The sequence below is a fragment of the Chryseobacterium sp. PTM-20240506 genome (genome assembly GCF_048296755.1).
GTDB lineage: Bacteria > Bacteroidota > Bacteroidia > Flavobacteriales > Weeksellaceae > Chryseobacterium > Chryseobacterium proteolyticum.
Map to the genome: position 1 here is coordinate 2,707,728 of NZ_CP182581.1, position 57,671 is coordinate 2,765,398.

Annotated in this window: 48 protein-coding genes (2 of these 48 cut by a window edge); 26 read left to right on the forward strand and 22 right to left on the reverse strand. The window is 36.3% G+C overall.

The features are described 5' to 3' along the window. From rpsB to rplM, 3 genes are all read right to left on the reverse strand, one after another. Positions 1–64 carry the 5' portion of a 30S ribosomal protein S2 gene (gene rpsB, locus ACNFU2_RS11985; RefSeq protein WP_172280898.1) on the reverse strand. Its footprint begins 698 nt before the window's first position, so only the first 64 of its 762 coding nucleotides appear in the window; it begins with the start codon at positions 62–64; the stop codon falls past the left edge of the window. A gap of 185 nt (positions 65–249) precedes the next feature. Then, positions 250–636 (reverse strand): 30S ribosomal protein S9, encoded by a 387-nt coding sequence (rpsI, locus tag ACNFU2_RS11990; RefSeq protein ID WP_172280899.1) that lies wholly within the window; start codon positions 634–636, stop codon positions 250–252. Between the two features lie 5 nt (positions 637–641). Beyond that, a complete protein-coding gene (gene rplM, locus ACNFU2_RS11995) occupies positions 642–1,097 on the reverse strand; it encodes a 50S ribosomal protein L13 (RefSeq protein WP_089027987.1) in 456 nt (151 codons plus the stop codon). Positions 1,098–1,486: 389 nt separating this feature from the next. On the opposite strand from rplM, the gene ACNFU2_RS12000 reads away from it, so the two are divergent. Continuing rightward, positions 1,487–2,584, forward strand: coding sequence for a DUF3667 domain-containing protein (locus ACNFU2_RS12000; protein ID WP_273649774.1), 1,098 nt, complete (start codon positions 1,487–1,489; stop codon positions 2,582–2,584). Here ACNFU2_RS12000 and ACNFU2_RS12005 read toward each other — a convergent pair. Next, positions 2,581–2,913 (reverse strand): hypothetical protein, encoded by a 333-nt coding sequence (locus ACNFU2_RS12005; protein WP_172280903.1) that lies wholly within the window; start codon positions 2,911–2,913, stop codon positions 2,581–2,583. The genes ACNFU2_RS12000 and ACNFU2_RS12005 overlap by 4 nt on opposite strands. 182 nt (positions 2,914–3,095) lie before the next feature. On the opposite strand from ACNFU2_RS12005, the gene ACNFU2_RS12010 reads away from it, so the two are divergent. Then, positions 3,096–6,443, forward strand: coding sequence for a methylmalonyl-CoA mutase family protein (locus ACNFU2_RS12010; protein ID WP_273649775.1), 3,348 nt, complete (start codon positions 3,096–3,098; stop codon positions 6,441–6,443). 73 nt (positions 6,444–6,516) lie between these two features. Here the strand turns inward: ACNFU2_RS12010 and ACNFU2_RS12015 are convergent, their stop codons facing one another. Then, positions 6,517–9,249, reverse strand: a complete 2,733-nt coding sequence (locus ACNFU2_RS12015) for a M16 family metallopeptidase (protein WP_273649777.1) — start codon at positions 9,247–9,249, stop codon at positions 6,517–6,519. Between the two features lie 140 nt (positions 9,250–9,389). Between ACNFU2_RS12015 and ACNFU2_RS12020 the strand changes: the two genes are divergently transcribed. Both ACNFU2_RS12020 and ACNFU2_RS12025 read left to right on the forward strand, forming a co-directional pair. Then, positions 9,390–10,427 (forward strand): hypothetical protein, encoded by a 1,038-nt coding sequence (locus ACNFU2_RS12020; protein ID WP_306614892.1) that lies wholly within the window; start codon positions 9,390–9,392, stop codon positions 10,425–10,427. 19 nt (positions 10,428–10,446) lie between these two features. Further along, on the forward strand, positions 10,447–11,166 hold the full coding sequence (locus tag ACNFU2_RS12025; protein ID WP_418121845.1) for a diphthine--ammonia ligase: 720 nt from the start codon (positions 10,447–10,449) through the stop codon (positions 11,164–11,166). A gap of 26 nt (positions 11,167–11,192) precedes the next feature. On the opposite strand, the gene ACNFU2_RS12030 is transcribed toward ACNFU2_RS12025, so the two are convergent. Further along, entirely contained in the window at positions 11,193–12,602 is a 1,410-nt protein-coding gene (locus ACNFU2_RS12030) for a pyridoxal phosphate-dependent decarboxylase family protein (RefSeq protein ID WP_418121847.1), read from the reverse strand. Between the two features lie 275 nt (positions 12,603–12,877). Here ACNFU2_RS12030 and ACNFU2_RS12035 point away from each other — a divergent pair, with 275 nt between their 5' ends. Together ACNFU2_RS12035 and ACNFU2_RS12040 are read left to right on the forward strand one after the other, a co-directional pair. Beyond that, positions 12,878–13,957, forward strand: a complete 1,080-nt coding sequence (locus ACNFU2_RS12035) for a serine hydrolase domain-containing protein (RefSeq protein WP_228456999.1) — start codon at positions 12,878–12,880, stop codon at positions 13,955–13,957. Then, on the forward strand, positions 13,957–14,478 hold the full coding sequence (locus tag ACNFU2_RS12040; protein ID WP_411251951.1) for a 2'-5' RNA ligase family protein: 522 nt from the start codon (positions 13,957–13,959) through the stop codon (positions 14,476–14,478). The genes ACNFU2_RS12035 and ACNFU2_RS12040 overlap by 1 nt, the downstream gene beginning before the upstream one ends. A gap of 51 nt (positions 14,479–14,529) precedes the next feature. On the opposite strand, the gene ACNFU2_RS12045 is transcribed toward ACNFU2_RS12040, so the two are convergent. Both ACNFU2_RS12045 and ACNFU2_RS12050 read right to left on the reverse strand, forming a co-directional pair. Then, complete coding sequence (locus ACNFU2_RS12045) at positions 14,530–15,894, reverse strand: M64 family metallopeptidase (RefSeq protein ID WP_418121850.1); 1,365 nt, start codon at positions 15,892–15,894, stop codon at positions 14,530–14,532. 2 nt (positions 15,895–15,896) lie between these two features. Next, positions 15,897–16,388, reverse strand: a complete 492-nt coding sequence (locus ACNFU2_RS12050; protein WP_418121851.1) for a hypothetical protein — start codon at positions 16,386–16,388, stop codon at positions 15,897–15,899. Between the two features lie 102 nt (positions 16,389–16,490). On the opposite strand from ACNFU2_RS12050, the gene ruvC reads away from it, so the two are divergent. After that, positions 16,491–17,045, forward strand: coding sequence for a crossover junction endodeoxyribonuclease RuvC (gene ruvC, locus ACNFU2_RS12055; RefSeq protein WP_172280920.1), 555 nt, complete (start codon positions 16,491–16,493; stop codon positions 17,043–17,045). A gap of 3 nt (positions 17,046–17,048) precedes the next feature. Here the strand turns inward: ruvC and ACNFU2_RS12060 are convergent, their stop codons facing one another. Continuing rightward, positions 17,049–17,495: a lipocalin family protein gene (locus ACNFU2_RS12060; RefSeq protein ID WP_418121853.1), complete on the reverse strand. Its 447-nt coding sequence runs from the start codon at positions 17,493–17,495 to the stop codon at positions 17,049–17,051. A gap of 54 nt (positions 17,496–17,549) precedes the next feature. Continuing rightward, on the reverse strand, positions 17,550–19,439 hold the full coding sequence (locus ACNFU2_RS12065; protein ID WP_418121855.1) for a zinc-dependent metalloprotease: 1,890 nt from the start codon (positions 19,437–19,439) through the stop codon (positions 17,550–17,552). Positions 19,440–19,666: 227 nt separating this feature from the next. On the opposite strand from ACNFU2_RS12065, the gene ACNFU2_RS12070 reads away from it, so the two are divergent. The 5 genes from ACNFU2_RS12070 (at position 19,667) to ACNFU2_RS12090 (ending at position 22,508) form a co-directional block, all read left to right on the forward strand. Further along, the gene (locus ACNFU2_RS12070) at positions 19,667–20,737 is read left to right on the forward strand and encodes a DUF4407 domain-containing protein (RefSeq protein ID WP_172280926.1); all 1,071 of its coding nucleotides are present in this window, start codon (positions 19,667–19,669) and stop codon (positions 20,735–20,737) included. 88 nt (positions 20,738–20,825) lie between these two features. Further along, on the forward strand, positions 20,826–21,023 hold the full coding sequence (locus tag ACNFU2_RS12075) for a KTSC domain-containing protein (protein ID WP_172280929.1): 198 nt from the start codon (positions 20,826–20,828) through the stop codon (positions 21,021–21,023). 110 nt (positions 21,024–21,133) lie between these two features. Further along, positions 21,134–21,598, forward strand: coding sequence for a redoxin domain-containing protein (locus ACNFU2_RS12080; RefSeq protein WP_172280931.1), 465 nt, complete (start codon positions 21,134–21,136; stop codon positions 21,596–21,598). A gap of 5 nt (positions 21,599–21,603) precedes the next feature. Next, entirely contained in the window at positions 21,604–22,122 is a 519-nt protein-coding gene (locus tag ACNFU2_RS12085) for a DsbA family protein (RefSeq protein WP_172280933.1), read from the forward strand. 209 nt (positions 22,123–22,331) lie between these two features. Then, a complete protein-coding gene (locus ACNFU2_RS12090; RefSeq protein WP_172280934.1) occupies positions 22,332–22,508 on the forward strand; it encodes a bacteriocin-like protein in 177 nt (58 codons plus the stop codon). A 103-nt stretch (positions 22,509–22,611) separates the two neighbouring features. Here the strand turns inward: ACNFU2_RS12090 and guaB are convergent, their stop codons facing one another. The 8 genes from guaB to ACNFU2_RS12130 all read right to left on the reverse strand — a co-directional run bounded on the left by guaB (position 22,612) and on the right by ACNFU2_RS12130 (position 30,089). After that, on the reverse strand, positions 22,612–24,072 hold the full coding sequence (gene guaB / locus ACNFU2_RS12095) for an IMP dehydrogenase (protein ID WP_172280936.1): 1,461 nt from the start codon (positions 24,070–24,072) through the stop codon (positions 22,612–22,614). Positions 24,073–24,239: 167 nt separating this feature from the next. Next, complete coding sequence (locus ACNFU2_RS12100; RefSeq protein WP_172280938.1) at positions 24,240–24,947, reverse strand: hypothetical protein; 708 nt, start codon at positions 24,945–24,947, stop codon at positions 24,240–24,242. A gap of 26 nt (positions 24,948–24,973) precedes the next feature. Continuing rightward, positions 24,974–25,474, reverse strand: a complete 501-nt coding sequence (locus ACNFU2_RS12105) for a DUF4252 domain-containing protein (protein ID WP_172280939.1) — start codon at positions 25,472–25,474, stop codon at positions 24,974–24,976. A gap of 11 nt (positions 25,475–25,485) precedes the next feature. Next, positions 25,486–26,769 carry a DUF4252 domain-containing protein gene (locus ACNFU2_RS12110; RefSeq protein ID WP_345991640.1) on the reverse strand — a complete coding sequence of 428 codons (1,284 nt, stop codon included), beginning with the start codon at positions 26,767–26,769 and terminating at the stop codon, positions 25,486–25,488. A 62-nt stretch (positions 26,770–26,831) separates the two neighbouring features. Next, a complete protein-coding gene (locus tag ACNFU2_RS12115; RefSeq protein ID WP_418121860.1) occupies positions 26,832–27,500 on the reverse strand; it encodes a hypothetical protein in 669 nt (222 codons plus the stop codon). Beyond that, the gene (locus ACNFU2_RS12120; RefSeq protein WP_172280942.1) at positions 27,475–27,984 is read right to left on the reverse strand and encodes an RNA polymerase sigma factor; all 510 of its coding nucleotides are present in this window, start codon (positions 27,982–27,984) and stop codon (positions 27,475–27,477) included. The genes ACNFU2_RS12115 and ACNFU2_RS12120 overlap by 26 nt, the downstream gene beginning before the upstream one ends. A gap of 98 nt (positions 27,985–28,082) precedes the next feature. Next, complete coding sequence (locus tag ACNFU2_RS12125; RefSeq protein ID WP_418121862.1) at positions 28,083–29,243, reverse strand: GlmU family protein; 1,161 nt, start codon at positions 29,241–29,243, stop codon at positions 28,083–28,085. A 594-nt stretch (positions 29,244–29,837) separates the two neighbouring features. Beyond that, positions 29,838–30,089: a type B 50S ribosomal protein L31 gene (locus ACNFU2_RS12130; RefSeq protein WP_002976190.1), complete on the reverse strand. Its 252-nt coding sequence runs from the start codon at positions 30,087–30,089 to the stop codon at positions 29,838–29,840. Between the two features lie 185 nt (positions 30,090–30,274). Here ACNFU2_RS12130 and ACNFU2_RS12135 point away from each other — a divergent pair, with 185 nt between their 5' ends. From ACNFU2_RS12135 to ACNFU2_RS12150, 4 genes are all read left to right on the forward strand, one after another. Next, positions 30,275–31,681, forward strand: a complete 1,407-nt coding sequence (locus ACNFU2_RS12135; protein WP_418121865.1) for a hypothetical protein — start codon at positions 30,275–30,277, stop codon at positions 31,679–31,681. Then, on the forward strand, positions 31,681–32,007 hold the full coding sequence (locus ACNFU2_RS12140; RefSeq protein ID WP_172280945.1) for a nucleotide pyrophosphohydrolase: 327 nt from the start codon (positions 31,681–31,683) through the stop codon (positions 32,005–32,007). Before ACNFU2_RS12135 ends, ACNFU2_RS12140 begins: the two co-directional genes overlap by 1 nt. 160 nt (positions 32,008–32,167) lie before the next feature. Next, complete coding sequence (locus tag ACNFU2_RS12145; RefSeq protein WP_418121867.1) at positions 32,168–33,385, forward strand: 3-phosphoshikimate 1-carboxyvinyltransferase; 1,218 nt, start codon at positions 32,168–32,170, stop codon at positions 33,383–33,385. A gap of 257 nt (positions 33,386–33,642) precedes the next feature. After that, positions 33,643–34,644, forward strand: coding sequence for a phosphatidylinositol-specific phospholipase C (locus ACNFU2_RS12150; RefSeq protein ID WP_418121869.1), 1,002 nt, complete (start codon positions 33,643–33,645; stop codon positions 34,642–34,644). Positions 34,645–34,737: 93 nt separating this feature from the next. Here ACNFU2_RS12150 and ACNFU2_RS12155 read toward each other — a convergent pair whose 3' ends face one another. The 3 genes from ACNFU2_RS12155 to ACNFU2_RS12165 all read right to left on the reverse strand — a co-directional run bounded on the left by ACNFU2_RS12155 (position 34,738) and on the right by ACNFU2_RS12165 (position 41,211). Beyond that, the gene (locus ACNFU2_RS12155) at positions 34,738–36,564 is read right to left on the reverse strand and encodes an alkaline phosphatase (protein ID WP_418121871.1); all 1,827 of its coding nucleotides are present in this window, start codon (positions 36,562–36,564) and stop codon (positions 34,738–34,740) included. Positions 36,565–36,788: 224 nt separating this feature from the next. After that, positions 36,789–38,297, reverse strand: a complete 1,509-nt coding sequence (locus ACNFU2_RS12160) for a RagB/SusD family nutrient uptake outer membrane protein (protein WP_345991626.1) — start codon at positions 38,295–38,297, stop codon at positions 36,789–36,791. A 25-nt stretch (positions 38,298–38,322) separates the two neighbouring features. Next, complete coding sequence (locus ACNFU2_RS12165; RefSeq protein ID WP_418121874.1) at positions 38,323–41,211, reverse strand: SusC/RagA family TonB-linked outer membrane protein; 2,889 nt, start codon at positions 41,209–41,211, stop codon at positions 38,323–38,325. A gap of 414 nt (positions 41,212–41,625) precedes the next feature. Between ACNFU2_RS12165 and ACNFU2_RS12170 the strand changes: the two genes are divergently transcribed. From ACNFU2_RS12170 to ACNFU2_RS12215, 10 genes are all read left to right on the forward strand, one after another. Further along, positions 41,626–42,414: an SDR family oxidoreductase gene (locus tag ACNFU2_RS12170; protein ID WP_418121876.1), complete on the forward strand. Its 789-nt coding sequence runs from the start codon at positions 41,626–41,628 to the stop codon at positions 42,412–42,414. A 125-nt stretch (positions 42,415–42,539) separates the two neighbouring features. Further along, positions 42,540–44,144, forward strand: coding sequence for a hypothetical protein (locus tag ACNFU2_RS12175; RefSeq protein WP_418121878.1), 1,605 nt, complete (start codon positions 42,540–42,542; stop codon positions 44,142–44,144). Positions 44,145–44,328: 184 nt separating this feature from the next. Next, a complete protein-coding gene (locus tag ACNFU2_RS12180) occupies positions 44,329–47,469 on the forward strand; it encodes a SusC/RagA family TonB-linked outer membrane protein (protein WP_306614865.1) in 3,141 nt (1,046 codons plus the stop codon). Positions 47,470–47,490: 21 nt separating this feature from the next. After that, positions 47,491–48,966, forward strand: coding sequence for a SusD/RagB family nutrient-binding outer membrane lipoprotein (locus ACNFU2_RS12185; RefSeq protein ID WP_172280959.1), 1,476 nt, complete (start codon positions 47,491–47,493; stop codon positions 48,964–48,966). Between the two features lie 81 nt (positions 48,967–49,047). Next, positions 49,048–51,396 carry a phosphocholine-specific phospholipase C gene (locus ACNFU2_RS12190; protein WP_418121881.1) on the forward strand — a complete coding sequence of 783 codons (2,349 nt, stop codon included), beginning with the start codon at positions 49,048–49,050 and terminating at the stop codon, positions 51,394–51,396. A 281-nt stretch (positions 51,397–51,677) separates the two neighbouring features. Next, positions 51,678–52,256 carry a hypothetical protein gene (locus ACNFU2_RS12195; RefSeq protein WP_273649843.1) on the forward strand — a complete coding sequence of 193 codons (579 nt, stop codon included), beginning with the start codon at positions 51,678–51,680 and terminating at the stop codon, positions 52,254–52,256. Between the two features lie 96 nt (positions 52,257–52,352). After that, a complete protein-coding gene (locus tag ACNFU2_RS12200) occupies positions 52,353–53,153 on the forward strand; it encodes a WxL protein host-binding domain-containing protein (RefSeq protein ID WP_273649844.1) in 801 nt (266 codons plus the stop codon). After that, the gene (locus tag ACNFU2_RS12205; RefSeq protein WP_418121884.1) at positions 53,146–55,902 is read left to right on the forward strand and encodes a hypothetical protein; all 2,757 of its coding nucleotides are present in this window, start codon (positions 53,146–53,148) and stop codon (positions 55,900–55,902) included. Before ACNFU2_RS12200 ends, ACNFU2_RS12205 begins: the two co-directional genes overlap by 8 nt. Next, positions 55,899–56,429 carry a hypothetical protein gene (locus tag ACNFU2_RS12210; RefSeq protein WP_418121886.1) on the forward strand — a complete coding sequence of 177 codons (531 nt, stop codon included), beginning with the start codon at positions 55,899–55,901 and terminating at the stop codon, positions 56,427–56,429. The genes ACNFU2_RS12205 and ACNFU2_RS12210 overlap by 4 nt, the downstream gene beginning before the upstream one ends. Positions 56,430–56,450: 21 nt before the next feature. Beyond that, positions 56,451–56,966 carry a hypothetical protein gene (locus tag ACNFU2_RS12215; protein WP_418121888.1) on the forward strand — a complete coding sequence of 172 codons (516 nt, stop codon included), beginning with the start codon at positions 56,451–56,453 and terminating at the stop codon, positions 56,964–56,966. Between the two features lie 55 nt (positions 56,967–57,021). On the opposite strand, the gene ACNFU2_RS12220 is transcribed toward ACNFU2_RS12215, so the two are convergent. Continuing rightward, positions 57,022–57,671, reverse strand: partial view of a SusD/RagB family nutrient-binding outer membrane lipoprotein gene (locus tag ACNFU2_RS12220; RefSeq protein ID WP_418121890.1) — the 3' end only. The gene runs 1,252 nt beyond the window's last position; the window shows 650 of its 1,902 coding nt (coding positions 1,253–1,902); its start codon lies off the right edge, out of view; the stop codon is at positions 57,022–57,024.

The following is a 57,671-nucleotide window of genomic DNA, read 5'->3' on the forward strand; positions in this document are numbered from 1 at the left end:
TTCTAGTCATGTGACCGAAGTGTACACCAGCCTCTAAAAGGTCTTTTACATTTGCTTTTGCCATGTTTTCTGTTTTTGTTAGTTTACTTTCCGTCTTTTAAACAATCAACAACTTCTTTAGATGGGAGAAGCGTTTGGATGCTAAACGTAACGGGCAATTTAAAATTTAGATTAATAGATTTCAGATATAAGATACCAGATAAGAAAAAGTCTGAAATCTGATGTCTCCAATCTGATGTCTGAAAAAAATTAACGTTTTGAGAATTGGAATCTCTTTCTTGCTTTTTTCTGACCTGGCTTCTTTCTTTCCACCATTCTTGCGTCTCTTGTAAGTAAACCAGCTGGCTTTAATGCTAATCTGAACTCAGCGTTGATTTCGCATAAAGCTCTTGAAATACCTAATCTGATAGCTTCTGCTTGTCCTGTATTTCCACCACCGAAAACATTTACGGTAACGTCGTACTGACCAACAGTTTCAGAAAGGATAAATGGTTGATTTAACTTGTAAACCATTACGTCTGTAGAGAAATAATCTTTAGCATCTTTACCGTTTACTGTAATGTTACCAGTACCTGGCTTTACGTAAACTCTTGCCACAGAAGTCTTTCTTCTACCAATTTTATGAACTGTAGACATATTAATTATTTAAATTCGTTAATATTAATTGTTTTAGGCTGTTGAGCTTCATGCTTGTGCTCAGTTCCTTCATATAAGTAAAGGTTTTTGAACAAAGCAGAACCTAATCTGTTTTTAGGTAACATACCTTTTACAGACTTTTCTAATACTTTCAAAGAATCTTTCTTTTGAAGTTCAGCCGCAGTCATAGATTTTTGACCTCCTGGATATCCTGTATGCCAGATGTAAGTCTTATCTTCCCACTTGTTTCCGGAAAGCGTAATTTTCCCAGCATTCAAAACAATAACGTTATCACCACAATCTACGTGAGGTGTAAAGTTTGTTTTGTGCTTACCTCTCAAAATCTTTGCAACCTGAGAAGCTAGTCTTCCCAACGGTTGTCCTTCAGCGTCTACCACAACCCATTCTTTATTAGCAGTAGCTTTGTTCGCTGAAACAGTTTTGTAACTTAATGTATTCACACGTTTTAGTTAAAGATTAAACATAATTTTCCCTCTAAGGGTGTGCAAAGATACAAATTAAATTTGTAATGGAAAAACATATTTGATTTAATATGCAGGTTATGGGTTTAGCTTAAACGATTCGACAGATTTCATCTATGGAAAATATTCTTGGCACAGATATTGCAAAATCATATTCGATGAAAAAAAAGTTTTAGAAGATTCTAAAAACACAGGTGATAAAGTAAAGAGTTTAGTCACTAAACTCTTACTTTATTAACTTTTATTCAAAGATACCCCATTATTATTATCAATTAACTATCCGTGAAATTATATTTTACATTAATTTGATGTAAAAAATTATTTTTCACTCTCGAAATAATTATATTTGCCGCAAAGCCTTAATAGTCATGAGTCACGGAAAAATAAGAGAAGAAAAAAACTGCCTCAACTGCGGACACCTTGTAGAAGAGAGATTCTGCCCACACTGTGGACAGGAAAATACAGAACCGAGACAACCCTTCTATTTTCTTTTCACCCATTTCATTGAAGATTTTACTCATTATGATGGACAATTTTGGAAAACGATAAAGTACCTGCTATTCCAGCCGGGAAAATTAACCAAAGAATATCTATCCGGAAAAAGACAAATTTACGTGGCCCCTGTAAAGCTTTACATATTTGTGAGTTTTATAACTTTTTTCGTCCCTACCCTTTTCCCCCAGCCAGAAAATACAGATGATGAAGCAACTGAAAAACATTCCATACAAAAAGAAAAAGAGCAGAAAAAAGAACTGACTGCAAAAATAATTGATAGTGTAAAATCCGGAATGCTTGCAGAAGGGTATAATAAAAATGACAGCATTGTACATAAAAGCATATCCAAAATAAAAAAAATTGAGGATCTTATTGACAAAAAAGAAGTGCTAAGTTCTGAAAAAGACCAATTTGCAATATTAGGAGCGACATCAATGAAACAATATGATTCGCTAAGCAAAAAAGGAGGAGGGAATTATAAATCTTTAAGACCTTTTGCTAAAAAAATATTCCATTTACAGGACAGAGGTTTGAAAAGAAAAGAAATAATAGGCCGTTTTGTAGATACATTCATCCACTCTTTCCCAAAAGCCCTTTTTCTTTACTTACCTATATTCGCATTCTTTCTATGGGTATTTCACAATAAGAAAAAATGGTGGTATTTTGATCATGGAATATTTACCCTTCATTACTTTTCTTTTCTCTTATTAACTACCCTGATCTTCATTCTCACCAACCATCTTACAGCAATACTGCCCAACTATACCCCTATCAAAATTATTTTTGGATTATTCTATTGTGCTTTATTCTTTTATACCTCAGCCTATTTCTTTATTGCCCACCACAGGCTTTATGAAAACAGCAAGAGGAAAAGCATATTAAAAGGTTCATTGCTATTTATCATCAACTGTATCGGATTACTCTTTATGCTAATGATATTAAGCTACATCAGTTTTATAACGATGCATTAATTACGTAAAGACTTACTGCCTCTAAAACTCGCAATTAAATAATAAGCAACAAATACAGTAGAAAATTTAAGAATAGAAGGAATCGCAAGTTTCAAATCAAAAAGAACAGATCCCACCAACACCAAAACAGCCATTGCCGCGAAAGACAATCCCAACTTTTGAGGCAGTGAAAAATTAGGCGTATCTAAATAATAAGCCAATCCCCACGCAAAACCAAAAGCAACAGCATAATATAGGTCTAGCCCGATATTCTGACTGCTTAAGAAGAAATAGTTAATAAGAAAACTGATCACAGTTCCTATCGCAAAATAAATCGAAGCTTTCTGCATATAATAATATATGATGCAAAAGTAATTAATTTACCTATTATTTCCGTGCAGAATGCAAAGGAAATGGAGAACCTCAATTTCGGCAAAAACACCTAAACACTTGAATTAAAGGAATATAAAGTTCAATATTATGTTCTGTATTATTGTTATATTTGGAAATTCAGAAATTTTCTAGATTTTTTATGGAAACCCAAAAATATACCCCTAAAAACAAAGTTAGAATTGTAACAGCAGCGTCATTATTTGACGGACATGATGCGGCAATTAATATTATGCGTCGTGTTATTCAGGGAACCGGCTGCGAAGTCATTCACCTTGGACATGACAAATCAGCTGAAGAAGTTGTAAATACTGCCATCCAAGAAGATGCAAATGCTATAGCTTTAACCTCTTATCAGGGAGGACACAATGAATATTTTAAATATATTTATGACCTTCTGAGAGAAAAAAATTCGCCACAAATCAAAATCTTCGGAGGAGGAGGAGGAGTAATCCTGCCGGAAGAAATCCAAGATCTTATGTCTTACGGAATCGACAGAATTTATTCCCCGGATGATGGAAGAGAGCTTGGCCTTCAGGGAATGATTGATGATCTGGTTAACAGATCAGATTTTGCCACAGGAAAAGATGTAACAGCACAGGATCTGGACTCTATCAATTTCGAAAATTCAACCAGCATTGCTAAAATTATCTCTGCTGTTGAAAACTTCTCTGATGAAAAACCGGAGCTTGTTAAAGCTATCGATGAAAAAGCAAAAGATCTAAATATTCCCATTATTGGTATTACAGGTACCGGTGGTGCCGGTAAGTCCTCATTGACTGACGAATTGGTAAGACGTTTTCTGCGTTCCAATACAGATAAGAAAATAGCGATTATATCTATTGACCCATCTAAAAAGAAAACAGGAGGAGCATTACTTGGAGACAGAATCCGTATGAATGCGATCAATGATCCCAGAGTTTATATGCGGTCCATGGCAACCAGAGAAAACAATGTATCCGTTTCTCCATTTATTCATTCCGCTTTGAATGTTTTAAAACTTGCCCACCCGGATGTTATTATCCTTGAAACTTCCGGTATCGGACAATCAGGCTCTGAAGTTTCAGACTTTGCAGATGTTTCCATGTATGTAATGACTCCTGAATACGGAGCATCTACACAGCTGGAAAAGATAGACATGCTTGATTATGCAGATCTTGTAGCTCTAAACAAATCGGATAAACGTGGCGCATTGGATGCTTTACAGGCCGTGAGAAAACAGTTCCAGAGAAACCATCTTTTATGGGAGAGCCCATTGGATGACATGCCGGTATATGCTACAAAGGCTTCACAGTTTAACGATCACGGTACTACAGAACTATACAACAGATTAATTTCTAAAGTTAACGACAAATTTTCGGGGCTAAACCTCAATACTTTCGTTGAGCAGGAAATCACAGATGAAGTGACCATAATTCCACCTAAAAGAGTTCGTTATTTATCAGAGATCGTGGAAAACAATAAGCAGTATGATGTAAACATTGAAAAGCAGGCTGAGCTTGCCAGAAAAATGTATCATATTGATGGTGTGAAAAAAATTATCTCTAACGAAACTTTAGATGCCGAATACCAAAAGGCAGAAAAGGACCTCCAGCAGGAGAATATTGATTTCCTTAAAAACTGGGATGATACCAAAAAAGCATTTCATCAGGAATTCTATTCTTATTTTGTTCGTGGAAAAGAAATTAAGGTAGAAACCTCAACAGAATCCCTGTCTCATCTGAAGATCCCTAAAATTGCATTACCAAAATATAATGACTGGGGAGATCTTATTTTATGGAAAGGTAAAGAGAATCTTCCGGGAAGCTTCCCTTTCACTGCCGGAATTTATCCCTTCAAAAGAACCGGAGAGGATCCTACAAGGATGTTTGCGGGAGAAGGTGGCCCGGAAAGAACGAACAGAAGATTCCATTACGTTTCTGCGGAAATGCCTGCTAAGCGTTTATCTACAGCTTTTGATTCAGTAACATTATATGGCCAGGATCCTGCCTTACCCCCAGATATCTATGGTAAAATCGGAAACGCAGGAGTTTCTATTGCGACACTGGATGATGCTAAAAAATTGTATTCCGGCTTCGACCTTATTAATGCAATGACTTCGGTTTCTATGACCATCAACGGACCTGCTCCTATGTTGCTTGCCTTTTTTATGAATGCAGCGATAGACCAGAATGTTGAAAAATATATTGCGGAGCATAAACTTGAAGATAAAGTAGAAGCTGTCCTTAAAGCCAAGTTCGATGACAAAGGATTGCAAAGGCCCCATTATAATGGAGAGCTTCCTCCTTCCAACAATGGATTAGGACTAAAATTACTGGGAATTACCGGAGATGAAATTATTCCTAAAGAAGAATATGAAAAAATTAAAGCTCATACGATTGCCACTGTAAGAGGTACTGTACAGGCCGATATATTAAAAGAAGATCAGGCACAAAATACCTGTATCTTCTCTACGGAATTTGCTTTGAGATTAATGGGCGACGTTCAGGAGTACTTTATAAAAGAAAAAGTAAGAAACTTCTATTCTGTTTCCATTTCCGGGTATCATATTGCTGAAGCCGGGGCGAATCCAGTTTCCCAGTTAGCATTTACATTAGCTAATGGTTTCACATATGTAGAATATTATTTAAGCCGAGGAATGGACATCAATGATTTTGCTCCTAACCTTTCATTCTTCTTTTCAAATGGTATTGATCCCGAATATTCAGTGATCGGGCGTGTTGCAAGGAGAATCTGGGCAAAAGCCATGAAAATAAAATATGGAGCAGATGAAAGAAGTCAGATGCTGAAGTATCACATTCAGACTTCCGGACGTTCACTGCATGCGCAGGAAATTGATTTCAATGACATCAGAACAACTCTTCAGGCTTTATATGCCATTTATGACAACTGTAATTCACTTCATACGAATGCTTACGATGAGGCCATTACAACTCCTACAGAGCAATCCGTTAGAAGAGCAATGGCTATCCAGCTGATCATTAATAAAGAGCTTGGTCTGGCGAAAAATGAAAATCCGCTTCAGGGTTCATTCATCATTGAAGAATTAACGGATCTGGTTGAAGAAGCCGTGTATGCAGAATTCGACCGGATTACAGAAAGAGGAGGTGTACTTGGGGCGATGGAAACCATGTATCAACGTTCAAAAATCCAGGAAGAATCCATGCATTACGAATGGCTGAAGCATACCGGAGAATATCCTATAATCGGAGTAAATACATTCCTGGGTAAAGATGGCTCACCAACTGTTCGTCCGGGAGAAGTTATTCGATCTACTGAAGAAGAAAAGCAGGTTCAGATTGAAACACTTCACAATTTCCAACAAGCCAATCTTGATAAATCTGAGGCAGCTTTAAAAGAATTACAATATGCAGCTATTAATCAGCAAAACCTCTTTGCTGTTATGATGGATGCTGTAAAATATTGCTCTCTTGGACAAATTACTAATGCTTTATTTGAAGTAGGAGGTAAATACAGACGTAATATGTAATCAATATTATATTATGAATAAAAAACCGCAGGATTTCTGCGGTTTTTTATTTGAATTGTATCTGATAAGACTTCTATTTTTTATTGAAATCTCCGGCGAAAACAGAGATAATATTATTCTCAGAAAGATATTTTTTCAAAGCAGCATTCACTTCGGATAATTTCAGGTTCTGAATTTTTGTATTTTGTTCATCAAATTTATCCAATGAAACTCCAAAAAGAAGCTGAGTATTTACAAGGTTAACCAATGTTCCATCAGAGCCTAAACTGGTTTTCCTTTCATTAGCATAACTTTTTTTATTGGAATCAAGTTCTTCCTGCGTAAAACCTGAAGCTAATGCTTTGTTAATTTCCTCTTTAATAGCAGCTTCTACAGCATTTCTTTTTGTAGGATTTAAAAAAGCATAATAATTCCATGAAGCAACATCATTTGAAACAGGAACATCCAGATATGAACCAACTCCATATGAAATCCCTTCTTTTTCACGCAACCTCATTGGTAATCTTGCAGAAAGGAATCCTCCACTTCCTAAAATTTCATTTGCCATCACTAAAGCCGGGTAATCAGGATGATCCTGCGACATCTTGAAGCTTGAAGTTCCAAGGGCAACTGCATTTTCTTTATCTGGAGTTATGATATTTTTATCTTGTTTTTTAGTTTCAAAGAATGTTGGTTTTACCTCTACAAATTTTGATTTAGCAGTAAATTTTCCAAATGTTTTCTCTAATTCAGAAGAAGCAATTTTTGGATCAATATTCCCGATTACAGTACCTACGCCATTGGATGCTCCCATAATATTCTGATAGAAATCAACAATCTGGGCTTTAGTTACTTTTTTATTTTCATCAATTTGCTCCTGTAGGGAAGCTACATAGAAGATACTCGTTTTAGGGTATGGGGATGCCAGTCTCTGTAACTCATTACCTGCAATAGCTTGAGGATCCTTTAATTGTCCTTCCAACTGAGTATTTACTTCAGTAATAGTTTTAGCAATTTCGTTTTCCGGGAAAGTAGAATTTGTCAGTATATCCTGTACGATGGCCATTACTTTTGAATAATACTGTTTGTAAGTATTCACTCCAATGATTAAATTCTGGTCATATACGTAAGCATACACAGAAGATTTCATTTGATCTAATTCATCTTTTATTTGCTCTTTTGTTCTGGTTTTGGTTCCCGATTTCAATAAAGAAGCAGTAATATTTCCAATAGCTTCTTTGCCTTGTAGGTCTTTTTCATTTCCGATTCTTAAACGGAAATTCGCTTGAATTTTTTCTCCTTTAAGCTCTTTATTGATAAGCCCATACTTCATCCCATTAGACAACTTTCCTTCAGTAAGGTTTTTCTTAATATTTGCAATCGAAGCTTCGAAAGGGGCTGGTTCTTTCTCCAAAGCTCTTCCTTTGTAATCTTTTACCAGATCTGCAATCTGGTTATCCCTGAATTCTGTAGGGAATACCCTTTCTTCATTAGGAGAAGGCCGGAAAACACCCATCGTACGGTTGTTGTTTTTAAAATATTTTTGAGCAACCTTGCTGATATCTTCCAGTTTTAGATTTTCTACATGATCACGGTACAGAAAATTTAATTTATAGTTTCCTGCTCCGATAATTTCGGTAAGATTAATTGCAAAATTAATGGTATTATTTTTCTGGTTTTCGATGTCTTTAATCAGTTTCGCTTTCGCTCTTTTAAGATCATCCTGAGTAAATTGAATGGAAGAGATTTTATCAAGTTCTGCCCTTACGAGTTTGGTGGTTTCGTCTAAGTTCTTATCTTTTGGAACATCAAAATTAAAATACACCATCCCCGGATCTCTTAAAACAGGGCTGAATGTCCAGACTCCGGAAACCTTCTGAGTTTCTACCAGAGTTTTATACAAATATCCGGAAGGATTTGAGGTAAGGATCTCATAAAGTGCAGATAAGGCAGCATAATCTTTATCTGCATAGGCAGAAGTATGATAACCTGCAGCTATAATCTGCTGATCATTATTTCTCTTGATTTCAAAATACTTTTCTCCGTTCTGAGCTGGCTCTACGGTATAAGTTCCTCCTAATTCACGTGAAGGTTTTTTAATTACTGAAAAATAATCAGAAATATATTTCAATGCGCTTTTCTCATCAAATTTTCCTGCAACAATAAGAGTTGCATTATCCGGTTGGTAATATTTCTCATAGAATTTTCTTAAGGTCGGAGCTTTTACACGCTCAATATCTTCCTTACTGCCAATTGTACTGTTCCCGTAATTGTGCCAAACGTATCCATTAGAAAATACATTTTGCATCATCACTCTTGTAGGATTATTCTCTCCAATTTCGAATTCGTTTCTAACCACTGAAAACTCTTTATCCAGATCACTCTGTAAAATCGTAGCATTGATCATTCTGTCCGCTTCCATCTGTAAAGACCATTTCAGGTTTTCTTCATTGGATGGGAAAATTTCATAATAATTTGTTCTATCATACCAGGTTGTCCCATTAGCCTGCCCACCTTTATCAGAAAGCTGCTTTTTAATATCTCCAAGGTTTTTGGTACTCTTGAACAACATATGCTCAAGCAAATGTGCCATTCCTTTTTCACCATATCCTTCATCTTTTGATCCTACATTATACACAATATTCACAACCATATTGCTTTGGGAAGGATCAGGAATCAAAAGAACTTTCATCCCATTATTAAGAGTATACTCTTTAATACCTTCCGTATTGCCAATAAATTTAGGAGTCTCGGTACTCTGTGAAAAGACAGGATTAATAGTTCCTGTAAAAAATAGGACAGCTGTCCCCAGTAGTAAGTTTTTCATAGTATTTAATAAATTTCGTTCTTAAATTTAATAAGTTTTTCTCATCATTGATTGAAATATTTATACGAATAAAAAATCTATTAAATCTCAGGCAGATTCTTTATTTTCGCAAATAAAACATCATCATTATATTCATTGTCATGAAAATATACATCAACAAAATCAGCATTCTTTCAATGCTATTGTTCTCTATCTTTCTATTTTCTCAAAAACGCACAGAAGATTTCTCAATCAGTTTTCCTGATCAAAAACTGGAGAAAAGCTATTATAAAACCATTAAGCTTATTGACATAAGGACAGATACCACTTCACTGGGGATTGTACAGAAAGGAGCATTCAACGCAAAGGCTAAGGTTGTTCCCGTAGTAAGCCTTGCCAATCAGTTTCAAAATCTTTTGAACCATATTAATGGAAGCAATGTAGAAGATGGCACCATCGTTATGTATCTTAAACAATTATACTTTGCAGAAGTAACAGGAGCGTTCAGTGAACATGGATATTGCTATTTTCAGGCATTTTTATTTGCAAAAAATGATGATGGAACCTACTCCTATCTTGACAAAATCGACTCTGTTATTGATCATTCCTCAATGGACGTTACCAAAGCAACGATGAAAAAAGGGAGTGAGATGGTGAGTAATTTTATCAGCAAAAATATTTCAAAAAAAGCAACCGCAACAGATCATTATACTCTGGAAGATGTAAAGAATTTTGATGCGATTGAAAAGCAAAAACTGAGTCTGTACAGCTCTGATCAACTCAAGGAAGGTTTATATAAAGATTATAATTCGTTTAAAAATCAGGAACCTGAAAAACAAATTGCCAATGCCAAATTTTATGGCAAATCTCCAAAGATCATTAAGGTATACGAAACTATTGATACAAAAGAAAAGGAGATCAAAAAAAATGACTATTATGCATTGGTATATCAAGGATCTCCTTATATCTATGTCCCGATGGAAAATGCTTTCTCAAAAGCTGAAAAGAAGGATGGTGATTTCTATTTTACCGGTAAAGTAAAAGGAAGCGCAAAAATGGGAGATGTGGTCACAGCGTCTATATTTTTTGGGATTGTCGGAGGCTTAATTGCTTCCAGTTCATCTTCTGCTTACCCATTTGAACTAAAGATTGACTACCTTAATGGTGCATTTATTCCGATTAAAGAAATCCAAAAATAGGCATCTGAAATAGTAATACATGAAACCCAAAGCCTTATTCAACTGGAGTAGCGGAAAAGATTCTGCCCTTGGATTATATAAAACCTTTAAAGAGGAAAAATTAGATATAATTGGTCTTCTTACCAGTATCAATCAGGAATATCAGCGGATTTCCATGCATGGGGTTCATGTTTCTCTATTGGAAGAACAAGCTTCAAGCATAGGACTTCCTTTAATTAAAATGGAACTACCTAAAGAACCATCTATGGAACAATACCGCGACATCATGAACAAAACGATGAACGGTATAAAGTCCCGTGGAGTCACCCATTCCATATTTGGAGATATTTTTCTCGAAGATCTGCGAAAATACAGGGAAGACCAATTGAAATCCATCGGGATGGAAGCTGTTTTTCCACTTTGGAAAAAAGATACGAAAAAACTTATTCATGAATTTCTTGATCTGGGTTTTAAAACGATCGTAACCTGCGTCAATGAAACCTATTTAGATAAAAGTTTTGCAGGGAGGATTATTGATGAAAATTTCATCTCGGACTTACCTGAAAATGTAGACCCTTGCGGAGAAAATGGCGAGTTCCATACTTTTACTTTTGATGGTCCCATTTTTAAAACACCAATTCAGTTTGAAATTGGTGATATTGTAAAAAAAACCTATCCAAAACCAAATGCAGAGGATCATGAAAATGGTGATGAATATGTCTTTTGGTTTTGTGATCTGATCAAAAATAAAACGCTGTAGAACGATTGGTTCTACAGCGTTATTTTTTAGTTCAATGTCTCTGATATCTCCTTCATGAGATCAAAAACCATACTTATATCATTTTCATTGGTTCTCCAATTTACAAATGCAGCCCTGATCCCTTTATGCTGATTATAAAAAGTAGGCGTCATAAATACTTTTCCTGTACTATTTAATTTTTCTAAGAATTCATTAACCTTATCCTGATCAGCTTCATTTTTCAAAGTGAAACACACCGTATTCAGACGGACAGGTGCCAGAAGTTTAAAATCCGAACTGCTATCTATAAAATGACCAAGCTGTTTGGCCCATCTTATATTATTCTCAACTATTTCCTGATACCCTTGTTTTCCATAGGCCATTATTGAAAACCAGGCAGGTAAGGCTTTTAACCTTCTTGAGTTTTCAGGAAGAAAGTTCAGATAACTGAAGTTTTCCAATGGATCCCCGAGATATGGAGCATTGGAATTCTGGAATGTCTCTACCTGTAATAACCTGTACTGATCTTTTACGAAAAACACTGCACTTTCGTAAGGAACGTTTAACCATTTATGACAATCCACAGTAATACTGTCAGCCTGCTCCCAGCCTTCCAAAAGATGTTTGGTTTCATCTGAGCAAGCTGCAAATCCTCCAAATGCAGCATCAATATGCCACCAGAAGTTATGCTTTTTTTTAAGTTCAGCTATTGCCTTAAAATCATCAAAATCTACCGTATTCACAGTTCCACCACTGGAGATCAGGATAAATGGCTCCTCTTTTAATTCAATGATACGATTTTCTAGATCATCTATATTCATCGCTTCCCTATTCCCTTCTATTGTTTTAATTTTCACAATATTTCCGCTTCCTATCCCTAAAAGTGATAGTGATTTAAGGCTTGAAGAATGAGGTGTCGCGGTAAGCACTTTTATGGGTATCGAAATGCCGTCTTTTGCAATATCTTTTTCTTTTTCTCTTCCTAACCATTGTCTTGCTACTGCCAGACAGGTAAAATTAGACATTGTTGCTCCGGTTACAAAGCCACCGAGAAAATTTTTCGGCAGCCCCAAAAGATCGAGCATTAATTGTATGGTTTCCAGCTCTATAATGGCAGAAACCCCTCCCTGTCCTTTTGTTGATTGCGTATTCTGGTCATAAACAGAAGCCAGCCAGTCTCCGGCAATAGAAGCAGGAGTGGAACCTCCTGTAACAAAGCCCCAATATCTGGGACCTGATGATCCAACCATAACCGGTTCAAATCTTTCATTAAAAACTTCCAACACCTTTTTTGTTCCATATCCGGACTCTGGTACTTTGTCTTCGGAAGCATATTCCTTTGAATCAACGGATGTTTTTCTATCGGGTAAAGCATCCAGATAAGCCAGCCCCTGCTTTTTTATAGTTTCTAATAAGTTGCCGATTTCCGACAAATCATTTTCAAGATGTTTTTCCATTTTTGAATTAATAATCTATTCAAAAATATTACTTTCTGTAATAATTTAGTTTATATAATTTACAGGTCTTTCATAATTTGGCAGAGCTTTTCCCTTGATTACAATAATTTAAAAATCGGCCCCGGAGCCCTCACATCATTTTTTCTATTTATTTGGCATGGTTTGCATCCTTTTTGATGCTGTAGCTTTAAATTAAAAAACAAATGCTGAAATTTTCCCACTTATTGTTCCCATTAATCATTTTTACACTCTCATTAACCGCATGCAAGAATTCGATGGAATCTATAAAAACGGTTGACAGGAATGCAATCGTAGACTCCACCATTACCGCCTTCGAGAAAAAACTTTTGGAAAAACAGATCGACTCTGTATTCTCACGATTTAATTTTAACGGAAGTATTGCTGTTTTCAAGGATTCTACCCAATTATATAAAAAAGAAAGCGGGCTCTCTAACTTTGAAAATAAAACAAAAATCAACGACAGTACTATTTTTGCCATCGGCTCTGTAAGTAAGCAATTTACGGCAGTTCTTGTTTTACTTGAAATGGAACAAAACAAGCTGAATATCGAAGATAAGGTTTCCAGATACCTCAAGGAATTTCAAACAAAAGAATACGAAAATATTACAATCCGTCAGCTTCTGAACCATACCTCCGGATTAAATACGCTGGGAGGTAAGCTTTTATTCAAAAGTGGATCGGGTTTTTTCTATTCCAATGATGGCTTTAATGCATTGGGAAAAATCGTTGAAAAAGTATCAGGAAACTCTTATGACAAAAACGTCCAGGAATTGTTTAAAAAGGCAGGAATGAAAAATTCTTCAACAGGAGATGTTTTTGAGGGAAAGAATTTCGCAAGTGCTTATATTGGAAATAAGAAGAATGCGGAAAGGGTTCCTAATATGCCGCGCAGATTGGGAGGAAAAGAAATTGGGATCCCTGCAGGTGGAATTCTTTCTACCATAGATGATTTACGCCGCTGGAATAACGCTCTATATGGTGGTAAAGTTTTGAAACCGGAAACCCTTCAGAAATTCATCTCTAAAAGTTCCGAAAGACATCATGCTATTTTAGGAAAAATGGGTTACGGATATGGTATAATGCTCAATATAGGCGAACCGACAGCCTATTTCCACAGTGGCTATGTTATGGGTTCTCCTTCCCTAAACATTTATTACCCATATACTAAAACTTCAGTCATTATATTGTCTAATATTGCTGATGAGGCAAAGGGCAAAGCTTCAGTTTTCAGACCGCATATTGAGGTAAAGAAAATCACAGATGCTATTGAAAACACGGTTATCGACTTAAGACAACAAATGATAAGAACAAGTAATAATAAAAATGAATTGTAATGAAAAAATTATATTTCATTGCTATCTATCCTCCTCAACGGATCATTAATGAAATAAAACTCTTCAAAGAAGACTTTGCTTACCATTATCAAAATTCAAAAGCGGTTAAAAATGATGCTCATATCACCTTGTTACCTCCATTTTCAAGAGAGACAGAGCTTGAGAATGATATTATTGAAGCGTTTGAAAGAATAGATACTTCTCTGTCCCCATTCGAAATCGTTCTCAATGGCTTTGGAAGTTTTCCGAATCCAAAAAATCCGGTGATCTTTGTACATCCTGAATACAATCCGGGCCTTATAGATATTTACCATCGAGTAAAAAAACAATTTAGCTTTGGCAAAGGCTCCTTCAACCCTCATATGACCGTTGGATACAGAGATTTGAGCTTTGAAAATTACCTGAAAGCCTGGAAAGTTTATCAAAACAAACCTTACGAAAATAAATTTACCGTTGATAAAATTCTGCTTCTGAGATATGACGGAAAATGGGTACCCATCAGAGAAAAGAAACTACAATAAAAAATCGGCCACTGGGCCGATTCATAATGTTATGTATATTTTCGATTACTTTTATTCTTTTACAATTTTTTGTGAAATGATCAGACCTTCATCTTCACTTACAGCTAAAGTATAGATTCCAGAAGGAATAGTACTGATATTAACAAAGATCGTAGAAGTATTTTTCATTTCAAATTTGACAGGAATCAATTTACCCGATCCATCATACAATGCTACTTTTACATTCTTTGAAAAGTCCTGTTTACCTTTGATGTAGAATTCATTCTCTGCCGGATTCGGATAGATTCCGAATCTTCTTTCTTCTGCTTTAATTTCAGACATCCTTAACGTTGAGGTCTTATTCAGTTTCCAGGTTACCGTGGCAAAATGAACCGTATTGTGACTGTTAACTTTTATTAAAGGACTGTTGTCGGTAACAGAGAAAATAAGGGTATTAAGACCGCTATTCAGTTGTGACGGAGAAACTGTTAAGGTATTGCTGGTTGAAGAAAGAGCCGTTCCATTGAGAGTCCAGGAATTGACCAATGTATTAGGGATTGGCAAAACTTCATTTACAGTAAATGTTACCGCGGCATTACCATTCACATTGCTGCTGTTGGCTGGTGTATAAGAGTCAATCGGTGATACTAATGAATGTATTCTCTCAATAATGGCCTCTTTACAAACGGAACAAAACTGTCTGTCCAGATATCTCATTTCACAATTTTGATGTGGACGGTACCATGAAGGACTTTCGGTATAAGGATACACTCCCACACTGTTTAATCCTAACCAGTTTTTCCATTTGATGGTTGATGTATTGGAGTTTTGTGTCTTGTTAGGTGATTCCCCTGTTCCTGCAAACCAATATTCATCCGCAAGCTTTCCAAAGGAATGCCCAAGTTCATGTACTACAATCTCATTTGAAGAGCCATTTAGCGACGCAAATGCATAAGCACCTCCGCATCCGCCATACTCTGTAGAGTTACCCAGAACGTACGTAATATCATAATCAGGAACATTAGCTGCGAGAACCTGCGCTACTTTATTTGTACTATTGCTGTAAATACAGCGGTGTACACCAAAGTCAAATGAAGAGCCCAGGTAATTATTGGGATTGGAAACAGGAATAACCGGCTCTGTAACATCCGTTGCTGTTCCAGGATGTTTTACACCTGTTTCTGTTGACACTACTTTTACAGCATACGCATTAAAATAATTTTTATATTCTGTATATGGGCTTTTTGTAAAGAGATAGTTAATCGTAGACTGTGCAGAATTCACAAAATTAGTTTGCTGAGCAGAAGTAAATCCATCACCCAATACTGCGATATTGATCCGGTTAGAGTTTGAACCGTTATTAAGCAGAGAAACTGTCTGAAAGGTTTGTGAAAAGCACAATGAACTTACTAATATGAGAAATAAAGTTTTTTTCATGGCTATAGTTTTTGGTTAAATAATAATTGATTTCCTGCATGGGTAACTTTTTCCACTTTCACGATCTGGATTTCTCCGGAATGAGGATAGCGCACACTGAATTCAGCATTATCCGAGGAAACTTTGTGTCTTCCGATTCCGTCTTTATCAAAACTTTCCAGATTCTGATTCAGAGGATCTTCCACCAGCTGTTTCACAATTTCTTTTCCGCTGGCATCAGTAAGTGATATAATAAAATCACCAAGACCTGCTGAATTTCTGTCAAAAGAAGGGATGGATTTCAACTTTCCCTCAGTAATTTTCTTTGATTCGAGGGTAATTTTTTCAGGACCGGATTTCGTTTTTTCTACCTTAAAAAACAGGTACACAATTTGATTTTTGTCTTGTTGACAATTAACATTCTCAGATGATCCCCCATAACTTAAGTCTTTCACTGTCAGAAAGCTATACAGCACAAAAGTCGGAAGAATTAAAAAGGTTAGTAAATTTTTCATAATCATTTTTTGATGAAGTTAAGAAGATTTCACCAAAATAAGATTTATTTTTACTGTTTTTTTTCTAAGGGAAAAAATTCAGAAAGTCATATCTTTGACGAAATGATTGCAGAAAAGATAATTTTAGGTATTGACCCGGGAACTGCTATAATGGGCTTTGGGATTATTTCCATTAAAAAAGGTCAGATGGAAATGGTTTCCATCCACGAGCTTATTTTGAAAAAATATCCCAACCATGAAACAAAGCTAAAATACATCTTTGATAAAACCTTAGCCTTAATTGATGAGTATCACCCGGACGAGGTTGCCCTGGAAGCTCCATTTTATGGAAAAAATGTTCAGAGTATGCTAAAACTGGGACGTGCACAAGGGGTAGCAATGGCAGCGAGCCTTCATCGAAATATTCCGATTACCGAATACTCACCTAAGAAAATAAAAATGGCTATTACAGGAAATGGGAATGCCAGCAAAGAACAGGTAGCAGGGATGCTTCAAAACCTTCTGAAGCTAAAAGAATTTCCAACAAAATATCTGGATGCTTCTGATGGTCTTGCCGTAGCTGTTTGTCATCATTTTAATTCAGGAACAATTGCTGATACAAAATCTTATTCCGGATGGGAAAGTTTTTTAAAGCAGAATCCTGACCGTTTAAAATAAGCGTTACTGTCTTTCATAAATATCTTCTATAGCAGTAACCTTTCCATAGATGATATCATTATAAAGAATGGAAAATCTGTTTTTCGAAATGATTCTAAATTGTTTATTTTCTTTTAGATCTGCATCCATATATGAGAATGAATTTTTATTAATCGTCACTAAATTTCTTGCTGACGAACTTATTATCTCACAGTTTTTTCCATTTGCATACTTTTTAATAAAAAAAATATTTCCATTTTCTTTTTCGAATAATAAAGTGGTCTTCTTTGTACATTCGTGAAGTGGATATATTTTACTTATCTCTCCATCTTTATAGGTTTCTTCAACTAATTTCCATTTTCCGATAAAGTAATATTGATCACTCTCCAGACTCTTTCTTTTTACTGCGGGAGATTGTGATTGACAACTTAGCATAAAACTACAGCTTAATAAGAAAATTAATCTTTTCATTGTTTAGCATCTTTTAGTAAAAAAGGCCCTTTGAAAAAAGGGCCTTTTACTCTATTAGTTATTTATAAATTTCTTTGATTCTTTTTTATTACCGTAAGTGATAATGTATACTCCTTTTGGTAATGTTTGGTTGATTTGAACTTCATTCGTTTTAGAAGTACCTTTCTGCAATAATTTTCCACTCATGTCATAGATCTGGTAATCTCCAAAACTTACATTTTTACTTCCTATCAGTTGAAGTTTATTTTCTGATTTTGTATAAACAATTTTACTTTCCGAACTTCCTTTAACTTCAGATGTTCCTAATGCTTCTAAAATCTTAACTGCATAGTCCTCCATTTGTCCATATTGTAACTGAGAGCAAGGGGTAAGATCAGGAAGATTTACTGAATTATACGTCGCAGCATCCACTGCAATTCTCATCCTCAAATAAGTATTTTTCACAGCATTGGCAGGAGGAGTAATCGTGTTGGTAACGGTCATCCCTGTTCCGGTCAAATTGCCTGATAAATGATTTACGACCAATTCACTATCTTCAAAAGACCCATTGTTATTATAATCGATCCAGACTTTTGTTCTAAACTTTTCTGCCTGACTAAAAGTATATGCATAAGTCACTTTCAGCTCCGTTCCTGTAGTTGACGGTATTTCGGTATAGTATGCAGGTCTGATACAATTTGCAGAAGCAAAATTATCATAATACGAAGGAGTTGCTTCATCTGAATCGTAGCCATTAGTAGTACTGTTTATGGTTCCAAATTTAACGTTGGTAGCACCGATCGCGAAATTATTATTGGTAGGGTGCGCTGTACTTGGCGGATTACATTGGGCTGCAACTACAGAAACTGGCGAAGGAATAACAATCGACGGATCTTTACCCGCTGTAGAGTTAAGCAGATCTTTTCTATACTCCATCATTAACAAAATAGCCCGGTCTCTTTGTCCTTCCGTAAATTTACGGTTAGAATTAGTGTAATTCATAACATTATATTGAGTTCCGTCGTAGTTTTGTCCGGTACATGGATCAATAGCAGTATTGTTAGGAACAGCAACACCATACATGCTTCTAGATGGTGAAGTATCACATACTCTATCTCCTGTTGTTGCACAATCATTACTAGGAGGGCAACTTGATTGATCAGTATATGAAACTCCCTGAAATGTATGATAAAGTCCAAAAGCATGTCCAAGTTCATGAGTTAATGTCGTATCATTTTGATTTTTAATGGTTGCCACCTTCATAAAGCTTTCATAATCATAAGCATAAGAATCCGGGAATTTTGCGTATCCCATTAATCCATAAGATAATTGCTGCTGGCCATCAAAACCGATCACTACATAAATATTAAAGTATGAATTTTCCGGCCAATGGTGCGCTAACTCATTTTTGATCTGGCTATCACTAGCTCCACTTGAACTTTGCATTTTAACTCCCCTTGTATCATAACCTGGAATAGTACTTCCATTATATCTTACAATACCGGTAGTAGGAGTACAGCTAGGTGATCTTTTAGCTAATACGAGCTTAAAAGGAATTACTGCTCCTCCAGTTGGTCCGGAACCTTCAGGGTAAAATCCATTGCCAAAAGTTGTAGCATACATACTGTTAGCTCTGTCAATCCAGTCAATAATCTCCTGATCAGTAACATGTAAATTTGCATTAGCAGTTGCCTGAGATTCAATAACATGTACTACAACAGGGATTTCATAAACTTGTCCGGTATAAAGTCCGTTCCACGAAGTACTAGCGCCAACTTTATTAAGATAAGACTGCTTATTCATGGAAGCTAATCTGGCTTCTACAATCTCCCTGTTTTTCTTTAGTTCAGGGTGTTTAGCATCCATTTGTGACATGACTTGGTCAAAACCACAAATATTTTGCACATTTTGAGAAAATGCATTAACCCAAAGGATCAACGCAAAACATAGAACTATTCTCTTCATATTCAACTATTTTTTTAATTTATTCGATGCAAAACTATTATTTATTTTAACAAATTGACAAAATATATTGAAAAAACATAAAGAATTTTATTATGTTAATATGTAAAAATTATAACTAATTGTTTAACAGTGACATAAATAAAACAAGTAAACATACTTGGTAAAACATAATACTATCTTTAGCATTGGTATGATTTTTAGTATTACTTTTGTATAAATTTTCAATAATGAAAAATCAACAACAAACTATAAATCAGGTGAATCATAAAATAAATTGGTTCCAGAAGTTTCTGATGGTATGCTCCGGAGGAAACATCCATATTTTAAGGAAAACACCAAGTGAATGGAATAAATTTTCGGGTATCGGAGGTATCGTTTTATTTACTGCAGTTTTCGCTACACTTTCCGCAGGTTATGCCATGTATACAGTATTTGATAATATATGGACATCTGTTGGTTTTGGAATTTTATGGGGATTAATGATATTTAACCTGGACCGTTACATTGTTTCCTCCATCAAAAAAACGGGAACATGGTGGAATCAGATACTCATGGCTATTCCACGTCTGGTTTTGGCTACTTTTTTAGGAATTATCATTTCAAAACCTTTAGAGCTTAAAATTTTTGAAAAGGAAGTCAATAAACAGCTGAACACGATCATCCAGCGAAATAAAAAGCAGCTTCAGGGTGAAATGACCGGCAGAATTCTTCAGCAAAGCGGTCCTTTTGAAACTGAGAAAAAACAAATATCAGAAAAGATTGCACAATACCAAAAGTCTTATGATTCGGCAGCTGTAGAGCTAGAAAAAGAAATCCTCGGAAAACAATCAGGCTTAACGAGTGGAAAAGTAGGTTTCGGATCTAATGCCAAAAGAAAACAGGAGCTTAAGGAGCAAAGACGTCAGGATCTTGAGAGTTATCAAAAGCAAGTAGCTCCAAGGTTGGAATATCTGGATAAAGAAATTTCAAAAGTATACACCAATCTGGAAACCGAAAGAAAATCTACTGAAACCTTTGAGGATAAGTTCAATGGATTTGCCGCCCGTTTGCAGGCGCTTGATGAGTTAGGAAAAAATTCCGCAATCATAGGTTTAGCTGCAGCCTTTATTATGGGGCTTTTCATTTGTCTGGAAATTTCTCCTGTACTGGTTAAGCTAATTTCTCATGTAGGCCCCTATGATCATCTTTTGGAAAAAACAGAAAATGATTTTCGATTGTACTCCAAAGAAAAAATTGAAAAAGGCAATGCCCTTACCGACTATAGAATCGATGATTTTAAAGAGAATCTAAATAAATAATTTAAATTATATTAAAAAAAGACCTTTCATATTTACGGAAGGTCTTTTTTGTTTATACAGTAGGAATATTTTTTGCAGTTACTAAACCATGCCTTCCTCAGTTGTACATAGTTATGAATATTTTCCGGAAACTGAAATACTAAGAATTGTATATCAGTCGGGAGCAGTTTATGATTATTTGAAAGTACCCCAGATCATTGTTGATCAATTCAAAGCTTTTACTTCTAAAGGGACATTTCTTAATAAGGTTATCAAAAAGAAATTTAAGTATACCAGAATAAAATAACATTCTGCGTCTTATTTTAACAATAATTTAAGTCGTTATCGGCTATGAATTAATTTCTTATTCCTAATTTTAGTTTTTCATTCAAAGAATTTACAACTAATCACAAAAATATGATACTACAACAAGGAACCCCGGCACCGGATTTTGAGCTCCATGCCACTCCCGACCAGAAACTAAAACGTTCTGATTTTTTAGGAAAGAACCTGATTTTAGTTTTTTATCCTGCAGACTGGAGTCCGGTTTGTGGTGATCAAGTGAGCCTATATAATGAAATGCTTTCCATTTTTCATAAATATAATGCAGATATCCTGGGTATTTCTGTTGACAGCGCCTGGTGCCATGATGCTTTCATGGAAAACAGAAAACTACACTTCCCCCTGTTGGCAGACTTCAACCCCAAGGGAGAAGTTTCAAAAGCTTACGGCGTCTATAATGAAGATAACGGAACTTCACAAAGAGCACTATTTGTTATTGATCCTGAAGGAATCATCCAGTGGAGCTACTTATCACCCGATGGAATTAATCCGGGAGCTGACGGAATCATTGATGCTTTAGAAAATTTAAAACAAAAATAATATTTATGTCTACTTTAAGAATTCCCATTGGTCCTAACGACCACGTTCAGGGAAATCCAGATACCGCGAAAATAGTTTTAGTAGAATATGGTGACTATCAATGTCCGTATTGTGGACACGCTTTTCCTTTAATAAGAAGATTTGTTCAGGAAAACAGTGATGATGTAGCATTTGTATTCAGGAACTTTCCTTTGACTGATGCCCATGAATATGCCATGGCAGCCGCAACAGTTGCCGAGGCAGCAGGAAAACAAGGAAAATTCTGGGAAATGCACGACCTCATCTATGATAATCAAAATATATTGAACGAAGCACTACTCAAAGAGTGTGTAAAAGTTCTGAAACTGGATGTGAATAAAATCGAAAATGAGATTAACACCGAAGAACTTCAGGCAAAGATTGAGGCTGACTTTGAAGGCGGTGTACGCAGTGGAGTAAACGGCACTCCATCTTTTTTCGTCAATGGACAAAAATGGGAAGATTATGACGGAACGTATGATTCATTCATTGACCTAATTTCTTAGTTTAACGATACTATTTCCGAATAGATTTTGGATAAAAGCCATATTGAGGAATATCATACATTTTCTTCACTGAAATGATCGCATAGAACAATTGAATTTTAAATTATTATTTTCCTTAGTAACTCTCTTTTTTTAAGAAATTCATTCAAATTGTGAAAAAAAAATTTACATTTGATACGTTGTACAAAACCTAAAACAATTAACTTATTATGAAAAATTCAAAAAAAATTTCAAGAGAAAGCTTGAAAACAATTAAGGGAGGATTTAAAATGTGTAATGCTGAGTTACCTAATTTCGGCTGTGGTGATGCAGAGTTTTTCTGCTGTGGACCTGGCGGTTGCAGAAGAATAGCAGATCTTCCACCAGGATCTTGTATTGCACAGTAATTTTTCCTTTTATTCAAAAATTATTTTATTTGTTAAATTACAAATACGGCTGGCTCAATATTGAGCCAGCCGTATTTTTTTTATATTAATCTTATTACTACAATTATAAGGAATAATTAGGAGCTTCCTGTGTGATAATCACATCGTGAGGATGAGATTCTTTCAATCCACTTCCTGTGATCATGACCATTTTTGTATCTTTCTGTAAAGCCTCAATATCTTTTGCTCCACAGTAACCCATTCCTGCTCTAAGTCCACCGGTTAATTGGAAAATCACATCTTCCAGTTTTCCTTTATGGGGAACCCTACCTTCAATTCCTTCAGGAACGAATTTTTTAGCCTCACTCTGGAAATATCTTTCTTTTCCTCCTCGTTTCATTGCTGAAAGACTTCCCATTCCCTGGTAAGACTTGAACTTTCTACCCTGGAAAATAATTTCTTCTCCCGGAGCTTCATCAGTTCCTGCTAAAAGAGATCCAAGCATTACCGCTCCTGCCCCACTCGCAATAGCTTTTACAATATCCCCAGAAAGTTTAATTCCACCGTCAGCAATTACTGCTACATTTTTAGATTTAGCATAATCGTAGACATTATATATCGCAGATAATTGAGGAACCCCAACTCCTGCTACTACTCTGGTTGTACAGATTGAACCCGGGCCAACACCTACTTTAAGAACATTTGCTCCTGCTTTGATCAAATCTTTTGCAGCTTCAGCAGTTACAATATTTCCTCCCACGATATCCAGATCCGGATATGCTTTTCTGATCTCAGAAATCTTATCTAAAACTCCTTTGGAGTGTCCATGAGCCGAATCAATCGCTACAATATCAACACCTGCCTTTACGAGCGCTGCAATCCTGTCCATGGTATCTTCTCCTACTCCTACTCCGGCACCTACAATAAGGCGGCCATTCTGATCTTTATTCGCATTAGGATACTCCAATTGATTGTCGATATCTTTAATCGTAATCAATCCTACCAATTTATTGTCTTTGTCTACAATAGGAAGTTTTTCAACACGGTTCTTAAGAAGGATTTCTTTAGCCTTTTCAAGATTGGTGTTTTTATCGGAAGTGATCAGGTTTTCTTTCGTCATGATCTCCTCAACTTTCATATCAAGATTTTCCTGATACTTAACATCTCTGTTTGTGATGATCCCAATAAGAACATTATTTGGATCTACAACCGGTAAACCAGAAATTTTATATTTGGACATCATTTCTTTAGCCTGAGCTAAAGTATGATCTTTTGAAAGGGTAACTGGATCAGAGATCATTCCATTTTCAGAACGTTTCACACGGTTTACCTGTGCCGCCTGTTCTGCGATCGTCATATTTTTGTGAATGAAACCAAGTCCACCAACTCTTGCTAATGCAATAGCCAGATCACCTTCAGTAACTGTGTCCATCGCAGCAGATACTATCGGAACATTCAGGGTAATTTTATCGGTAAGTCTTGATTTTAATGATACCTGGTTAGGTAAAACTTCTGAATAAGAAGGGACTAGAAGAACGTCATCGAAAGTGATGGCTGTCTCTACAATTTTGTTATGAATAGACATCTTTACTTTCTTTGCAAAATTAGGCTATTTTAGTGAGATATGAAAATCCTTTTTAATAGTTTAAATAAAAATTAATAATCAATAAGTTAAATCAAAAAACCGCCCTTATATAAAAAGCGGTTTGTACAAAATAAAATGAGTTATATGAACTAAATATAATATATTTTTTATTTAGCCGTGAGCTGTCCCTTTTCGTCGACACTCTCTATATGCGTCTGGTTGTTTTTATCTACATAGATCTTAAGACGTATGCGTCCTTTATCATCCCGTATAAAAAGTCCTACATCGCCATTCGCTGTTTTTCCGGCGAAAAAACGCTCACTCCCCAATTTTCCTTCTTCTTTCAATTTGGCAAAAGCTTTCTTCAGCGCTATTGGGTCATTAAGCTTTTGTAAAGAATCATCAAACCTTATTACTTTTTCGAGCGGGAAATCATCCGGTCTGTCCCAAAGTTTGAGTCCGTATGATCTTTTTTTATCCGCCCCAATACCTTCACTATATTGAAGTTGCATGATCTGATCCGTTTTCCTCTGGTCTACAGAGTATACCATTCCTGAACCTTTTTCATCGGCATCATATACCAATCCTCCACATTCATCACCTAAAGAATTAAAGAAAATCAGTCCGGCTTCCCTTTCTCTTGCTTTAAGAGGTTTGTTATTCAGTAATCCTGGATGCTGTCGTTTTTTATTACTGATTACCATTTTGAGTGTTCCGTCTTTTTCGACAATATTAATTCTTTCAACATCAATTTCCTCAAACCTCTGATGGTCATTACTGCTTTTAAAAGCCAGTAAAAACAACAAAACAAAAGCTACTGTAAGCGATGCTGCATATATCTTCAGCATGCGCACTTCTCTGATTAATTTTTCCATGTAAATAATTTATTGTTAAAAATAAATTATTTATCTGAAGCTGAATTAATGAATTTTGAAATATCATCCGGAGTAAAATTCCCCTTTACATCCACGAATACCAATTCTCTATCTGAATTTACCGTGATCAGCATATTTTTTATGGTTTCCCCGGATTGCTTTACACGAACATTTACATTATCTCCATTATGTTTTATGGTCGCCCAGTCTTCATAATTGTTATTATTAAGATATCTTGCATAATCTGCTAACATCTCCTGATCTCCGTTTTCTACCGTCAATACTTTTATTTTTGATATTTTCTTTACCAACTGAGCGGTAGCCTCACCATCCTCTTCTTCTTTTAATGCTTTTCTGATAAAAGGTTTTGCCAGGAACATGGGTACATTGACGCTTTCAAACTTTGCTCCTTTAAAATCATAGCCTGAGTCCGAAAAGAATTCCATATTAGGTTTGTGTGATACTACACAAGACTGAAGCAAAAATACCGTGCAAGCTGCAAGCAAAATGGTTCGTAAGTTTTTCATGGTCATCAGGTTTAGTTTATGGATCTCAGACTTCCACCGGAAACCTTACTGATATTGGAGTCAATTCTCGGATTTCCTTTATATTTAATGGATCCTCCGGAAGATGCTTTAGCCTTAAGCTTATCCGTTACATTGATGGTAAGACTGGATCCGGATGTAGATTCCACTTCCAATTCACTTAATCTTAAGTTTTCTGCTTTACAAGATGCACCACTGCTTATATCAATAACTCCGGAAGTTGCCTGCCCTTCAAGTATGGTATCTGACCCACTTGAAGCTTTAACAACGACGGACGAAGTATTAAGACTTACTTTTATACTGGCTCCTGAAGTAGAACTCACGTCTGTGGTACCAGAAACATTAAATTTTCCTTTGATTGTAGATCCTGATGAAGCATCAATATCCATACGGTTCTCCTTTACCGGATTTACTGCTGTAAAGTTTGCTCCGGAAGATGCTTTCACACTACTCATTCTTGGAGAAGAAACATTTACACTTAAGTTTTTAAATCTGACATTTCGTTCGCCCTTATTGTCAACATAAACTTTTAAAATACCATTCTCTACTTTGGTGATTACATATTGAAGCTTATCCGCATCTGCAATAACCTTTACACTTGTCGGGCTTTCCTGCTTATAAACGAGATTTACTCCCGTGCTCACCTGAATTCCTGAGAACTCACCCACATTTCTTGCTTCACCATTCAGGTATGAAGTACTACTCTCTGAAGTAAAGCTGCTTCGTGTAGTATTGGTACTCGAGCTTACTTTTGTTTCACTGGATTTTATAATCTTACTGAGATCATCCATTGATAGTTTCCCATCCAGCATTACTAAAACATTCCCGCCATCACCACTATCAATACTCAACAGGACATCATCCAATATTCCTTCTTTTGCTCCTGAAGATAGAAATTTTATTTTGTTTTCCTTACTATTCACGCTCATTACTTCGCTATAGTTCAGGTTATTTAAATAGGTAGAAATATCTTTATTGATCTGGGAGATATTACTTTGTATTTTTTTACCTCCCGGAGAGTTTACGTTTTCAGGGCTCTCTGTAATCAGAATCTTTAATCCATTAATCTTTGTCAATAATGGTTTGATCTGATCCAGCTGAGAATCATCGATATTCAGGCTGCTAAGCATCCCAAACATGGGTTTTGCAATTTTAATAGAAGTTACACCTTCTACCTGCTGGTATTTTTCAAAAAGTTTATCGAATTTGTCATCCTGCCCATATACTGTAAAGAAGTGGGAGAAGGCAAGTGCGAATATTATCAATATTTTTTTCATGAGTCAATTTTTAATTTTAAGCTGATAATTAATACCTGATCAGGGAGTAGTCTCTTTTTTTGTTAATAGTTATCATCCATTACTTTTGGCTGTACTAACTTTTCGCTAACATTATTTGCAAATATTTGAAATGAATATTTAGTCACATTAATAGCCTCTTCAACATTATCGATCCTTTTTCCGTTTACAATAACATAATTGTTATTGTAGCCTGTAGAATCTTTCGAAGCAACATTCAATTTTCTATAAGAAGAATTATCTGTAAATTTTGGTCTTACTTCTTTTTTCAGTCTTCCTCTTTTAGGAAGAATCTCATCCAGAACATCTTTTTCCGCAACTGTGTTTCTCTGAAAGACAGAATCACTTTTTATTGCTGCAATACTGTCTGCACTGTTTACAGCGACCTGTCGTTCTGGTTCATGATTTTCTTCAATGAAATCCTGCTTTTGTTGCTTGATCTGGTTTTCTACCAATTTTGACTGGTCTGCTACCGGAACATTTTGGTAGTAATTGAAGATCAATCCTGCACTTACAAGCAATACTACACTTGCAGCCATCCAGAACCATTTGGGGAAAGAAGTTTTTTTCTTTTCCAGAGGAATGATCTTATGATCATCATTATCTATACCTTCTGCTTTTTGAAGAAAATCTTCAAAATCCCAATTCATCTTTTCTTCCTTCATACCACGGAAGATTTCGTCGTACTTATCTTGAAATTGATCGTTGTTCATAATTCATCAGTTGTGAGATTTGTTCTTTTACTTTTTGTCTTGCACGCATAAGATTGACTCTTACTGCATTTTCCTCCATTTCCAGCATCTCTGAAATTTCAGATACTTCATATTCCTCTACATCTTTCAAATGGATAACCATCTTTTGTTTTTCAGGAAGTTCATTAATAAATCCTATAATATGTTCTTTAAGGTTATTAATATCCATACTGTAAAGTTCCGACCGATGAATCTGCATATCTGCAAAACCAGCCTTCACATCATGATGCTTCAATCTGTTAAGGCATTCATTCCGAACGGATTTTAATGCATAGGATTTTAAATTTCCGAATTGCTCCAGTTCTTCTCTTTTCTGCCAAAACTTTACCATAAGATCCTGCACCACATCTTCTGCTTCATCACTGCTCATGACAAACCTCTTCGCAAAACGATACATCTCGTTTTTGAGAATAAACACCGTATTCTTAAAGGTCTCTTGGGTCATAAGTTTTGTTTCTATGAGTAAGACAATCAAAAATTAAATTCTATTACATCACAAAATAAAAAAACTTCAAAAAAAATGAAGTTTTTTTATAATCAGGGTTAATAGCTGTCAAAAATATATTTTAAAATCCTCTTATCTTCGTCTGTGAGAGTCACTTTTCTTCTGGCCATTGCTCTTTCTGCCACTTCGTAAGCTTTATCCAATTTAAATCGTTCATCTCCCTTAAATCCACCCCAGGAAAAATTCTCTATGAGATTAGGAGGAAAACCTTCTTTAAAAATATTGGAAGCAACACCAATTACAGTTCCTGTATTCAGCTGGGTATTGATTGCTGTCTTGGAATGATCTCCCATGATCAGCCCGGCAAACTGTAATCCTGTATCTTCAAATGCCTTCGTCCTGTAGCTCCAGAATTTTACTGTTCCGTAGTTATTTTTCATATTTGACGAATTGGTATCCGCTCCAAAATTACACCACTCCCCGATTACCGAATTTCCGACAAATCCTTCATGACCTTTACTGGAATACCCGAATACAATAATATTATTAACCTCTCCTCCTATTTTACACTGAGGTCCAATGGTGGTTGCTCCATAAATTTTTGCCCCCAGATTAAATTTAGAATCATCACAAAGGACAATAGGACCACGAAGATGGCAGCCTTCCATTATTTCCGTATTCTTTCCGATATAAATCTTTCCGGTTTTTGTATTGAGTGTTGAGAATTCTATCTGTGCCCCTTCTTCAATAAATAAATCTTTTTTCTCTCCTAAGAATCCATTGGTGGAGGAAAGTTCCTGAGAGGTTCTTCCTTTGGTAAGGAGATCAAAGTCAAAATCAATCGCCTTATGATTATAGGTAAACAGGTCTTTAGGTTTTTTAAAGAAAACAAGTTCTTCTTTGATATCAGTCATTTTTTCAATCTGATTCAGGGAAAACCCCTTCATATTGATTTTTGCCGCAATCAATTCGTCTTCGTATACTAAAGCTTCACCTTGCTTAAGGTCTTTTATTTGTTGCAGGACCTGCTCAGTAGGTAGAAAATTAGTAACGAGAAAAAGACTTTCTTTTTCTTCCGGGTTTTTAAATTTTTCCTGAAGGTAATTTTCTGTGAAATAGGAAATTTCAGAGTTTTCCAATAATTTCTGCCATCTCTCTGAAAATGTCAGGATTCCGCAACGCATTTCTGCAATGGGGCGGGTAAAAGTAAGGGGAAGAAAGTCTTCCCAATATTGTGCATCTGAAAATACTAATTGCATTTTTAAGAAGTTAGAGGTTAGAAGTTAGAAATCAAAGGCTTGAAACTGGAAGTAATACCGTACTTGTGGTGTTGTTTTCCGGATATGAGCTCCTTATTTCTACTCAGAACAAAAATACAAAAACATATGAGAAATCAGAAAAGGTATTTCGGGGATGCGGGATCCGAGGTATGAAGTGCGAGCGTAAATGCTGATCTTATCTTTTAATAAATGACCGCTGCAATTTCGGTGGAAATCTGTTTTTTAATGATCAAAGTGAGCATTATTAGTTACTTACTATATATTACATTTTAGATCTCTGATCTTCTCAGATTCATACAGATTTTTGCATTTGTTTCATGAACCCTTGTAGACTTTTGTAAAAATATGATTGTTAATTTATAATATTGACAACTGTCTATCATTTATCAATTATCATTTATTATTAATTAATCTAGCCCCGATAGAAACGGATACCCCGCAACAAGTATTGGATTTGCCCTGGCGTGAGGAGTAAGAGTGGATAGCGGGAAAAAGCTCCTAAAAAGAATCTCACCTCATAAAAAAAGTCTTCCAAAATTTTGGAAGACCTTAATATCTTTAAATGTCAAAAAATTACTTAGCGAATTTTTTGTATTTGTTCATAAATTTATCTACTCTACCAGCAGTATCTACTAACTTTACTTTACCAGTGTAGAAAGGGTGAGAAGTAGAAGAGATTTCCATTTTGATCAAAGGGTACTCTTGTCCTTCATACTCGATAGTGTCTTTTGTTTCTGCAGTAGACTTGCAAAGAAACACCTCGTCGTTACTCATATCTTTGAAAACAACAAGTCTATAATTTTCTGGGTGAATTCCGTTTTTCATAATACAATTTTTAAAAAAATTAAAGTTTGCTTTCGAAATAGTAATGGATATTTCTCTGCTAATTTTAGGCTGCAAAAATACAATATTTTTTCTAATATCCAAATAGCTAGTCCAATATTTTTTTCTTAATAAGAAATTTAAAGTATTTTCGTTAAATTTGGAATCTATATTAAACTTTAATTTCGATGAAATTCAAATTATTACTGGCTTTTTCTTTCTGGATGCTTCTGATGGCGGTATCATGTAATAAAGATGATATCAGCTTTGATGCTCCTTCACAGCAATTAAGATTTTCCAGGGACACTGTGTTTTGTGATACGGTTTATCACCAGGTCCGCTCTGAAACTTATGTTGTAAAAGTATATAATAATGAAGACAAAGATATTTCTATTCCCAGAATTAATCTTGAAAAAGGAGCAGCTTCTTTATATAAAATCAATGTAGACGGAAAGGCAGGATACGATTTTAAATATGTTCCCCTGAGAAAAAAAGACAGTCTTTATATTTTTGTTGAAATTGCCCCACAAGCTACCGGTCCGGAGGCTATTGCTGAAGACCGTGTGATATTTACAAGTCCAGCGGGACAACAGCATGTCACTTTATTTTCTGTGGTTCAGGATGCTGAATTCTTTATCCAGACTCCAACCAACCCTAATGTGATCAGTAATCATACAACCTGGAGTAACACAAAAGCGAAGATTATTTATGGTGACCTTACGATAAATCCGAATGTTACCCTGGATATTCAACCCGGAACTAAAGTATATTTCCATAAAAACAGCGGAATGAAAGTAGGCACAGGTGCTACATTAAATATAAACGGAACCTTGAACAATGAGGTTGTTCTTCGGGGAGACAGGAATGATCCGTACTATGATACTATTCCTAAAAACTGGAATTCAATCCGTATGGAAGCAGGATCTACCCTCAATATGAATTACGGAAGACTTTTCGGAGGAACAAGAGGACTGGAGATGAAGCAGACGAATGCCACAATCAGCAATTCATTTATTCATACATTTCAGGAATATGGTATATATGCTGTAAATTCAACAGTGAATGGAAAAAATCTTGTTATGAATAACTGCGGGGAATCTGCAATAGGTATTTTTAAAGGAGGAAACCATAACTATACACACGCTACCATAGCCAATTATTCGAAAACGCTTTCTTCTTCCAACCGTAACGGAATTTTTGCTACCAATGAGTGGAAAAATGATGCTGGGCAGACAGAACAAGGTGCATTACAACTTAATGTGAGAAACAGTATTGTGTATTCCGACAGGGATAATTCAATTAATTTTGAACAAACTCCAGGACAGTTATTTAATTTTCAGTTCCAAAACTGCCTGCTAAAGTATTCAAACACTTCGGAAGCCGGCTTTAACTTTGACAGCAATACTAATGTCATTCAGAGTTTAAAAAATGAAGACCCGCAATTTGTCAATTATTTTATTGCTCATCAGAATTTAAGAGTTAAGACTACCTCCCCGGCTAAAAATAAAGGAAATGTTGCAGTAGCCGCAACGGTTCCTACAGATATAGCCAATGTATCGAGAACTACCCAACCAACTCTTGGAGCTTATCAGTAATGGAAATAACGAATTTACAACAGCAGGTTGATGAATGGATAAAAACAATTGGTGTCCGTTATTTTAATGAACTTACCAATATGGCAATGTTGACAGAGGAGGTAGGTGAAGTGGCCAGAATTATCGCGAGGCGATATGGTGAGCAAAGCGAAAAAGAAAGTGACAAAAGCAAAGATTTGGGTGAAGAATTGGCGGATGTCCTTTTTGTAACCTTATGCCTTGCCAATCAAACAGGGGTAAATCTACAGGAAGCTTTCGACAAAAAAATGAAGCTAAAAACGGATCGCGATAAAGACCGACATCAGAATAATGAAAAACTGAAGTAAAGATTTCAGATATAATATAAAGGACTCTACTTAGCTTATCATCTGCTTTTAAAAGACTGAGTCTTATCAGAATAATAAAATTGAAACAGAGACTACGTTGATGATAACAGACAATAACCGTCTGAAATCTGATGACTTAAATCTGAAACCTATAGAAACAATGAAGTTAGAGAAATCAAAATTAGAAGGAGATCAAACCATACAAATCAGCGGTTCGAAAAGTATTTCGAATCGTTTGTTGATTTTGGAAAGCCTGTTTAATAACATACAAATCGGAAATCTTTCCAATTCCCAGGACACAGAAATGCTTACGAAAGCCTTATCAGAAATTTCTGAAGTGGTGGACATTCATCATGCCGGAACCGCCATGCGTTTCCTTACTTCATATTTTTCTATCCTCGAGGGCAGGGATACTATCCTAACCGGATCCGGAAGAATGAAAGAAAGGCCTATCAAAAACCTGGTCAACGCTTTGTGTGATCTGGGAGCAGATATTGAATATATGGAGAACGAAGGTTTTCCTCCTTTAAAAATTAAAGGTAAAAGGATCACACAATCTGTGGTAAATGTTCCTGCCAATATTTCCAGCCAGTTTATTACTTCTTTACTTCTTATTGCAGGGAAGCTGGAAAATGGCTTGGAGATCAATCTTGTCGGCGATATCACATCGAGATCTTATATAGAAATGACGCTTGATATTATTACCAGATTTGGTATTAAAGCTACTTTTACAGGCAATGTGATTAAAGTAGAACCTTTTACAAACCCATCTTCTGTTATCCATTATGAAGTAGAAAGTGACTGGAGCTCTGCTTCGTACTTCTACTCTATCTGTGCATTGGGAAGAAAAACTATTCATCTGAAAAGCTTCTATAAACAATCCACTCAGGGAGATTCTGCAATAGCAAACATCTATGAGAAGTTCTTTGGAATTACAACGACTTTTTCGGAAGAAGAACATAAAATTACTTTAAAGGCTGACCCTTACTTTTCTTTTCCGGAAAAAATTGAACTGGATATGAACGACTGCCCCGACATTGCGCAAACTCTTTGTGTAACGGCAGCTGCATTAAAAATTCCTTTCGCCATTTCAGGTCTTGGAACCTTAAGGGTTAAGGAAACAGACAGATTACAGGCTTTATATAACGAACTAAAAAAAATAGGAACCGAAACAGAAATTACAGATTTCACAATCAAATCAGTGAGTTTTGGAGAACCGGAAGAAAATATTTCGATCAAAACTTATCAGGATCATAGGATGGCCATGAGTTTTGCTCCATTCTGCCTGATCAAAGAGCTTACTATAGAGGAAGAAAATGTGGTTGATAAATCGTATCCTATGTTCTGGAAAGATCTTTCCACAATTCTTATATCGTAATGTAAAGAATATTTCAAACGACAACACAAAACGACGGTCCTTTCATCAGATCGTCGTTTTGTGTTTATATGGACAATACAATACTCAAGTTAATTTAGAAAACAGACGATTTTTGCAATTTCAGCAATTCTGTAATTTTTGCCTTTTAGGAGAATTTCTACATTTAAACATCATAACTTAATTATCTATTAAAATTCATTTAACTCCCTTATAATAGATATATGCTTATTTTAGGTTTAAATAAAAATATTTAAACTATGTCCAAATTTAATGTGAGACATCTTGCGATTCTCCTTCTCGGTATTACAGCTACCTCAACGATGCTTTCTTCATGTTCAGAAAATCTAACCGCTATGAACTCTGATGATAAGAACTTCAGTATTCAGGCAAAGAATACCGGTAAAGTTACTCTGGCCACTATTGGTATCAGCAACTGGATGTCCGGATTAGAGGATAATACTTCCCTTTCTAAAATTTCTATCCCCGGCACTCACGATTCAGGAGCAATGAGAGAGGTTCCTTCGAACAGTGGTACGGCAAAGACCCAAAACCTTACCATCAGCGAGCAACTCAATGCAGGAGTTCGTTTTCTGGATGTCCGTTGCAGACATATTGATAATTCTTTTGCTATCCACCATGGTGCTATTTATCAGAATTTAAATTTTGATGATGTTCTTAATGCATGCTACTCATTTTTAGACAGTCATCCTACAGAGGCCATCATCATGTCTGTAAAAGAAGAATATAATGCTTCGAATACAACAAGAACCTTTGAGAAAACATTCGATTCTTACATCCAGAAAAACCCTTCAAGGTGGGACCTCGGAACTCATATTCCTACTTTAGGATCTGTGAGAGGAAAAATAAAATTACTAAGAAGGTTTTCAGCAGAAACAGCTAAAGGAATTGATGCTACATCATGGGCAGATAATACAACCTTTGAAATCAATAATTCCAATGCTTCATTAAAAGTTCAGGATTATTATCAGGTAAGTAATAATGATGATAAATGGAATAAGATTTCTGCTCTTTACAATGAGGCTAAAAATGATACCAGCAGTAAACTTTTTATTAATTTTACAAGTGGTTACAAACCCTTAATATTTGGAATTCCCAGTATTCCTACAGTTTCCAATACTATTAATCCTAAACTTAAAACTTTATTTCAAAACAGCCCACAGGGAACTTACGGAATAATGCCAATAGATTTTGTCAGTGCGGAACTCTCAGAATTGATTATTAAAACTAACTTCAACTAGATTTCTTAAAAAAACTGAAAAATAAAATCGCAGCCTTTATTGATTAAAGGCTGCGACTTTTTTAATGATTATTACATTATTCCAATAAAAGCTTTACTTCTTTATTCCGTACGCGCTGAGTATTTTACTAAAGATCTCAGTATTTTCAAACAATCCTGTAAATTCTTTAGAATTGGGGCCATAAGCAAATACAGTAGATGGAATGGAAGTATGGTCATTGGTGCTGAAATTTCCGAAAATCCATCCTTCTTTAAGACTTCCGTCAAGAAGTGTCAGTCCTCCGGTTTCATGATCCCCTACAACAATCACCAATGTTTCTTTATTTTCATCCGCAAACTTCATGGCTTTTCCTACCACATGATCGAAGTCTAATAATTCTGTAACAAGCTGCTCAATATTATTACTATGTCCACCGCCATCTGTTTGGGATGCCTCAACCATCATGAAAAATCCATTTTTATTTTCTTTTAGATCATTGAGGGTAAGGTCAAAGGCATCAGCTAACCAATTTCCTCTTCCTTCGGTTATTCTTTTTGAAGCCAGAGGATCAATTATCAATGTTCGGTTATTGATTTTCTTCACAGATTTTAGATCCTGGTAAGTATCTATTTTTGCTTCTTTAATTTTCAAAACATTATCCGGCGTCAATCCACTGGTAGGACCGCCAATCAGAATCTTGGTTTTGGAATTCACAAAGCCTTTCATGATTGGCTCCGAGCTATTTCTGTTATCTGAATGTGCATAAAAATCCGCGGGTGTAGCATCTGTGACGTCTCCGGTAGAAATTAATCCTGAAACCTTTCCCTGGCCAGCAATGATATCCGGAATTTGTGCAATAGAATTTCCTCTTTCATCAACTCCAACGAAGGTATTCTTCGTCTTCACTCCCGTAGCAAATGCTGTTGACCCCGGAGCAGAATCCGTAATATAAGCATTGGACGAATTGGTCTTAGACAATCCGGTAGCCTTGATATTAAATACATTTAACTTTCCTTTATTCGCTGTAAAGGCAGCATAATACTGGGGCAAAGAGGTACCATCCGGAATTAAAAGAATCACATTTTTAACATTCTTAACCACTCCATCCGTTTTGTAGGTAGGTGCATATGTAGTGTATTCTTTGGTATTTTTATAAAAATTCCTAGGAATGGTATTGAGAAATTTTTTCAGATCGGGAATGTGATCGGTATTGATGTAATCCACTCCCAAATCTATAAAATTCACCCATGCATTAGGGAAATCCGGAGCTCCGTAAAAACGTACTGGCTTTTGCCGGGCATGAGCAACCTCCACTGCCTTTTTTATATTTTCGGTTTCTTCATCTCTTGGGATTCCCTTTCCATTCCACTTTACCAGCCCCTGCAAATCTGCACTGAATAGTCCTACTCTTCCAAGCTCGTCAGGAGTATATTTTTTATCAAGATCCCCATCAAAAAAAAGATAATCCGGATAATTTTTGAAATCAGCAGGCTGAGGCCTGTTACCGGTTATTACGATTTTGACCCCGGAATTACCCGTAATCTCAGGATATTTTTTCAACGTTGCTGACAAAGCATTGAGACTGGTTTTATAATCTTGCTTAATATCAATAAGCAATTGTAGTTTTTTAGAAGAATCCGGATAAATCGTTCCTTTATTGAGTTTGATTTGTTTTGAAATATTGTCCAGGTAGAGGCTTTCCAATGTCCTGTCAGGAGATAATTCTTTTTCTGTATGGGCTACCCACAGCTTGCCATTAACAAGAAAAACATCTGCTTCAACAGAACCGAAGTTTGCATAATATGCCTCCCAGAATGGTACTTTCTGTTCATAATCATTATGTGAGTGCGCATTGCTTACAGTATAGTTCAGATAATTCTGCGCCTGATTTTGTGAAAAAATGGCGGTGGCTAACAAAGCCCATATTTTTATTTGTTTCATAATATTTTAAAAAGACCTGTTTAAAGGGTTTAGAGACTGAAAGCAAAAAGGCAATCTGTTCAATTGTGATTTCTATTTTTGCATTGTTCATCTTTATCAAGATAAAAAATTCAATATCCCTTCGTTTCAATCTGAAACCAATGATGACCATAAAAAATAAAAGTTTAAACTATACCACTGGATAGTTTCAGCAATGGTATAGTTTATCATTATTAGCTAAAGTTTTACCAGCCTTGGTTTTGTTTGATGATCCCGTGACTGTTCACTATTTCAACCTGTGGCACTGCCCACACATTATGAACCGAAGGATTGAAATTTCTGGCAGCCCATACTACCTGTCCATTAATTCCATGTAAAGGCTGTGCATAAGTACTTTGAGCATCCCCCCAACGCACAAGATCCCGGTGCCTGTCAGCCCATTCACCTGCCAATTCGCAACGTCTTTCGTGCTTCAGGTCAGCCAATGTGCATCCGTTTTTCGAGGCTAATCCTGCACGGTTACGGATCATATTAATTTCCTGATCCGCATTCTGTCCCATCATAATTTTTGCTTCTGCTTTGATCAGAATAACTTCAGCATAACGCATAATCGGAACAGCAAGGTCGGTACACGGATAATCTCCATTAGCGCTTACATGCCCACTGTTTAATGCGTACTTAAATGCGTCCATATATTTATTAAACTGATATCCTGTAAGGGAATTGATAGAAGCATATGTTCTTACACTTCCGTTAAACGTGAACTGATCTCCCAATTTCAGAATTGTTGCACTTCTTCTTAGATCTCCGGCTTCATATTCATCATATAATTCTTTGGTAGGTTGAAAATATCCCCAACCATTATACAATCCCCATCCTTTATTTTCAAGCATAACGCCCGGAAGAATACTACCTACCGAATTAAATTTAGGGGTACTCGGTATAGACCAGATATATTCCGAGCTATAATTATTTTCAGCTTTGAAAACATCAGCGTAATTATTCAGTAGATTTCTGTTTCCTTTTGTCATTACTTCATTCGCCCAAAATGCAGCATTTTGCCAGTCTTTCATAAATAAATACACTTTCGCCAGAAGTGCCCATGCAGCCACCTTGTGTGGTCTTCCGAAGTCTTTTGCCAGCAGTTCTTCCTGTGCAGGCAATAATTCTGCGGCCCTCTTAAGATCGGTTACAATATAATTGTAGTTCTCCATTACATTGGCCGCTCTCGGTATCGGATTAGGATCGGCTTCTTTATTTCTATCGATAATAGGAACTCCAGCTTTGTCATTTCCATAGTTATATGCCAATTCAAAATACATCCGGCTGCTCATAAATAAAGCCTCTCCCAGATATTTATTTTTTACCGCAGCTGTAGTCTGAATATTATCGATGTTCCGAATGACACGGTTTGCAACACCTATTACATTATATCTTTTATTCCACTGAGTTTCTAGATCACCTGCAGCAATATAATTACTGCTGAAATTCTTTGCATTATCGGCTTCACTTTTTGATCGTCCTGTAACCATATCATCGCTGGCATTAATGAACCAGAATAAACCTCTCCCATAAAACTCACTATCGGACAAAGGCTTATACATAGCATTAGCTCCCGTGATCAGGTCATTCTCTGTTTTCCAAAAACTCGCCTCGGTAGGTGTACCTTCCGGCTGAACATCTAACTCGTTTGTACAGGATGAAAGCACGACTGCAATCCCTGATATCCAAAATATATTTTTTAAAAATTTCATCTTTTCTTTTTTTAGTGTTAAAAAATTACAATCCTATTTCCACCCCGAAAATAAATGAGCGAGCCTGAGGATATCTTCCGGTATCCACTCCATAAGTATCCATTCCCACTTCCGGATCAAAGCCTGTATATTTGGTGATGGTAAACAAATTATTTGTTGTTATATAAATTCTCAGCTTTGTCACATCAAGCTTTCCATACAATTCTTTAGGCAAAGAATAACCGATGGTAAGGTTTTTCAGTCTTAAGTAGGACCCATTTTCTACGTAGAAATCCGATACTTTAGAGTAATTCCCGCTTGGATCTCCCTGAACGAGTCTAGGTATATCGGTATTTGTATTTTGTGGTGTCCATGCGTTAAGAATTTCCCTGTCCATATTGTAGTTCTGTCCTGTTCCTCCCGGATTTAATGAAATAAACTTCAGTCCGTTGAAAATTTTATTCCCGTACACTCCCTGAAAAAATACATTGAGGTCAAAATTTTTCCAGGTCATATTATAGGAAAGTCCGTACGAAAACTTGGGATAGGGATTTCCGAGATTTACAAAATCATCATTATTCAGCACTCCTGTATTTCCTTCTTTTTTCAGGAACTTGATGTCTCCCGGCTTAGCATTGGGCTGGATGAGATTTCCGTTCGCATCCTTATAATTATTGATCTCTTCCTGTGTTTGGAAAATGCCTCCGGTTTTGTATCCGTAGTAGGAATACAAAGACTCTCCTACCCTTATACGGGTGGGTTTCAGTACTCCACGCACTCCATTGCTGTTAATAAAAATCTCATTAACATCGGCCAGCTGCTTCACCGTATTTTTTAGTTGACTGAATGTTGCTCCTATTGAATAGGAAAAGTCTCCTGTACTTCTGCTGTTATAATTAATTCCCAACTCATAACCTTTATCCTGAAATAAACCAGCATTTACATATTGATTATTATAGGTAGCAGTACTTGGTAAACTTACATTGAATATCTGGTCTTTGGAATTTTTGACGAAATAATCAAACTGTAAAGAAAGGCTGTTTTTAAGGAAAGAAGCATCCAATCCAAAATTCGTCTGTTCCGATTTTCCCCACTTCAAATTCGGATTGGGTCTGGTAGTAGCATAATATGCAATGTTTTGAGAAGGGTCCTGCCCGAAAATTACATTATTATCCCTGATCATTAAAGGATTAACAGCCTGAGGTGAAATCCCTCCTAGATTTCCCAGTATCCCGTAGCTGCCTCTTAATTTTAAGCTTGAGAGCCAGGAAATGTCTTGTAGAAAATTTTCCCTGGACATTACCCAGGCTCCTGAAAGAGCATAATAATTGGCAAATCGGTTTTGCTTCGCAACTAAGGATGATCCATCCCTTCTTCCCAATACACTGATCACATATTTACCGGCATAGTCATAATTGATCCTGGCAAGATAGGATACCAGGGATTGCTGGTATTTATAACTGGAAACATCTTTATTGGTATCTGCAGCATTCTGAAGGTGTTGAAAAACTTCTACTTCGCTTCGGAAATCATAGGCTTTCGCCAGGAAACCTTCATCAATTGTTTTCTGAAATGTAAAACCACCCAGAAAATCAAAATTATGCTTGTCAAGAGCTATTTTATACGTAAGAAGCTGTTCTGCAAGGGCTGTCGAAGAGTTGTTGGACTGATACTCAAGATTGTTGGTATCGAAAATTTTTCCTACTTCCAAAACTCTGTACGTAAAATTCTTAATGGTCCCTATTTTAAATGTCTGAGAAAAATTCGACCGGAACTTAAGATCTTTAGCTAAAGTAACCTCAGCATAAGGATTGATGAGAATTTCATGGGTAGGATTTCTTATGCTGATTCTTTGCAGATAGGCTACCGGATTGATCATATCTCCGTAACCTCCAGCCACATCAATTGGTAATCCTGAAAAGGCTCCCGTCGGAGTATATACAGGAACATTTGGCGGATAATACATCGCGGCTACCAATGCCCCTGTATATCCACTTTTGGTATCCGCGGTATTTCCATCTGAGTAATTATAATACATATTTTCTCCGATGGTTAACCAATCCTTGATCTTATGCTCAGAATTAACTCTGAAATTATATCGTTTTGCCTGGGTATTCAATAATATTCCTTCCAGATTCCTATGGTTCATCCCAACAAAAAAACGGGATTTTTCACTTCCCCCACTTACGTTAAGATTATATTCCTGGATCGTTCCCGTACGAAAAATTTCTTTCATCCAGTCGGTCCTTGTTACTCTTCCATCCGGATATTTATCCGCATTAAATGCCAAAGGTAAACTGCTTAGTTTACCTGCATTCTCAAAGGCCTGACGCATCACATCCTGAAATTCAGCAGCATTTAATGATTCTTTCAACCTCCACGCTTTATTAACACCATACTTCACATCAAAATCTACAGTCAGCAATCCTTTCTTCCCCCTTTTTGTGGTTATAAGAATTACTCCTCCGGAGGATCTTGCTCCGTAAATAGCTGCAGAAGCATCTTTAAGTACAGATATATCCTGAATGTCATTAGGGTTAATAGCCGGAGTTCCGTTAAACACCACACCATCCACCACATAAAGTGGGGTTTCACCGTTGATTCCTCCTAAACCACGGATATTTACCTTCGGGGAGCCGTTTGGATCTCCACCCTCGTTAACAACGGTTACTCCCGGAGCTTTTCCCTGAAGGACCTCACCGATGCCGGATAGTGATCTTGAAGTGAGCTTATCTAATGAAGCTTCGGAAACAGCACCGGATACTTTACTCTTTTTCTGTGTTCCGTATCCTACGACGACGACCTCATCGATTGATTTTTCTTTTAAGCTGTCTTTTTTCTGAGATAGCAACACCGGAGACATACACAGTGCGCCGATTAGTAGTCCGCGGCCTGTTAAATAGGCCACCGAGACAGGAGTTTTCAGTACAGTCATTTCATGCTTTTGATTTCGGATGCAAAATTAGAACAGCATACTCCTTAGGGTTATTAACATTTTTTTATATTTCTATTAAGAAATAGTTTTTCAATCGGTTAAAACCCGCACATAAAACACTACATATCAAATAAATATTGATAAAATAAACATTAATTACGTATTCCCTACATCATTAAGGTTAAGTTTATTTTAAGTTTTATCCCTGTAACAAAAGTGTTTATCAATCTATCTACATATTGGTACTTATCTTTCTGTATTTTCAGGAAGAATAAGTTACAGAGTTCATTATTCTTTTTTTACATTTGCTGAAAATACGAGTCCGGTGCTGTCTGATGAGGAATATAAAAAACTTGTCAATAATCAGTAGCCGGAAAATATGAATAACAACAATTCTAAAAGCAATAAAAAGAAATGACCATTATCATCACCGGAACTTCATCAGGAATTGGTTTCGTTTTAGCAGAATATCTGGGAAAGAAAGGACATCATGTATATGGATTGAGCAGAAAACATACTGAAAGTCAATATTTCAAGTCTATTCCTACCGATATTACAGATAACACAGCAGTGGGCAATGCCATAACTGAAATCTTAAAAACAGAAACAAGAATTGATGTGCTGATCAATAATGCCGGGATGGGAATGGTAGGAGCTGTAGAAGATTCTTCGAAAGAAGATATCCTGAAGCTGTTCAACCTTAACCTGGTAGGCTCTGTTCAGATGATGAGTGCAGTAATGCCTGTAATGCGTAAACACAAATTCGGAAAAATCATTAATATATCGAGTATCGGAAGTGAAATGGGACTGCCATTCAGAGGATTTTACTCGGCTTCGAAATCGGCTTTGGATAAGGTTACTGAGGCAATGCGTTATGAGGTATATCCCTGGAATATCGATGTATGCTCTCTCCATTTAGGAGACATCAAAACCAATATTGCAGAAAACAGGGTAAGAACTAAAGTTTCCGAACCTTATAAAAGTGTCTTCGATAAAGTGTATGCATTGATGAATTCTCATGTCGGTGACGGAACAGAACCATCAGAAGTCGCAGAATATATTGAAAACCTTCTGACAAAAAATAAGTGGAAAACCCATTATTATTTTGGAAAATTCGGCCAGAAAATAGGAGTTCCTTTGAAATGGATTCTTCCACAGGGAACTTATGAAAATTTAATGAAAAAATACAATAAACTGGATTAATTCCGGTTAGTATTGAGTGAGGAAAGGAAAAATAATAAAATCGTTAAATCTATAATTTGCAAAATTGTGATTGAGCGGCAATTTTCACTTCACCGGATTTCTGAATGGTTTAAATAAATGGAGTATTGAAGTTATTTCTGAAAATATTTTTTGTATTGTTTTGCGTTTTTGTTCAGGCGCAAAAAAAAGTCTATTGGCTTACAGATAGCCAAACCAAACAAACAAAAAAAGTAAAAGATTCCGCTTCGGCAGTAAAATTCCTTGACTCTCTGGCTCAGAACAACTATTTTTTCACCCAGCTTAAGGAGGTGAAAGTAAAAGGGGATAGTACGGAGATCATTTATGATAAAGGAAAAAACTTCAATGAAACATATGTCAGTATCTCAGATTCAATTGTAGGTAAACTGAAGATCAAAAAAGATTTTTTTACTAAAAATTTAGATTCAACCAAAAAGAGCATTAATAAAAGGTACGTTGATGACGGGTATTCATTCAGCCGGCTCAAGTCCAAATACAAAGGCCAGAAGAACGGCTATCCAATGGTTGAACTTGAAATCAACAAGAATGATAAAAGAACGATCGATGGTTTTGTTGTAAAAGGATATGAAAGAGTTCCTAAGCGATTTATCAAAAACCTTGAAAAAGATTTTAAAGGAAAAACCTATGATGATAAAAATCTGATTGCCATTAATAAAAATTTTCAGAGTCATCCGTTTGTTTCACTGGAACGTCCTCCTCAAACGCTCTTTACAAAAGATTCCACCCAGATCTACTTGTTCATGGAAAAGAAAAAAACCAATACGTTTGATGGGGTTATTGGTTTCGGGAATGATAAAACGGACAAATTCACATTGAACGGAACATTGAATGTGAACTTCAGGAATATGTTCAATGGTTTTGAAACGATCAATTTATATTGGCAGCGAAATCCTGACAAAGGACAAACTTTTGACTTACAAACAGATATTCCGTATCTCTTTAAATCGAATGTCGGCCTCAATATGAAGGTCAATATCTTCCGGCAGGATTCAACATTTGCGAATGTAAAATTACTGCCTGCATTATACTATCACATCAACAACAGGTATAAAGTAGGTCTCAGAGGAACTTTTGAAACATCAAGTATTATCGACACTTTATATGTTCAGGGAAAAGATTACAACAAAAAAGGGATCGGAGTATGGCTTGATATGACAGAGCCTACTGACATCGATCTTTTTCTCTACAAAACAAAAATAAACGCCGGTTACGATTTCCTTACGACAACATATACTAAAGATAATATTAAAGCCAACCAAAATCAGTTCTATTTTTTCGGGGAACATAATTATCACATTTCAGGCAATCACTTCCTCAACATAAAGGCAGAGGGCGCCATGATGGATTCAAAAATAGAATTTTCAGCCAACGAATTGTATCGTTTTGGAGGATGGAATTCCATGCGTGGGTTTAATGAAAAATCCCTTGCCGCTGATTTTTACTATTATGCCGGGTTAGAATACCGCTATCTGATCGGAAGCCAGGCATTTTTTGATTTCTTTGGACAATATGGGCAGCTTAACAACAAATCCTTAAATGTAAAACCCAAGCTATACAGTATTGGGTTAGGATTTAATTTCTTTATTCCGATAGGGCTCATGAGCTTCCAGATTTCAAACGGTAATGAGTTCGGAAATCCATTCAAGTTTAACGACATTAAAATTCACTGGGGGATCTTAAGCAGATTTTAATGAAAAATGCTTTTATTATTTAAAAAAACAACCATTTATAGTAAAGTAAAAAAGTGATATATATGGGCTTTCTGTTTTATAATTACATTAACTTTTCTTGATACAGATCAGCAAATGATATTTTTATCTTAATATATCATTAAGATATAGGTAACAATGCAGCGCTAAATTTGTCCTCAAAAAAATGAAGAAGACTTTAGCTACTTTTGCAATTTTTTTGCTCCCCCTATACCTAACTGCTCAAGAAGTCAACATTTCCGGAAATGTAAAATCCGAAAACGGCAATACAGTCTCCGGTGTTAACATCACCGATAAAAACACTGGGAAAACAGCTATTACAGATGAAAATGGAAATTTCACCATTTCAGCAAATCCAAAAGATATTCTGGAGTTTTTCTCACCTGATTATTCATCCTACACTATAGAAGTTTCTTCGAGAAGACAATATTCCATTGTTCTAAAAAAAGTAAATGAAAAACAAATCGAAGGCGTTGTGATCACTGCCTTAGGGATTGCCAAAAAGAAAGAAAAAATTGGCTATTCCACACAGGAAGTGGGGACAAAACAATTTGAGTCCATCACCACTCCGAGTATCGGAAATTTATTCTCCGGCCAGGTTGCAGGATTGAATGTTTCCAATCCTACGGGAATGCAGCAGGCACCTCAATTTACATTAAGAGGAAATTCCAATCTGGTATTTGTTATAGATGGGGTTATTGTAGAAAAGGAAGTATTTCAGAATCTGGATCCTAACAATATTGACAATATTAACGTATTAAAAGGAGCAACAGCTTCTGCATTATATGGTTCCAGAGGTAGATACGGAGCCGTTCTTATCACTACCAAAAGTGCTAAAAAGAAAGGATTTACAGTAGAGTTTTCTCAAAACACAATGATTACTTCCGGGTTTACCAATCTTCCGAAGACCCAGACTCAATATGGAAACGGCTCTCACGGAAAGTATGAATTCTGGGATGGAGCAGACGGAGGAGTGAATGACGGAGACATGATCTGGGGTCCGAAATTTGTTCCCGGACTAAAAATAGCGCAATGGAACAGTCCGATCAGGGACAAAGTTACAGGGCAGGTCATTCCGTGGTATGGAACCGTTGCAGGAAGTCAGTACAATGATAAATCAAGATATGAAAGGGTTCCTATTGATTGGGAATATCATGATAATTTAAAAACATTTCTAAAGCCAGCTGTCATAAACAACAACAGCTTTTCCGTAAGCTATAAAAATAATAAAGATATTTACAGGCTTTCCGGGAACTTCATGAACTATGACGACAGAATTCCCGAAGCTTATTTACAGCGTTATGGGATCAACTTCTCTTCAGAAAACCACCTGACGGACAAATTAATCTTTGATACCAAATTTAATTTCACCCAGACTTTTACCCCAAACATTCCCAATTACGATTATAACCCAAGTGGCCATATGTACACTATTCTTATCTGGATGGGAGGTGACGTAGACGGAAGGGATTTGAAAAACCACATGTGGGTGCCCGGAAAGGAAGGGACTTTACAAGCCAACTGGAATTACGCATGGTATAATAACCCGTGGTTTGGAGCCAACTATTACAAGAACAGAAACAGGACCAATGTTATTAACGCACAGACAGGTTTAGAGTATAAGGCAACGGAAGATTTCTCAATTAAAGGTAAGATATCTATTGTTGAAAACCACAATAAACAGGAAATATTAAGTCCTTATTCATATTTCAATTACAGTGCTCCACGAAGTGGCGGATACATTCTGAACGACACCAAAACCTGGAACCTCAACTCTGATGTTTTAGCAACTTATAAGAAAAAGATCTCTGAAAATTTCGATTTTGCCATCAATGCCGGGGCATCCACATTCTATTATAAAAATAATGTAGATAATGCCTCAACAGACGGTTTGAAGATTCCTGAACTGTACGAATTATCAAATTCCATCGGAGCTATAAAGTATTATGATTACCTCAAAGAAAAATTGATTTACAGTACATATGCAACTGTAGATATTGGATTGTATAATGCCTTTTTCATCAATGTTTCCGGACGTAATGACTGGTCTTCTACATTACCAAAAGCGAACAGGTCTTATTTTTATCCTTCTGCATCATTAAGCGCTGTGATTTCGAATCTTGTAAAAATGCCTGAAGCCATTAACCTTCTGAAATTATCTGCTTCCTGGGCGAAAGTGGCTTACGATTTCCAGCCCTACTCGATCAGAAACTATTATATGAATAACAATGGAATTACTTTTAATGGTAATCCAACCAATTATTATCCTACAACTTTAAATTATGAAAACTCACTAAAGCCTGAACAGACTAAATCTTATGAACTAGGCCTTAGTGCCGGATTATTTAAAAATAGAATAACACTGGATGCAACATATTTCAGAACTTTGGATTACAATAATATCCTACAATTTCCGAGTGCTGAATCTTCAGGTTTCAAATCTCAATATGTAAATGGTAATGAATATACTACAAAAGGAGTTGAAATCTCTTTAGGGCTGATACCTGTAAAGACAAAAGATTTTATGTGGAAATCTTTGATCAACTGGAGTAAGTATGAACAAAAACTAACATCTATTTATGACAACATGCCTAACTATAACAACATTAAGCTAGGTGAAAGAATGGATTCTTACTATGACTATACATGGCAAAAGTCTCCGGATGGAAAAGTAATCCTGAATGCAGAAACAGGAATGCCAACTAAAGCAACCACTCCTACGAATTTAGGACATTTCAATCCGGATTGGACGTTCGGCTTTAATAACACATTCAAATACAAAAAACTGAGTTTAAATATCGGTATTGACGGAAGTATAGGCGGAGTAATGAGATCTCAGGTGGTTGAGAAAATGTGGTGGGGAGGAAAACATCCGAATTCTGTAGCTTACAGAGACCAGGAATATGCAAATCCGGGAACTTATTATTTTATTCCTGACGGTGTAAATTATAATGCAGCTACCGGCACTTATACTCCGCACACAAAACCTATCAGTTTTCAGGACTGGGCACAAAACTATCCGTATCAGGCAAGGGTGACACAGGATGAAAGTGAAGAATTCGCCAATGTCTTTGACAGGACCTTTATAAAGCTTAGATCTGTGGTTCTGGAATACGACTTCTCTTATTTGCTTAATCCAAAAGGATTTGTAAAAAACTTCACGGTAAATATATCCGGATATAATCTTGCAATGTGGAAAAAATCCAAAAATCTATACTCTGACCCTGATTTCCAGATAAAAACAGGAAATGATATCCAGGATCCATCGAGCAGATGGTTTGGAGTTGGATTTAACCTTAAATTTTAATTAAATAACATTTCAGTCAAAATGAAAAATATTATAAAATCATTAATTGTTATAGGAGCATTCGCCCTTACATCATGCGAAAGCAACCTTGATAAAATCAATGAAAATCCAAATGATCAGGCTACTATTGATCCTAAATCTCTTTTAACTTACGTTTCACAGTCTGCTTTCCAGGTAAATGGTGATAATATGTATGCTTCAAGGATGATGATCGGAATAGACGGAGAAAATGTTTATCAATACATGAAATGGAACGACTCATCTTTTGAGGTCTATTCCAATGGTCTTCTTAATACGGTTAAAATGATGCAGGAGGCTGAGAGAATCAATAATAAAAATTATATCGCGATCGGTAAATTTTTCAGGGCTTATTATTTTTTCAACTTAAGTTTAAAGTCCGGAAGCATCCCTTATTCTGAAGCAGTAAAAGGAGAGTCTGGAATTACCCAGCCTAAATATGATAGTCAGGAAGCCGTAATGTCCGGAATATTAACAGAATTAAAAGAGGCCAATGACCTTATTAACAGCAACGATAAGATAGAAGGTGATATTATTTATCAGGGAGATGCAACGAAGTGGAAAAAACTGATTAACTCTTTTCGTCTTAAGATTTTAATTACCCTTTCTAAAAAAACTACTGTAGGGAATTATAATATTGCCACAGAATTTGCCTCTATTGCAGGAAGCCAGCCTTTGATGTCTTCTATTACGGATAATGGAGAGCTTAAATTTGCAGATGCCGCTGACAGCAGATACACAATGTTTAATAACAGTGGTTACGGTTCAAGTTTGTATATGGCCGATTATTTTATTAATTTCTTTAAAAACAGACAGGATCCAAGACTATTCACATTTGCTGCCCAAACTACCGCAGCAAAAGAGGCAGGAAAACCTATTACTGATTTTACAGGATATAATGGAGGAAATCCTGTTTCCCCCTATTCTGATAATGCTGCATTAGTGGCTGCAAAAAATATCTCCAAAATCAATGATCGGTTTTATAAAGATCCGACGAATGAACCTTCTTCGGTATTGAGTTATTCCGAGCTGGAATTTATTCTGGCAGAGGCCACTGCAAGAGGCTGGATTTCAGGATCTGCAAAAACACATTATGACAATGGGATTAAAGCAAGTTTCAGTTTTTATCAGACATATGTAAAAAATCCAAATCTTTATTTTTCAGGATTTAATGTGAATAATTATTTAGCTACTCCTTTAGTGGCATATGATAATTCCGCATCGTTATCCAGCCAACTGGAAAGAATTATGACCCAGAAGTACATGACGATGTTCCACCAGTCACAATGGACATCTTATTATGATTATCTGAGAACCGGCTATCCCAATTATCCTTTACAAACTGGGGTCGCTGCACCTTTACGATTCCGATATCCTCAAAGTGAGTATAACTACAACAGTGTAAACCTGAAAGCCGCATTAGCAGCTCAATATGGAGGAACAGATAATATCAATTCCAAACCTTGGTGGTTACAATAAAACTCTAACATTTTTAATTTACTTGAAAGAAATCGCGGGAAATACTTTTATCTTGCGGTTTCTTTCTTATTTTATTTCAGCATGAACAGAAAAGAATTTTTACAGAAATCAGGTTTGTTACTGGCAGGTTTAGGAACTTCAAGTGTTTTGCACCCTTCCATTTTAAAAGCGCTCACAATAGAACCCGCTGCCTTGTCTACATTTTATGACGCCGAACATGTGGTTATTCTGATGCAGGAAAACCGCTCATTTGATCACGCCTTTGGATCATTGAAAGGGGTAAGAGGATTCCTTGATAAAAAAGCATTTGTAAAACAAGACGGACATTCTGTTTTTTTCCAGAAAGGAAATGACGGAAAGTACGCTGCTCCGGCACGTTTAGACTTAAGAAATACGAAATCCACATGGATGAGCTCATTACCTCACTCCTGGTCCGACCAGCAGAAAGCTTTTAACAAAGGAAAATATGATCAATGGTTACAGTTTAAGGCTTCTGGAAATAAAGATTACAAGAATATACCCCTGACATTGGGGTATTATAATCGTGAGGATCTTCCCTTCTATTACCAGCTTGCAGATGCATTTACCGTATTCGATCAATATTTCTGCTCATCGCTTACCGGCACAACGCCGAACAGGCTTTTTCATTGGTCAGGTACTTTAAGAGAGCAACAAAACGGCAAAGTAAAAGCAAATGTTTATAATGAAAATATTGATTATGACAGTAACCGACAGGCAAGATGGAAAAGCTTCCCTGAAATACTGGAAGAACAAAATGTTTCATGGAAAATATATCAGAATGAAATCAGTCTTCCAAAAGGAATGTCCGGAGAACAGGAAGCCTGGCTGAGCAATTTTACAGACAATCCCATTGAATGGTTTTCGGCATTCAACGTAAAATTCTCTAAAGGATATTATAAGCATATTCCCCATATGATCAGCTACCTGCAGAAGGAAATCGAGAAGAATCCTCATCAGAAAGAAAGGTTGGAGAGACTTATAGCTGAACTGAAGGAAGATCAGGTAAAGTATCATCCTGATAACTATGCAAAATTATCCCAAATGGAAAAAAACCTTCATGAAAAAGCATTTACCAATAATTCAGGAGACCCTGATTTCTGGAATCTGGAAACAGGAAATGATGAACATGGAGAAAAACTAGTAGTTCCTAAAGGAGATGTATTATTTCAGTTCCGTAAGGACGTTGAAGAGAAAAAGCTTCCTTTGGTTTCATGGCTGGTTGCTCCGGAACACTTTTCGGACCATCCGGGATCACCTTGGTATGGGGCATGGTATATTTCTGAAGTTCTAAATATCTTGACGAAGGATCCTGAAACCTGGAAAAAAACCATTTTTATAATCAATTATGATGAAAATGACGGATATTTTGATCATGTTTTACCCTTTTCTCCGCCACTAAATCCAAGTCAGCCGGTAGACATGAATGGAAAAGAAGGAGTAGAATATGTTAATAAAGATCAGGAATATATGCTGTCATCTCAATTGAGAGATTATGAACGTATTGAAGGAACAGTTGGACTTGGTTACAGGGTTCCGATGATCATTGCTTCCCCATGGACAAAAGGGGGTTTTGTAAATTCTGAGGTTTCCGATCATACTTCTGTATTACAGTTTCTTGAGAAATTCATCAGGAAAAAATTCAGTAAAGATGTCACCATAGACAATATCAGTGACTGGAGACGAGCCATTTGTGGAGATTTGACTTCTGCTTTTAATGATTCAAATGTGACGGTCCCAAAAATGGATTATCTGAATCAAAAAGAATATACCAAAACCATTAATGCAGCCAAGAATAAGCCTGTTCCTGATCTGAAATGGCATTCTGAACATGAGCTATCTCATGCATTACTGGAAATTCAGGAGAGAGGGATAAAGCCATCCAATGCACTCCCTTACAATTACCATGTTAATCTCGCAGATAACAGTATTAAAATGGAGAACCTGAAGGAGGCAGGAGTTCCATTATTAATCTACGACAGAACAAAGCTAGATGATCATGGTAATTATTATTTTTCCTATGCTTTATACTCAAAACAAACATTGTCACACGCTGTTTATCTGGATAATTATGATTATGAAGTTTTTGGACCCAATGGTTTCTTCAGGAAATTTAAAGGTGTGCAGAAACCGGAAGTAGAGATACAAATGCTTAATGATACGAAAAATAATGAAACTCAATTGATATTTAAAAAGAAGAAAAATGGAAATATCATGATGGATATAGAAGACCTGTATGAAAAGACCCGTAAAAAAATTGCGCTTAGTAAAGATGAAGAAAAAATAACCCTTAACCTGAAAAAGAACAAAGGCTGGTATGACGTAAAAATAAGTTCATCCGGTCACATCTGGCACTTTTCAGGAAGAGTAGAGACAGGAAAAGTTTCTATTTCTGATCCACATTGGGCATAATTTCAATTGAAATTTCAAAAAAATATACAAAAGTCTTACAGCATTGTGAGACTTTTTTTCTTTTTCATTTTCTCAAATATTGAATTATTTTTTAATCGGATATAAAAAAATTAGGCATTATTATTAATAACAACAATCAAATAGTTCTCTATTTTGTGATAAAAATTCATTATGTTTCGCATTAGAAATGAGGAGGTAAGGAGTCATAAAAAAGATAAAATCTTTTATACTTTCTCTTTATTTTATTAACTTCACTTGAAAATTAATAATAACTAACTACCATGAAAAAATTCACACTTCCATTATCATTATCTTTAGTTGCGTTGGCCATTTCAGCCCATGTAAACGCACAAGATACCAACACCGACAATCACACCATTACGATTTCCGTTCCGGAAGTTGCGCTTGTTGATATTGAACCTGCGGCTACCAAAAATATTACTTTAGGATTTACAGCTCCTACAGAAGCTGGACAACCTATTGTTGCAAGCCCTGCCAATACAACACTTTGGCTTAACTACTCTTCAATAAAATCAGTTGCAGATCCATCCCGTAATGTTACCGTTCGATTAAATGCTTTAGTTCCCGGGATAGACATTCAAGTTACCGCAGCAGCGGCAACAGGTGCTGGTGCGGGAACATTAGGAACGCCATCAGCTCTGATTACATTAAGTGCAGCAGACCAGACAATTATCTCTGGGATCGGAAGTGCTTATACCGGAAATGGAGCTAATAACGGCCATAATCTTACGTATGCCCTTGCAGCAGGCAGTGGACCTGGCGGAGTTGCAGCTTACGCTGATCTACAAGCTACAGCGACAACTGTTGCTACTGTAACTTATACTATTTCGGACAATTAATATCTGAAAATACATATTTGAATAAGAAGAAATCGCTTTGTCAGTTTCTTCTTGTTCATCTATTGCATGATCTTCAACTTAAAATTTTTAATAAGAATGACAAAGCGAATCTTTCTTCTTACTTTCCTGATCTTACCTTACCTATTTTTGCATGCCGGTATCGTTGTGCTTAATGGGCTTTCGCATAATTACAAGGTAGAAAACGGACAGATTTACAAAGGAAAAATAGCCTTGCAAAACACCGGTGACAAACCTCAAAATGTGAAAATATTTTTACAGGACTTCAGTTACCAGTCAAATGGTTCTATCTACTATACAACTCCGCATACGAATGAAAGGACCAATACGGATTGGATAAGGCTTAATACAACCTTTCTTACTTTAAAGGCTAAGGAAAAAACAGAGGTCTTTTATGAAATTACCGTTCCTAATCAATTAAATTCTCCCGGTAGTTACTGGAGTGTTGTCATCGTTGAACCTGTAGATGAAATAAAACCGAGTGATAGTAAGCAGGGAATTAATATTACTTCTGTTGTAAGGTATGCCATCCAGATCATAACTGATTTTGATTCCGAAAAGGTAAAACCAGATCTAAAGTTTGAAAATATTAAAGTTGAAAAAGAAGAGGGCAGACAAATATTAAAAATTGCCATCGCAAACCAAGGAGCAATCTATTGCAGATCAACGGCTTCCGTTGAGATATACAACCGAAAGAATGGTGAGAAAATAGGTACATTTTCATCACAGGCAATGGGACTATTACCGCAAACCTCCAAATCCTTTCCTATTGATATCAGTAAAATGCCTCCCGATAAATATACTGCAGTCATCATTGCAACAGATGAAGATGAAAACGCATTTGCTATCAATGTGGAACTAGAAGTAAAAAATGACTAGAAATTGGGCCTTATATCTTTTCATACTATTCCCAGTACTTATTTTTTCACAAAAACAATCCAGAGAAATTGTCAATAAAAAAGATAGTATACTACCGGGAACGGCTTCTTCTATTTCTTTTTCCCTGGAAAATACGACTTCTCAGAATAAGGTTTATGATATTGTCATTGAAACTTCAAATCAATACATTATTCCCATTTTAAAGAAGAATCAAGTTTCAATTGCAGGCGACGAAACTTACCTATATCTGGTACCATTGCGTATAGCCACAGAAACACCGCAGGGAAAATATACCATAACATTACGAGGTTTGGGAAGTGATAAAACCGATCAATTTATTAAAACGGCAGAAATAAATGTTCTCCCGGTCAGAAAGCTTTCAGTAACGGCAATCAATTCTCCGGAATTCGTAAAAGCAGGTGAAACCATCACCTCCTCTTTTCTACTTAAAAACAGTGGAAATGTTACTGAAAAACTGATCCTGGAAAGTAAAAATGCCGTGGTAGATCACGATGCAACTCTCCTTTTACCTCCTGGCGAAGCAAAAGTAATCAACGTCAGTAAGATCACAAATCCGGATCTGGGTAAAAATGAATATCAAAATCTTAACCTGTCCGTGTATTCAGTGGATCATCCGGCAGAAACCCAAACGGCTTACAGCAGTACGAAAATTATTTCCGTTAAACCTGGTGAAGATGATATATACCATCGTTTACCGATTTCCGCCTCGATGGCTTTTATTGGAATGAAAAACAGAGGAGAATACCACGATGGCTTCCAGGGTGAATTGTATGGTAAAGGAACGCTGGATAAAGAAAATAAAGGGACATTGGAATTTCACGCTGTAACTTCCAACCCGGTTGAATTCAATTCCTTCACCCAATATGAGGAATATTTTATTAACTACAGACGGGATGAATTTTTCGTTCATCTGGGAGACAAGACCTATTCTTCGTCTTATCTTACCGAGTATGCACGATATGGCCGGGGAGCTGAAATTCGTTATAATTTCAAAAAGGTCAGTATCGGAGGTTTTTACAATCACCCTAGATTTTTCCGCGATATCAAAGATGAATTCAATGTATATTCTACATTCAGGCTTAATAAAGAATCTGAAATTACAGCAGGTTATTTGTACAAGATTCCAAGACCCGGTGAAACAAGTTTAAGTTTCAGTGGTCTCAGATTGGATTCTGATGCTCATCTTCCCTACGCTACCGGAAAATTCAAACTGAATAAAAATCTTGATGTTTCCGGTGAAGTAGCCTATAGCAAAACAGATCGAATGGAAGGAAATGCCTACATGGTTCAGCTTCTTGCCAGCTACACGAAAATCAACGGAAATCTGATGTATATGAAATCAAGTCCTGATTTTGCAGGATATTTCAGCAATACAAGCACATTTAACGGTAACATCCAGTATAAGATCTCCTCCAGGCTCAATGCATTTGCCAATTATGTACAGGATGCCCGAAATTTTCAAAGAGATACTTTGTTTTTAGCAGCTCCTTACAGAAATTATTTTCAATATGGAATAAGCTACAGGTATCTCAAAAATGGTTCTATCATGCTATACAACGGATATCAGAAATATAAAGATCGTCTTGAACCGAGACAGTTTGACTATTATGAAAGATTCGTAAGGGTAAGTATTGATCAGCAGATTGGTATTTTTCAGGTCAATCTTCAGGGGCAATTTGGAAAGACAGATAATTATCTGAGTGGATTTACGGGAAATTCCAGCTTTTACACCGTAAATCTGGCTTTTGAAAAGCTGAAAACCTCCTTCAATGTATTTGGAAGTTACGCAATAACTTCCCGGTATCAGTTACAAGACCAGGAACAGATATACTATGGTGCCCGTGTTATAAGTAGATTCTCACCGAAAACAAATCTTAGTATTTTCTATCAGAATAACTATATCCCTGAAGAGTATTTTAATGACCGCAACCTTTTTGAGGTCTTATTTCATCAGCAGATTTTTCCGGGCCATGAATTTGATGTATCAGGTAGATATGCTTTGCAGAGAGGACAATTAGGAAACAAAGATTTTATTTTTTCATTACGATACACCTGGCGTCTGAATATGCCGGTACAAAAAACTGCAGAGTACACCACGCTATCTGGAAATATCGGAAATCTGGGAGTTAAAAAAGTGGAGGGCATAAGACTTACTATGGGAAATCATTTATCCATTACAGATAAAAACGGAAATTTCATTTTTAAAAATATAAATCCGGGAGACTATATTTTAGAAATCGACCGTTCAACCACTGATATTAATGACATTCCGGATATCAGCCTTCCTGCTACTGTATTGTTAACAAATAAAGAGAATATATTTAATTTTGGTTTAACTACTGCTGCCGCTATTCAGGGAGTTATTCAATTTAAGGAAACTACGGATCCCAACCAACTCAGTTTTGCTCAGTTCCAGCTTAAGAAAGAGAAAAAAAGAAAAGAAAGCATCATTATTGAAGCTTCCAATGGAGACCAGACCTATCGTAAAATAGCTTATATAGGAGAAAATTTCGATTTCACCTATTTGCGCCCTGGAGATTGGGACATTAAGTTGTATAGAAATGGCCTTGACAAACGCTACAAAATATCAATGGATGCCTTTCATTTTACCTTACATCCTTCTGAAACAAAATCCCTTGTTATTGATGTCGTAAAGCAGCAAACCGAAATTAAGTATCAAAAAGAAAGCATAAAAGTAGGATATAATACCATAAAAAAACAAAAATGAGATCACTATCAGCCTTATTTTATGTGATATTTATTTCAATAATTTCAATATCTGGCAAAGCTTTTTCGCAGATCTCAGTTGCTGCGACGTTACCTATTGTAACATTATTGGATATAGAACCTGCAGGAAACATCACATTAAGTTTTACAGCCCCTACTGAAGCAGGCCTGCCTTTGGTAAATCCAGCATTAAATACAACAAAATGGATCAACTATACTTCGGCCATCGCTGCTGGTGGCCTCACAAGGAGAGTCACAGCATCTGTTAACCAGGTAATTCCCGGAATCAATATAAGATTACAAGCTGCTGCTGCATCCGGCTCGGGTGGAGGCACATTGGGTACTCCAGCTGCACAGGTAACCTTAACCACAACAGCAGTCAATATCATTACAGGCATAGGAGGTGCATTTACCGGAAACGGAGCTAACAATGGACACAGACTAAGCATTAGCTTAGTTCCCAGTACTTATGGAAGCATAACGAGTACCAATACTCCCGTAGTCATTACCTATACCATCACCGAATAAAAAAAAGAAATGGAATACAATATGAATTTTTTAAAGAAAGGAAAACACGCTATAAGTAGTCTGTGTGTTTTTTTATTAATCATATTGACGGGCTCTTCTCATGCACAATCTTTAACGGTAGGTGGCAGCAACTGGACCGTAAGCATCCCTCCTATCACTGAAGCAGGAACAAATTATGCCGGAACGTATGAAAGTGCAACCAATCAAATTCTTCTGGCTGCAAGTGTCCCTTTATTACTTGGTACGGCTAAGGTAACGGTACGCTATATACCGGATCCCACATGGAATAATTCTCTGGTTTTAAATATAAGGAGAACAGGTAACGGAACCACAGTTTGCGTATTATGCTCCATCACCGGAGGTACAACTTACCAGGCTATTACACAAGCTGATCTTGAATTATTCAGAATTACTGCTGTATTAGCTCTTGCCTCATATAGCAATATTCCTCTTCAATTGGAATTAACGGGAGTATCTGTAACAATTCCGGCTGCAACTTATAACGCAAGGATAGTTTTTACAATAGGACCGATATAATTTAAATAAAAATCCCTGCTCAAGGTCTGAACAGGGATAAAAAGAATTATTTTTATTAGTGTTTTGCCCACCATAGCGGAGTCAGTATAGCATCTTCTGCCCCTAAAAGCTGTACAGCTTTCTGATAACCATCGGGATCCGAATTACGGAAACTGCTTGGATACCTTAGTCTCTGCGGAAAATTCTTAATTGAGTTGGTCATATAATTACCTGTTGTAATAGCTGGTAAGTTAACTAAGGGAGTTTCCACAGCCGGATTTTCAAAAAACGGCAATCCCAGCCTTCGGTGGTCATTCCATGATTCAAGCGGAAGCCACGGCATGTTAGCCAAATACTTTTGCGTAATGATTTTAGTTAATTTATCATTTTTAAATGCTCCATTTTTGTATATCGTATTGACTGGATAGTTAATAGAGACTGAGACCAAATTATTGGTCGCCGGATCTTTGTACTTCATTGTGTGTGTTGCTCCAGGTTCCGAAATATGACTGTATGCAACAGAAGTTCCGTCACGGTTATAATCGGTAGAAGCAATATACTGTCCGTAAAATTGAGAAACCCCATTATAAGTAAAGCTATCCTGGATCCCTTTGTTATAGGCGGCTTCATCGCTCATTGGAGTAGACCATCCTTTCAAAGCAGCTTCTGCAATCAGGAAATAAGATTCCCAGCTCGCAAAAAATATCCTGGAATTAGCGCTTTCCC

What these genes read in the sequence shown, in the direction of transcription:
- ACNFU2_RS12080 (WP_172280931.1), top strand. Translation starts at nt 21,134, where the DNA reads ATGATACTACAACAAGGAACCCCGGCACCGGATTTTGAGCTCCATGCC.
- ACNFU2_RS12025 (WP_418121845.1), top strand. Translation starts at nt 10,447, where the DNA reads ATGAAACCCAAAGCCTTATTCAACTGGAGTAGCGGAAAAGATTCTGCC.
- ACNFU2_RS12105 (WP_172280939.1), bottom strand. Translation starts at nt 25,474, where the DNA reads ATGAAAAACTTACGAACCATTTTGCTTGCAGCTTGCACGGTATTTTTG.
- guaB (WP_172280936.1), bottom strand. Translation starts at nt 24,072, where the DNA reads ATGTCTATTCATAACAAAATTGTAGAGACAGCCATCACTTTCGATGAC.
- ACNFU2_RS12190 (WP_418121881.1), top strand. Translation starts at nt 49,048, where the DNA reads ATGAACAGAAAAGAATTTTTACAGAAATCAGGTTTGTTACTGGCAGGT.
- ACNFU2_RS12000 (WP_273649774.1), top strand. Translation starts at nt 1,487, where the DNA reads ATGAGTCACGGAAAAATAAGAGAAGAAAAAAACTGCCTCAACTGCGGA.
- ACNFU2_RS12040 (WP_411251951.1), top strand. Translation starts at nt 13,957, where the DNA reads ATGAAAAAATTATATTTCATTGCTATCTATCCTCCTCAACGGATCATT.
- ACNFU2_RS12180 (WP_306614865.1), top strand. Translation starts at nt 44,329, where the DNA reads ATGAAGAAGACTTTAGCTACTTTTGCAATTTTTTTGCTCCCCCTATAC.
- ACNFU2_RS12170 (WP_418121876.1), top strand. Translation starts at nt 41,626, where the DNA reads ATGACCATTATCATCACCGGAACTTCATCAGGAATTGGTTTCGTTTTA.
- ACNFU2_RS12030 (WP_418121847.1), bottom strand. Translation starts at nt 12,602, where the DNA reads ATGGAAAAACATCTTGAAAATGATTTGTCGGAAATCGGCAACTTATTA.
- ACNFU2_RS12015 (WP_273649777.1), bottom strand. Translation starts at nt 9,249, where the DNA reads ATGAAAAACTTACTACTGGGGACAGCTGTCCTATTTTTTACAGGAACT.
- ACNFU2_RS12010 (WP_273649775.1), top strand. Translation starts at nt 3,096, where the DNA reads ATGGAAACCCAAAAATATACCCCTAAAAACAAAGTTAGAATTGTAACA.
- ACNFU2_RS12215 (WP_418121888.1), top strand. Translation starts at nt 56,451, where the DNA reads ATGAATTTTTTAAAGAAAGGAAAACACGCTATAAGTAGTCTGTGTGTT.
- ACNFU2_RS12005 (WP_172280903.1), bottom strand. Translation starts at nt 2,913, where the DNA reads ATGCAGAAAGCTTCGATTTATTTTGCGATAGGAACTGTGATCAGTTTT.
- ACNFU2_RS12200 (WP_273649844.1), top strand. Translation starts at nt 52,353, where the DNA reads ATGACAAAGCGAATCTTTCTTCTTACTTTCCTGATCTTACCTTACCTA.
- ACNFU2_RS12100 (WP_172280938.1), bottom strand. Translation starts at nt 24,947, where the DNA reads ATGGAAAAATTAATCAGAGAAGTGCGCATGCTGAAGATATATGCAGCA.
- ACNFU2_RS12035 (WP_228456999.1), top strand. Translation starts at nt 12,878, where the DNA reads ATGGAATCTATAAAAACGGTTGACAGGAATGCAATCGTAGACTCCACC.
- ACNFU2_RS12195 (WP_273649843.1), top strand. Translation starts at nt 51,678, where the DNA reads ATGAAAAAATTCACACTTCCATTATCATTATCTTTAGTTGCGTTGGCC.
- ACNFU2_RS12140 (WP_172280945.1), top strand. Translation starts at nt 31,681, where the DNA reads ATGGAAATAACGAATTTACAACAGCAGGTTGATGAATGGATAAAAACA.
- rpsI (WP_172280899.1), bottom strand. Translation starts at nt 636, where the DNA reads ATGTCTACAGTTCATAAAATTGGTAGAAGAAAGACTTCTGTGGCAAGA.
- ACNFU2_RS12205 (WP_418121884.1), top strand. Translation starts at nt 53,146, where the DNA reads ATGACTAGAAATTGGGCCTTATATCTTTTCATACTATTCCCAGTACTT.
- ACNFU2_RS12145 (WP_418121867.1), top strand. Translation starts at nt 32,168, where the DNA reads ATGAAGTTAGAGAAATCAAAATTAGAAGGAGATCAAACCATACAAATC.
- ACNFU2_RS12045 (WP_418121850.1), bottom strand. Translation starts at nt 15,894, where the DNA reads ATGAAAAAAACTTTATTTCTCATATTAGTAAGTTCATTGTGCTTTTCA.
- ACNFU2_RS12185 (WP_172280959.1), top strand. Translation starts at nt 47,491, where the DNA reads ATGAAAAATATTATAAAATCATTAATTGTTATAGGAGCATTCGCCCTT.
- ACNFU2_RS12210 (WP_418121886.1), top strand. Translation starts at nt 55,899, where the DNA reads ATGAGATCACTATCAGCCTTATTTTATGTGATATTTATTTCAATAATT.
- ACNFU2_RS12130 (WP_002976190.1), bottom strand. Translation starts at nt 30,089, where the DNA reads ATGAAAAACGGAATTCACCCAGAAAATTATAGACTTGTTGTTTTCAAA.
- ACNFU2_RS12085 (WP_172280933.1), top strand. Translation starts at nt 21,604, where the DNA reads ATGTCTACTTTAAGAATTCCCATTGGTCCTAACGACCACGTTCAGGGA.
- ACNFU2_RS12120 (WP_172280942.1), bottom strand. Translation starts at nt 27,984, where the DNA reads ATGACCCAAGAGACCTTTAAGAATACGGTGTTTATTCTCAAAAACGAG.
- ACNFU2_RS12090 (WP_172280934.1), top strand. Translation starts at nt 22,332, where the DNA reads ATGAAAAATTCAAAAAAAATTTCAAGAGAAAGCTTGAAAACAATTAAG.
- ruvC (WP_172280920.1), top strand. Translation starts at nt 16,491, where the DNA reads ATGATTGCAGAAAAGATAATTTTAGGTATTGACCCGGGAACTGCTATA.
- ACNFU2_RS12020 (WP_306614892.1), top strand. Translation starts at nt 9,390, where the DNA reads ATGAAAATATACATCAACAAAATCAGCATTCTTTCAATGCTATTGTTC.
- ACNFU2_RS12050 (WP_418121851.1), bottom strand. Translation starts at nt 16,388, where the DNA reads ATGAAAAATTTACTAACCTTTTTAATTCTTCCGACTTTTGTGCTGTAT.
- ACNFU2_RS12065 (WP_418121855.1), bottom strand. Translation starts at nt 19,439, where the DNA reads ATGAAGAGAATAGTTCTATGTTTTGCGTTGATCCTTTGGGTTAATGCA.
- ACNFU2_RS12060 (WP_418121853.1), bottom strand. Translation starts at nt 17,495, where the DNA reads ATGAAAAGATTAATTTTCTTATTAAGCTGTAGTTTTATGCTAAGTTGT.
- ACNFU2_RS12115 (WP_418121860.1), bottom strand. Translation starts at nt 27,500, where the DNA reads ATGAACAACGATCAATTTCAAGATAAGTACGACGAAATCTTCCGTGGT.
- ACNFU2_RS12125 (WP_418121862.1), bottom strand. Translation starts at nt 29,243, where the DNA reads ATGCAATTAGTATTTTCAGATGCACAATATTGGGAAGACTTTCTTCCC.
- ACNFU2_RS12155 (WP_418121871.1), bottom strand. Translation starts at nt 36,564, where the DNA reads ATGAAACAAATAAAAATATGGGCTTTGTTAGCCACCGCCATTTTTTCA.
- ACNFU2_RS12150 (WP_418121869.1), top strand. Translation starts at nt 33,643, where the DNA reads ATGTCCAAATTTAATGTGAGACATCTTGCGATTCTCCTTCTCGGTATT.
- ACNFU2_RS12160 (WP_345991626.1), bottom strand. Translation starts at nt 38,297, where the DNA reads ATGAAATTTTTAAAAAATATATTTTGGATATCAGGGATTGCAGTCGTG.
- ACNFU2_RS12110 (WP_345991640.1), bottom strand. Translation starts at nt 26,769, where the DNA reads ATGAAAAAAATATTGATAATATTCGCACTTGCCTTCTCCCACTTCTTT.
- ACNFU2_RS12070 (WP_172280926.1), top strand. Translation starts at nt 19,667, where the DNA reads ATGAAAAATCAACAACAAACTATAAATCAGGTGAATCATAAAATAAAT.
- ACNFU2_RS12165 (WP_418121874.1), bottom strand. Translation starts at nt 41,211, where the DNA reads ATGACTGTACTGAAAACTCCTGTCTCGGTGGCCTATTTAACAGGCCGC.
- ACNFU2_RS12075 (WP_172280929.1), top strand. Translation starts at nt 20,826, where the DNA reads ATGCCTTCCTCAGTTGTACATAGTTATGAATATTTTCCGGAAACTGAA.
- ACNFU2_RS12135 (WP_418121865.1), top strand. Translation starts at nt 30,275, where the DNA reads ATGAAATTCAAATTATTACTGGCTTTTTCTTTCTGGATGCTTCTGATG.